This is a genomic window from Candidatus Zixiibacteriota bacterium, assembly GCA_040753495.1.
Taxonomy (GTDB): domain Bacteria; phylum Zixibacteria; class MSB-5A5; order GN15; family PGXB01; genus DYGG01.
This window is the reverse complement of record JBFMEF010000199.1, coordinates 1-42,466: the sequence shown is the minus strand read 5'-3', so window position 1 is coordinate 42,466 and position 42,466 is coordinate 1. Positions and strand designations below refer to the sequence as shown.

General features: G+C 51.5%; 37 protein-coding genes. 6 read left to right on the top strand and 31 right to left on the bottom strand.

Features of this window, described 5'->3' with window-relative positions; all coding sequences use genetic code 11:
* The 4 genes from AB1690_13040 to AB1690_13025 form a co-directional block, all read right to left on the bottom strand.
* Positions 1-938 (bottom strand): ABC transporter ATP-binding protein (locus AB1690_13040; GenBank protein MEW6016230.1); only part of this gene is annotated, 938 nt, incomplete at its 3' end.
* Positions 925-2,355: a radical SAM protein gene (locus AB1690_13035; GenBank protein MEW6016229.1), complete on the bottom strand. Its 1,431-nt coding sequence runs from the start codon at positions 2,353-2,355 to the stop codon at positions 925-927. The genes AB1690_13035 and AB1690_13040, both read right to left, overlap by 14 nt.
* Positions 2,355-3,473 carry a radical SAM protein gene (locus tag AB1690_13030; protein ID MEW6016228.1) on the bottom strand — a complete coding sequence of 373 codons (1,119 nt, stop codon included), beginning with the start codon at positions 3,471-3,473 and terminating at the stop codon, positions 2,355-2,357. The genes AB1690_13035 and AB1690_13030 overlap by 1 nt, the downstream gene beginning before the upstream one ends.
* Before the next feature lie 2 nt (positions 3,474-3,475).
* Positions 3,476-4,873, bottom strand: a complete 1,398-nt coding sequence (locus AB1690_13025) for a radical SAM protein (protein MEW6016227.1) — start codon at positions 4,871-4,873, stop codon at positions 3,476-3,478.
* A 1,155-nt stretch (positions 4,874-6,028) separates the two neighbouring features.
* On the opposite strand from AB1690_13025, the gene AB1690_13020 reads away from it, so the two are divergent.
* Positions 6,029-6,838 carry a ZIP family metal transporter gene (locus tag AB1690_13020; protein ID MEW6016226.1) on the top strand — a complete coding sequence of 270 codons (810 nt, stop codon included), beginning with the start codon at positions 6,029-6,031 and terminating at the stop codon, positions 6,836-6,838.
* Between the two features lie 27 nt (positions 6,839-6,865).
* Complete coding sequence (locus tag AB1690_13015; GenBank protein MEW6016225.1) at positions 6,866-7,540, top strand: DVU0298 family protein; 675 nt, start codon at positions 6,866-6,868, stop codon at positions 7,538-7,540.
* Between the two features lie 36 nt (positions 7,541-7,576).
* Here AB1690_13015 and AB1690_13010 read toward each other — a convergent pair whose 3' ends face one another.
* The 5 genes from AB1690_13010 to sat all read right to left on the bottom strand — a co-directional run bounded on the left by AB1690_13010 (position 7,577) and on the right by sat (position 12,502).
* Entirely contained in the window at positions 7,577-8,374 is a 798-nt protein-coding gene (locus tag AB1690_13010; protein ID MEW6016224.1) for a YkgJ family cysteine cluster protein, read from the bottom strand.
* 12 nt (positions 8,375-8,386) lie between these two features.
* A complete protein-coding gene (locus tag AB1690_13005; protein ID MEW6016223.1) occupies positions 8,387-8,734 on the bottom strand; it encodes an ogr/Delta-like zinc finger family protein in 348 nt (115 codons plus the stop codon).
* 104 nt (positions 8,735-8,838) lie between these two features.
* A complete protein-coding gene (gene aprA / locus AB1690_13000; protein ID MEW6016222.1) occupies positions 8,839-10,764 on the bottom strand; it encodes an adenylyl-sulfate reductase subunit alpha in 1,926 nt (641 codons plus the stop codon).
* Positions 10,765-10,785: 21 nt separating this feature from the next.
* Positions 10,786-11,226, bottom strand: a complete 441-nt coding sequence (gene aprB / locus AB1690_12995; protein MEW6016221.1) for an adenylyl-sulfate reductase subunit beta — start codon at positions 11,224-11,226, stop codon at positions 10,786-10,788.
* A 49-nt stretch (positions 11,227-11,275) separates the two neighbouring features.
* A complete protein-coding gene (sat, locus tag AB1690_12990) occupies positions 11,276-12,502 on the bottom strand; it encodes a sulfate adenylyltransferase (GenBank protein ID MEW6016220.1) in 1,227 nt (408 codons plus the stop codon).
* 641 nt (positions 12,503-13,143) lie between these two features.
* Here sat and qmoC point away from each other — a divergent pair.
* From qmoC to AB1690_12970, 4 genes are all read left to right on the top strand, one after another.
* Complete coding sequence (gene qmoC / locus AB1690_12985; GenBank protein ID MEW6016219.1) at positions 13,144-14,268, top strand: quinone-interacting membrane-bound oxidoreductase complex subunit QmoC; 1,125 nt, start codon at positions 13,144-13,146, stop codon at positions 14,266-14,268.
* Between the two features lie 39 nt (positions 14,269-14,307).
* On the top strand, positions 14,308-14,613 hold the full coding sequence (locus tag AB1690_12980) for a hypothetical protein (GenBank protein ID MEW6016218.1): 306 nt from the start codon (positions 14,308-14,310) through the stop codon (positions 14,611-14,613).
* 15 nt (positions 14,614-14,628) lie between these two features.
* Positions 14,629-15,672 (top strand): sulfite exporter TauE/SafE family protein, encoded by a 1,044-nt coding sequence (locus AB1690_12975; GenBank protein MEW6016217.1) that lies wholly within the window; start codon positions 14,629-14,631, stop codon positions 15,670-15,672.
* Between the two features lie 86 nt (positions 15,673-15,758).
* Positions 15,759-16,571 (top strand): cytidylate kinase family protein, encoded by an 813-nt coding sequence (locus AB1690_12970; GenBank protein ID MEW6016216.1) that lies wholly within the window; start codon positions 15,759-15,761, stop codon positions 16,569-16,571.
* 6 nt (positions 16,572-16,577) lie between these two features.
* Here AB1690_12970 and cobA read toward each other — a convergent pair whose 3' ends face one another.
* The 22 genes from cobA to AB1690_12860 all read right to left on the bottom strand — a co-directional run.
* Complete coding sequence (gene cobA / locus AB1690_12965) at positions 16,578-18,116, bottom strand: uroporphyrinogen-III C-methyltransferase (protein MEW6016215.1); 1,539 nt, start codon at positions 18,114-18,116, stop codon at positions 16,578-16,580.
* 8 nt (positions 18,117-18,124) lie between these two features.
* Positions 18,125-18,763, bottom strand: coding sequence for a bifunctional precorrin-2 dehydrogenase/sirohydrochlorin ferrochelatase (locus tag AB1690_12960; GenBank protein ID MEW6016214.1), 639 nt, complete (start codon positions 18,761-18,763; stop codon positions 18,125-18,127).
* A gap of 5 nt (positions 18,764-18,768) precedes the next feature.
* Positions 18,769-19,983, bottom strand: a complete 1,215-nt coding sequence (gene hemA, locus AB1690_12955) for a glutamyl-tRNA reductase (GenBank protein ID MEW6016213.1) — start codon at positions 19,981-19,983, stop codon at positions 18,769-18,771.
* Positions 19,984-19,988: 5 nt separating this feature from the next.
* On the bottom strand, positions 19,989-21,680 hold the full coding sequence (locus AB1690_12950) for an FAD-dependent oxidoreductase (GenBank protein MEW6016212.1): 1,692 nt from the start codon (positions 21,678-21,680) through the stop codon (positions 19,989-19,991).
* Positions 21,681-21,736: 56 nt separating this feature from the next.
* A complete protein-coding gene (dsrP, locus tag AB1690_12945; protein ID MEW6016211.1) occupies positions 21,737-22,894 on the bottom strand; it encodes a sulfate reduction electron transfer complex DsrMKJOP subunit DsrP in 1,158 nt (385 codons plus the stop codon).
* A gap of 7 nt (positions 22,895-22,901) precedes the next feature.
* The gene (dsrO, locus tag AB1690_12940) at positions 22,902-23,681 is read right to left on the bottom strand and encodes a sulfate reduction electron transfer complex DsrMKJOP subunit DsrO (GenBank protein ID MEW6016210.1); all 780 of its coding nucleotides are present in this window, start codon (positions 23,679-23,681) and stop codon (positions 22,902-22,904) included.
* The gene (dsrJ, locus tag AB1690_12935; GenBank protein ID MEW6016209.1) at positions 23,678-24,061 is read right to left on the bottom strand and encodes a sulfate reduction electron transfer complex DsrMKJOP subunit DsrJ; all 384 of its coding nucleotides are present in this window, start codon (positions 24,059-24,061) and stop codon (positions 23,678-23,680) included. Before dsrJ ends, dsrO begins: the two co-directional genes overlap by 4 nt.
* Positions 24,054-25,673, bottom strand: a complete 1,620-nt coding sequence (dsrK, locus tag AB1690_12930) for a sulfate reduction electron transfer complex DsrMKJOP subunit DsrK (protein ID MEW6016208.1) — start codon at positions 25,671-25,673, stop codon at positions 24,054-24,056. The genes dsrJ and dsrK overlap by 8 nt, the downstream gene beginning before the upstream one ends.
* A 2-nt stretch (positions 25,674-25,675) precedes the next feature.
* Positions 25,676-26,668, bottom strand: a complete 993-nt coding sequence (gene dsrM, locus AB1690_12925) for a sulfate reduction electron transfer complex DsrMKJOP subunit DsrM (protein MEW6016207.1) — start codon at positions 26,666-26,668, stop codon at positions 25,676-25,678.
* 30 nt (positions 26,669-26,698) lie between these two features.
* A complete protein-coding gene (locus AB1690_12920; GenBank protein ID MEW6016206.1) occupies positions 26,699-27,232 on the bottom strand; it encodes an RsbRD N-terminal domain-containing protein in 534 nt (177 codons plus the stop codon).
* A gap of 78 nt (positions 27,233-27,310) precedes the next feature.
* Positions 27,311-27,628 carry a TusE/DsrC/DsvC family sulfur relay protein gene (locus AB1690_12915; protein ID MEW6016205.1) on the bottom strand — a complete coding sequence of 106 codons (318 nt, stop codon included), beginning with the start codon at positions 27,626-27,628 and terminating at the stop codon, positions 27,311-27,313.
* Positions 27,629-27,678: 50 nt separating this feature from the next.
* Entirely contained in the window at positions 27,679-29,361 is a 1,683-nt protein-coding gene (locus AB1690_12910) for an NAD(P)-binding protein (GenBank protein ID MEW6016204.1), read from the bottom strand.
* 20 nt (positions 29,362-29,381) lie between these two features.
* The gene (locus AB1690_12905; protein MEW6016203.1) at positions 29,382-30,839 is read right to left on the bottom strand and encodes a cobyrinate a,c-diamide synthase; all 1,458 of its coding nucleotides are present in this window, start codon (positions 30,837-30,839) and stop codon (positions 29,382-29,384) included.
* Between the two features lie 21 nt (positions 30,840-30,860).
* Positions 30,861-31,106, bottom strand: coding sequence for a hypothetical protein (locus AB1690_12900; GenBank protein ID MEW6016202.1), 246 nt, complete (start codon positions 31,104-31,106; stop codon positions 30,861-30,863).
* Positions 31,107-31,117: 11 nt separating this feature from the next.
* Positions 31,118-32,188 (bottom strand): dissimilatory-type sulfite reductase subunit beta, encoded by a 1,071-nt coding sequence (gene dsrB, locus AB1690_12895; protein ID MEW6016201.1) that lies wholly within the window; start codon positions 32,186-32,188, stop codon positions 31,118-31,120.
* Positions 32,189-32,226: 38 nt separating this feature from the next.
* Positions 32,227-33,432: a dissimilatory-type sulfite reductase subunit alpha gene (gene dsrA / locus AB1690_12890; protein MEW6016200.1), complete on the bottom strand. Its 1,206-nt coding sequence runs from the start codon at positions 33,430-33,432 to the stop codon at positions 32,227-32,229.
* A 420-nt stretch (positions 33,433-33,852) separates the two neighbouring features.
* A complete protein-coding gene (locus tag AB1690_12885; protein ID MEW6016199.1) occupies positions 33,853-36,114 on the bottom strand; it encodes a hydrogenase iron-sulfur subunit in 2,262 nt (753 codons plus the stop codon).
* 2 nt (positions 36,115-36,116) lie between these two features.
* A complete protein-coding gene (locus tag AB1690_12880; protein ID MEW6016198.1) occupies positions 36,117-37,394 on the bottom strand; it encodes a CoB--CoM heterodisulfide reductase iron-sulfur subunit A family protein in 1,278 nt (425 codons plus the stop codon).
* Between the two features lie 182 nt (positions 37,395-37,576).
* Positions 37,577-39,055 (bottom strand): SLC13 family permease, encoded by a 1,479-nt coding sequence (locus AB1690_12875; protein ID MEW6016197.1) that lies wholly within the window; start codon positions 39,053-39,055, stop codon positions 37,577-37,579.
* A gap of 99 nt (positions 39,056-39,154) precedes the next feature.
* Positions 39,155-39,679, bottom strand: a complete 525-nt coding sequence (locus AB1690_12870) for a CBS domain-containing protein (protein MEW6016196.1) — start codon at positions 39,677-39,679, stop codon at positions 39,155-39,157.
* Positions 39,680-39,723: 44 nt separating this feature from the next.
* Positions 39,724-40,278, bottom strand: coding sequence for a response regulator (locus AB1690_12865; GenBank protein MEW6016195.1), 555 nt, complete (start codon positions 40,276-40,278; stop codon positions 39,724-39,726).
* Positions 40,279-40,280: 2 nt separating this feature from the next.
* Positions 40,281-42,466 (bottom strand): ATP-binding protein (locus AB1690_12860; protein ID MEW6016194.1); only part of this gene is annotated, 2,186 nt, incomplete at its 5' end.

Sequence of the window (42,466 nt, the reverse complement as noted above, 5' to 3'; positions counted from 1 at the left end):
GACGCCATCGCCGTTTGCACCTGAATATTGACCGACGCCAAATCCTGGATGGGGGAATAGAAGTAAGTCAAAAGCATGTAGAAAGCCATCAGGGCACCGAGTCTCATGGAGCCGCCGGCAATCAGGTACGTACCCCAGGAGAGGACGACGATCGGACCCAGCATATTGATAAAGTGCACCAGATTAACCGACAGGGAAGATGTGGTGCTGGTTCGGACATACAAGCCGGTCAGTTTCTTCAGGATTGCATCGACTTTCTTTTTTTCTGATTCTTCCTGGCCAAACGCCTTAATTGTCTTTACGGAGAGAAATGATTCCTGCAATCGCGCCGACAGTCGGGCGACCGTCTCCTGAAGAGTTTTAACGATTAAATGCAGCTTCTTGCCAAAAATATGGGAAAAGAGTATGGTCAGAGGAACCGGCACAATGGCGATAAGAGTCAGGAGGGGATTTATGGTAAGCAGATAAATGACAATGGCAACAAGCATCAGGATGTTAGTCAGAAAGACAAGCAGAGTTGAGGTCAATAATCCCTGAATCTGGTTTATATCGGACAGGCAGCGGGACATGATTTCGCCCACCTGGTGGGTCTGGAAGAATCGCAAGGAGAGATTTTCCAGATGGCGAAAGAGCTGGGAGCGCATGTCGGCGATGATATTGGCGCCGATATAGGCGGCGAGATAGTCACGGAGCCAGGAGAACAGGACATTAGCCAGATAGATACCGACCAGAAAGAGGCCGAAGTAGATGACTTTGCGAAAATTGTCGGAGGCATTGGGCTGTTCGGTCAACGAAGGAATGAGGTCATCAATCAAATACTGAACAGAGCCGGGGAGAACCAGAGCCAATCCGGCCAGGAGAGCCATCACCAGAAAGGCGAGCAGCTCCAGATGCCAGTAAGGTTTGAGATATCCCCAAAGCCGGCTAAACTTCTTCATAGCGGGGGTCGACTTTCCAGTCGAGGAAATACTTGTTGGCGGCAAAGCGGAAGGCTCGCGGGGCAAGGGCTGATTTCAGTTTCTCTCTTCTATCCGCCATCATCTTCTCCCAGAGACCGCGATTCTCTTCCCCCAGGTCAGATGAAGGAATAAACTGCATGCTGGCATAGTACTGGTCGTCATTCTCCTTCCACCATTCGGGCCGAAGGAAGCGGCTTCCGAAATTCTTCTCATAATATGCTTTATTGGAATCGAGTTCACAACCGGGAAAATGCATATAGCCGTGGGCGGCCCACATAAGGTAAGAATTCCGATTCTCCAGTTCACGGTCGATGAAACCATAGGTTTCTTCAAGAGTTTTCCGGGTTTCGCCGGGATGATTAAAGATAAGATTTGCCCGGTGGAGAACGCCGCGGGCCGATAACTTATGACTGACTTCGCGGAAACGCTCCAGAAATTTATCGGGCTGTCGGGTCTTTTTCATTAGAAGCAGCATTTCGGGCGAGCAGCTTTCGACGCCGAATTGTATCTCGGTCTTGAACTGCGCGAACAGCTCGATATCTTCGTCATCAATATATTCGGGGCGAGTCTCAATGACAATCCAGGCGCGGGGTTTGGAGTCAGCAAGCAGGCGGAGGAATTCCTTGCGCCAGCCCGGTCTCATCCCGAAGCAGGCATCGGCAAAAGCGACACCGTAGGGCTTGAAGCGAGCGATGGCTGTCTCCAGCTCCTTAAAGGCAGATTCGGGGGTGTAGGCGCGCCATTTCCGGTCTTTGAGCGGCTCCATGCAGAAAGAACAACCGAAAGGGCAGCCGCGGGAAAGATAGAGATAGATATTACCGGGTCCATTGGGAAAGTACTCGCTCATAAAGCGGTCCACAATATCCCAGTTGTAACCGACAAAATTATCCTCACGGACAGAGGGCGCTTTGATAACGGTTGTGGCAGGCGGCCGACCGGCTGCGACAAAGGCGTCGGCGATTTCTTTGAGGGCCAGTTCCCCTTCGCCGCAAATGACATAATCGATGAGATTATTTGCGGTGAGAAATTCGTCAGGGCGGGCAGAGGCGTGGTAGCCGCCAACGATGATTAATCTATCCGGGTACAATTCGCGCCAGATGCGGGAGATAGTCAGGGTAGCCTGGTAGGAGAGGCTGGTCCAGCAGGAAATCGCCAGGATATTGTGACGGCAGTTTTCGAACAGGTCGCGGACTTTCCGTTCGAAGCGTTTAATCTGGACGACGCTATTGGGACGGCCAATGGCATATTCAAAATCGGCGTATTCCACCGGGTAATACCGGGAGAGGAATGAAGCCAGGAGAAGTTGAGATGTTTTCATCTCCACCTTCTCCATCCAGTCCGGATAGTAGAAGCAGGACGGGTAAACGAGATATATAGATGGAGCTTTAGACTCCATTAAGTGGTCTTGCTCTCTGCGCCGGCGTTAATCTGGTCCAACAGATTGGTTATGATTTCATTGTCCTTGCAGACAATCCCCTGTTTTTTCTCGATGCGATACATGCAATAAGGATTGTCGGCGCGCTGCCCGGTTGCGGAAACGGAAGTGGTGGTACATCCTCCCCGACAGAGCGGGAGATAACGGCACTCGCGGCATTCACCGCTGGCGGTCTCCCGGGTAAATTGGCGGTTATAAGCGAAAGCGCCGGGACGATGCCAGAGCTCGGTGAAAGAGGAGTCGCGGATATTCCCTTCAACAAATTCTTCCGGCATGGAAAGGCAGCCTTTAATATTGCCATTGGACTCGATACCGACAACGCGGGTGCCGGCATAGCAGCCGAAATAAGGCATTCCCTGAAGCAGTTCACTTCCTTTGCATCCGAAATAGCCGATATTCTCGCCGACATCAATATTGATATCGCCTTCCTTCTGGAACTCCAGAATCAGGTCGACCATCCTGGGGTAGTTCTCGATGCCGAGAATCAGGTCTTTAAGACTTTTCATTCTTCCGGTGGAGGTGGTCATCTGGATACGCCAGAGCCTGCAGCCGGCATCGACCAGGAGCTGTTTAATCTGACGGAGTTCGCCGAGATTCATGTTGGAGACCTGGGTCACGGCGCAGAACTTGAAAGTTCCCTTCTTTGCCATCATCTGCAGGGCGCCGTAGGCGGTGCTCCAGCTGTCGTCGCGCTGGCGGATGTAATTATGAGTCTTCTCGGTGCCGTCAAAACTGACCCCGATGTCGCCAAAATTGAGGCTTTCGAAGTCGTCAATTATTTGAGGGGTGACGGCCAGGCCGTTGGTGATGAGATATGCCTGAACGCCGTTTTCCTTGATTCGCCTGGCAAGGAGTCGCCAGTCTTCGCGCATGAGCGGTTCACCGCCGGAAAGAGTAATACCTTCGGCGCCATTGGCGGCGAGTTCATCGATCAGTTTCAGCGCTTCATCAGTGGTCAGTTCATCGGGACGTTTCTTCCCCGCCGAGGTGCCGCAGTGGAGGCAGCGCATATTGCAAGCAAAGGTGATTTCCCAGATAACAGACTGGGGAAAAATTTTGAAGCCGTTATATTCGAGCATAGTTACTCCTTTTTGGCGGCAGCGGCCGCTTGTTGCCGTGAAAGGGCGATTATTTCAAGCATCGGCGCCAGATTATGTTTCCAATTGTCGCAGAGCAATTCCCGGGGAATGTCGCGGTCGGCGCGCCGGGAGGGACATCCCCCGACACAAACGGGGAGAAGATTGCATTCCCGACATGCGCCATCAGCATACGGGTCGTAGCGAAAGAGATGCAGAAAGTTCTTATGCTGATAGTTAATTTCGTTGCGGATATTGCCCATCGACATTTTCTTGTCGCCGGCGTAATTGAAGCAGCGGTACAGCTCGCCATCGGGGTCGACAAGAAAGGCGTTAATATTTTGCGCCATGCAGAAAGTAACTGCCGGCGCGGGAAGCTTATCTATTCTAAAGCCGTTCTCCAGAAGAAGGCGGTAATATTCGATTTCAATCTGGGAGAATCCGGCGGTATCATAGCAGCTTTCGGAGATATTGGCGCAGGCGGTGGTCGCCGGCTCCAGTTGTCCGAAATAAACGCCGACCCGTTCACGCAGACCAGCATCAGCGAGCTCTCCCAGAAGCTCCTGAATAGTCTCTTTGGTGAATGACTTGTCGACATTGACCCGGACGCCGATGCCGATTCGGGTTGAAGCATATTTTAGATTTTCGAGGATGGTCTCAAAACTTCCCTTGCCGTTTTTCAAGGGACGTTTCTGGTCATGAAGCCGAGCGGGGCCATCAAGAGTGACCTGAGCGCTCGAAACTTTGAGCTGACTCAGCCGCTCGACATTTTCCCGATGGAGAAGATACCCATTGGTGATTATAGAAGAGCCGCACTCCAGTTTATATTCCGCGGCGAGGTCGTTAACGGAGAGCATGAGGTCTTCGATGACATCCATGGCGAGAAGCGGTTCTCCGCCGTACCAGCCAATTTCAAGTTTCTTGAGCTGGCGCGCCTGTTTTTCGATGAAAGAAATGATGGCTTCAATTACCGCTGAGGACATCTTGCCCTTCTTGTTTTCCTCGAAGCAATAATGGCAAGCCATGTTGCACGCCATCGTGGGGGCAATAGTAAGCCCCAGAGAAGTGGAATCGAAACGACCCAGTTGATGAGTGAATTTGAGAGTTTCGAATTCATCAAAATCGTCATCGACCACAAAGGAGCCATATTTGAGTTGTGTCAAAAGTTTCTGCTCTTCGGTGTCGAAGTTGGCATCGCCGCTCTGGAGTTTGCGGGCGATATCGGTAAAGAGAGAGTAATTGTCAGCGGTCATCAATGCCACGGCGCCGGAACGGGCATTATAGGCTATGTAATAGCCGTCAAACCAGGGCTGAAACTGGTTGTATTGTGACAGTTTGTGCATAATGGTCGGTCTTTTCATTTCTTGATGGAGAGAGTCGCCCCTCTCCATCGATGAAATCATTCAAACTCCGTTTGGCAATAACGCCTTACACATCAATCCGGCGGTAAGCCGTATAACGGTGTGGGCGGTCTGTAAAGTTTGCAGAGAAAAGTGCAAACTGACTTTACCGCCGCATTTGGATCAATGAGATAAACCATTCTCATCTCCTCCGCATTTGAAGTTAGATTTCCTCCGGCGGGACGCCGTAGCACGGCTTAATCCCACAATAGGTACCGCACAGTCTAAGGCAGACGTCCTTTGACGCGGCAGTGGGGTCGATGAGATAAATCATTCCTTCACCTCCTTAAAAACTGAAGTTAGTTATTAATAAACAGGCGGCGCCACATTGGAAAAAGTCAGTTATGACGCCGCCTTACACAAACTCACAACCTTCCACACTAAACTGGTCAAACAAGGATGAATTCAGGTTGACAGAAACTATTACAGTTCAATCGGTCCCGGGGGAACGCCGTAGCAAGGTTTAATGCCGCAGTAAGTCGAGCATTTGAGAGTGCAGGCATCTCTGGATACCGACGGGTCAACAAGATAAATCATTTCTTCTCCTCCTCAGAAAAGGTTGCGAAAAACGAGAGAGTGACGTCAAATGGGAACGCCATAAAGCGGCTTCACTGCGCAGAGAATGCCGCAGAGAGTCGCGCACTTCTTGGGGCACGCCCCTTTGATCGTTTCAGCCGGGTCAATGAGATAAATCATGGGCCAGACCTCCTCATGTCAAAGGTTAGAGGTTAAAGGTTTAGGGTTAGCGGGTGTTGTCATAACGTGATACTGAATCCATATCGCGGCTGCGAATAAAACATCTGTTTAATGAGCCTGACAAATAAACGAAGAGCATGAATTCTGACAAAAGTGCTCTTATTTCACTTTAGATACTGCGAAACTAACCTATAATATTACAGCCGATAGAGTTTGTCAAGAAAAATCGCCGAAATCTGTATCCGCAATACCATAATTATGATGGAGTGCCGGTTTTATCTGTACAAATTTGTCTGCAATTAATGAAGAACTCTGGCAAAAATAAATATACATGATAGTAGATATTTGCGATTTGAACGAGACTATAAGGATAAGCCGTCCAATCAAAAAAGGGTGATAAATTGGTCAAAACTGTTCGTATTGTTATGATTAATCAATATATTGCAGCGATAAAGGAGACTTATGGTTGAATACTTCAAGGAATTGAATCCGATAATGCAGGCGTTTCTCGCTACCTGCTTTACATGGTTAATGACAGCACTGGGGGCATCGGCGGTCTTCTTCGCAAAAGAGTTGAGTCGTCGGGTGCTGGACGGGATGCTTGGATTTGCCGCCGGAGTAATGGTGGCGGCAAGCTACTGGTCATTGCTGGCGCCGGCTATTGAAATGTCGGAGGAGAAAGGGATTCCGGGCTGGCTTCCGGCGGTAGTGGGATTCCTGGCGGGGGGGATATTCTTAAGATTGATAGACCGAACATTGCCGCATCTGCATCTATTTCTGCCGACGGAGGCGGCCGAGGGAATAAAGACTAAATGGCGCCGGACGACACTTCTGGTTCTGGCGATTACGCTGCATAATTTCCCGGAGGGTCTGGCGGTGGGAGTCGCCTTTGGGGCATTGGCGGCCGATTTGCCATCGGCGTCGCTCGCCGGCGCGGTGGCGCTGGCGCTCGGCATCGGGATACAGAATTTTCCGGAAGGAACGGCTGTTTCTATGCCGCTGAGAAGGGAAGGGGTTGGTCGTTTCAAGAGTTTCTGGTATGGGCAGCTTTCGGCGGTAGTGGAGCCGATCGCCGGCGTTTTGGGAGCAGTAGCGGTAATACTGGCCGAGCCGATACTTCCTTACGCCCTGGCGTTTGCCGCGGGAGCCATGATTTTTGTGGTGGTGGAGGAACTGGTTCCTGAATCGCAGCGGGAGCATTCGCACGAAGCAACCGCGGGTGTTATGCTGGGGTTTGCGGTGATGATGGCTTTAGACGTGGCTCTGGGATAGAACAAGTAAGGGGAAGGGAGTAAGGGAGTGACTAAATCAAGCCTGTCGCTGGCATCATCAAGAAATAAGAGAAGGAAGGAAGAGGTTCGGTCGATACTCCAAAGACGCGACTTTGCGGGGCTGGGGGAGTATGCAACGCAGGATAAGAATATTCTCAGGACACTCAGTTCTCTTCTATATGATAGCGACCGGCTGGTGGTCTGGCGGACGATTGAAGGGCTGGGGCGGGTGAGCATGAAGATGGGGGAAAAAGGATTGGAGCCGCTGCGGCGTTTGATTCGGCAGCTTCTCTGGAGCATGAATGATGAATCGGGGAGTATTGGCTGGTATGCGCCGGAAGCGATTGGAGAAATCCTTTATAATCTGCCGTCGCTGCAGGGGGAGTATCTTCCGCTTCTGGTTTCGAATCTCGAAACTGAACCGTTCGGGGGAGGAATCTGCCGGGCGATGGCGCGAATATCGGGACGGTTCCCGGATACTATCAGAAGTTATCGCGGAGAACTGCAGCAATCACTGAAAGCGGCCGACCTGAAAGAGTCAGTCTGGGCGACGGTGGCGATGAAAAGAGCGGGATTGCTTGGCGATTGGAGTGAGGTGCCCCTGAATGTCCGCGAGTGCGAGATAGAATATTATAATTTCGCCACCGGCATCCTGCTGAAAGGAACGCCAGTCAAAATTTCCTCCGCAACGGACGCCAACTGACGCGGGGCTTTGGCCTGCCCAAAAGAAGAGAAATCGCTAAGACTGCGGTTTCATCCGCTCCGGTTTGACTTTAATGGTCCGCTCGCCAAACAGCGCGAAGCGAATCCACCTGGCGCCGAATTTCATCAGTTCAACGTTGTCTTCCTTTATGCGGGCTTTCTCTTCATTGTCAATTTCAAAGCGCTCGAAAAAGGTGCTTTCGAAGAGGAACTTGCGGAAGCGGTCCAGATGATAGCACGCCATGAAGAACATTTCCATCTTCTGCAGGTCGAGGGTGCCGCCTTTGAGGAAAAAGTCATGCAGGGTCAATTCCTTGAAATATTTTCCCATCTCGTTGTATTCGTCAATCCCCTGGTCGGTGACCCATTCCCGGATTGACCAATCCTGCTTTTCTTTATGGCCATGGCAGACATCTTCCCGAAGAATGAAGTAAAAATCCTGGTCGCCGCCCGATTCGCTTTCTTTCGGCGACGCCATGCCGACCGGATACATCCGGCATGCCCAAGGACGGTCGTTATAGACGCCACAGCCGGCGGCGGTAACGAAGGGACAGGCTTTGGAGTCATCTTCATTCATTTTGAGCATGAGGACGGGAAATTTCAGATTTTTATCAAAGGGCGCCAGGGTATAACGGCTCAGGAATTCATCAGAAGAGAGCTTGAGATTTCGGCGCAGACGGATAATGTCGTACGGGGTCAGGAAAATATTGACATCGGCGCAGCAGTGGTTGAAGCAGGGAACGTTTTTGTGACAGCGGAAAGAGAAGCGGTCCTCCAGCGACATCCTGGGATATTCTTTTAATATGGCTTCTTTGAAGCGTTCGATTTCTTGCATAGGAGACGGCCTTTAATCTATGATGCCGGATTTAAGGGCATCGGGTGACCAGACGGGCAATGGACCCGATTCGCCTGTCTGCGGGTTGAAGCGATGACGGTACGAGCAGTTCTGGTTGAATTGAGTGCGCATCCATTCCCAGCCGCGAACATAATAAGGGCATTCGTCATTGAAACAGACCAATTGCGGCTGGGGTCCCCAGGAAGATTCCGGCGGGGGGACCCAAAGGGACATTTTCTTTTCACAGTGAGGGCATGCGATATTGGCATCGGAAGTCATATCATTATTCCTGTCTTTCTCCTTAAGATAAATCATCTTTCCGGCGAGAGCAACGGCAAAAGTCGGCGGCGATTCATCCAAAAAAATAAGTCCCCCAGGCGCCGGTCACGCCCGGAGGACTCGCCATTGAAAATCACGGCATATTCAGGTGAAACAGGGCCGATACCCTGTTTCACATTCAGATATCAGCCACCAAGCAGCTCATGTTCCTGCGCCTTGGGATAGACGTGGAGCATGGGACGCTTGATCATTTCCCATTCATTCTTATCAGGGTTCCAGCGGCAGTTAGCGAAGCAATGCCAGTTCTTTTCATCCATCGTGGGAAAATCGGCGCGGCGATAGTAGCCGGGCCATCTGGTTTCCTGACGGAAGAGAATGGTGCGGGCATGGGCTTCAGCCTGCCAGAGACGCTGGACATTTTCCCAGCAACGCATCAACTCGTGGAGGTCCTTGGCCGCCAGTTTCTCGCTGTCTTCTTTAAGATAGCCGAGAAGTTCCAGAGCGCGGTCGAGGCTCGCTTTGTTGGTGGAGAACTGGGCCGAGACGCCGCCAACATATTCGTCCATGATTTTCTGCAAACGGAACATGAACATCTTGGGACGAATGTAATTGGGGTTGATGTCCGGGTCGGTGGAGGCGTTCTTGAACTGGTCAAAGGTCTCCAGCGGTTTCATTACGCGCTTCTTCAGTTCTTCTACTTTGGCGTTATCGATCTTCGGAAGCGAGTTGTTCTCGACGATGTACTTGACGGCGGCTTTTCCGACAATTCTGCCCTCGGCATGGGAGCCGGAGGAGAATTTGTGGGAAGATGCTCCGGAAGCGTCACCGGCGCAGAACATACCTTTGACAGTCGCCATATGGCTGTAACCCCAGAAGTATTCCTTCTTGGTTTCGGATGTCTGCAGGTCTTCGGGACCGCTGACCCAGGCGCCGGAGGCGCCGGAGTGGGAACCGATGAAGTACGGCTCGGCAGCGGCGATTTCGGAAGATTTCTTCTCCGGCTCCACGTTGGTGGCGGCCCAGAGAATAGCCTGCGAGATAGTCATGTCGAGGAAGTCTTCCCAGGCTTCGGATTCGAGTTCTTTAAGTTTCTTTTTGGCTTCTTTCTCATCACCGGCGGCCGAGGCGATTTTGTTAATCGCTTCTTCGGTGCGCATGTAGATGGGACCTTTGCCTTCCATGATATCCATCATGCCGAGCCAGTTACGGAGGTTAGCCGGAATCGGTTTTACCAATCCGTATGGTTTCCATTTTTCGAGTTCGCTGACGCGCTCGACCATATAGTTTCCGCCCATGGCATTGGTAGCCTGCGATTTGAAGAGCAGGAACCAGGCGCCAACCGGACCGTAGGCATCCTTGAAGCGAACCGGGATGAAGCGGATTTCCTGGCTGGTCATTTCAGCGCCGGCGCGGAGAGTGAAATAGGCGCTGGAGCCGGAGTTCCACGGCGGGTACCAGGCGCGACCGAGACCTTCACCGGTGCTTCTCGGTTTGAAAACGTGAACGGCGCCGCCCATGGCGACGATAGTGGCTTTGGCATTAAAGATATAGAACTTGTTCTCGCGGACACTAAAGCCGATAGCGCCGGCGACACGGTCGCCATCCATTAACGGCTCTGTGATAAAGACGCGCTCGAAATACTCGCCGCCGGCTTCTGTCAGAGCGTTCTTAGCTGCTTCCGCGATGACGACTTTGTACGACTCGCCATTAATCATCAGCTGCCAGCGACCTTCGTGAACATATCCGCCCTTTTCATCTTTCCAAATGGGAAGTCCCCATTTTTCGAAGAGGTGGACAGTGGAGTCTACGTGGCGGGCGATATTGGCGACGAGGTCTTCCCGAATTATGCCCATGAGGTCCATCCGGACATAATCGACATAGTCCTTCACAGTGTTTTTGCCTTCGGTGAGACCGACGTACTGGTTAAGAGCCGAGAGGCCCATTGCCACGGCGCCGGAGCGGTCCATGGCCGCCTTGTCAACCAGAGTGACCTTCAATCCATGTTTCTTTGCCCAGTAAGAGGCTTCAACCGCCGCCCCGCAGGCGGCCATACCTCCACCAAGGATAAGAAGGTCGGTCGTTACATTCACAGTTTCGAAATTCTGTGCCATATTAAATCATCCTTCCTTCTCTTACTTGATGGTATAAACTTCGTTCATTCTCAACGCTTCCGGTTCCTGCGCCAGGGTCTGGCTGTTCAGGTCGTTATGAGCGGTAGCGTATCCGCCATTCGGCTTGGCCTGTCCTTCGGGAGTGGTGCGAATGGGGAATTTGAAGCGTTTCATCATTCCGTTGCGGAACTTGACGGTCCACATAATGGAGTCAGAGCTCCTCATCGGGGTTACATTAGCGCCCATCGGGACAAAATCGGCATAGCCGCGCACTTCCACTGCCTGAACCGGGCAGATTTTTACGCAACTGTAGCACTCCCAGCACATCTCCGGCTCCTGATTGAAGGCTTTCATTTTGCCCTTATCAAGAACCATCAGGTCATTCGGACAGACATACTGGCAAGCGGTTTTGTCCAGCGCTTTGCACCCATCACATTTTTCTGGGTTTACATAGCTTGGCATTTGTTCCTCTTGAGTTGTTTGGTTCGTTACTGTTAACGGTTACTGTTATTTATTTCTTTTTTATCTCAGCGTCGCCGGTAGCATGACCGTGCATTTTGATTTCTACCTTCTCGGTCAGGCTGGCATAGTACTCCCGAAGGATGTCCAGAACTTCCTTGCGACTGAATTCGGCCGGAATATCGCCTCCCTCCGACAGACCTTTGCGCAGAGCCGTGCCGCTGAGGAAGAGACGGTCTTCCTTGCCGTGCGGGCAGGTTTTCATGGAAGCCATACCGCCGCACTTAAAGCACCAGAAGGTCCAGTCGATAGGAAGCATTTTGCATTCCAGAGCGCCATCCCAGAGCTTAAAGAAGATATCCTGGGCGTCGAAGGGACCATAATAATTGCCGACTCCGGCATGGTCGCGACCTATGATCATATGAGTGCAGCCGAAATTCTGACGGAAAACGGCGTGCAGCAGACCTTCGCGGGGACCGGCGTAGCGCATATCGAGAGGATAGCCGCCGCAAACAACGCGGTCCTTAACAAAGTAAAGCTCCACCAGAGTGTCGATGCATTTCACCCGAACATCGGCGGGAATGTCGCCCGGTTTCAGGTTGCCGACCAGCTGATGAATATAGATACCGTCGCTGACCTCAATGGCGATTTTAGCCAGATATTCGTGGGAGCGATGCATCGGATTGCGCAGCTGCAGAGCCGCAATCGTTTTCCAGCCTTTTTCCTCGAATATCTTGCGGCTTTCGGCGGGACGCTGGTAGATGCCTTTGAACTCGGTAGGGAAGTAGCTCTCAGAAAGCACCTTGACGGGACCGGCAAGGTTCCATTCCTTCTGCTCCATTACCATTTTGACTCCCGGATGCTCCGGGTCGTTGGTCATGAAGACATGCTTGCACTCGAATTCCTTGTCGATTTTGTACGACTCAGTGACCTTCATCGTCCCCATGATTTCGTTGGTCTCGCCGGAAACGAGGCAGATTTCGGTTCCGGGATTTATTTTGCTGTCATGAGAGAGGGTGATAGGAATGGGCCAAAAGAGTCCGTTGGACATTTTCATATCCTGGCAGACCCCTTTCCAGTCAGCCTGACCCATAAATCCCTCGAGCGGAGTGAAACCGCCAATGCCGAGCATGATGAGGTCGCCGGTTTCGCGCGAGCTCATAACCACCTTGGGAAGTTTTTCGGCTCTCTTGAGTTCTTCCTCGCGCGCCTTACCTTCGAGAAGAAGAATCTTGAGCGTGTCACTTCCGTGAGGGGAAATCAGTTTTGATTTTGCCATCGTGGATTCCTGCGCTAAAGTTTAGAGACAAAAAGTGATCTATTATTCATTGAGATATTATAAATAGAATGTGATATATTTCACAATCCTTTTCGTAGCTATAGTTTGATTTGGTTATTTTCCCGTCTATCTCGCATGGTGCTAAGAATGTAACTTTTTTCACAAGCCCTGTCAAGAGAAATATTGGGTATAATCGACATAATAGTATAATATCGACAAAAAATATCGTAATTTTACCGGAAGCGGGAATGCGGTGGGGGATGATGTTTTTTTTAAATCGGCGAAAATAAGAGGGAAAATATCCGCTTTGTCATATTTTATATCGGTCTGCGGGCAGTCTGCGTTCAAGACAGGTAAGATGATTGGGAATAATAGATTAGCAAAACGGCCGGATGGGGCACAGAACAAGGCCGCCCAAAGACTACAAAGTTATATGGATTATCAATTCCGTCGATTGTCTTTAGGGGGAAAGCGCCAGATATATTAATGAGTCCGGAATGCCGATAAAATATAATAATCATTGTGAAAAAAGTAACAAAAGTGCTTGACACGATTCAGTCTGAATTCTATTATTCCGGTAAGACAGATTTGACCGCGACATCTTAACCGACGAGAAATGACGTCCTTTTGGGAGAGACTAAATGACTCAGATTCGGTCGGCTGACCCAGATATTAATCTAATCAAAGAAGTAAAGAAAGCCGGGGGCGAGACCCTCAAGAAGTGCTACCAGTGCGCCACCTGCACAGTGGTATGCAAGTTATCCCCGTCGGAAAATCCGTTCCCCCGCAAAGAGATGATTATGGCGCAGTGGGGACAGGTGGAGCGACTTTCGCGCGACCCGGACCTCTGGCTCTGTTATCAGTGCAATGATTGCTCAACTTACTGCCCGCGCGGGGCAAGGCCCGGAGATGTTCTGGCGGCGATTCGGGCATATATCTACAAGTACTATTCCTTTCCTTCCTTTATGGGGAAAGCCCTGGCGAATCCCCGGGCGCTTCCGTTGCTGCTGCTGGTTCCGATGATTGCCATATTTGCCATGATGTACAGTTTCACCGGCGGCAATTTTGCATTCATGGAAACGGAAATTGTCTATTCGAAATTTTTGCCGCACGGCTGGCTTGAGATGATGTTTATCTCCGGCAATATTCTGATTTTCCTTTTTGCCTTTATGGGATTATGGAAATTCTGGAAGGGGATTCAGCCATCCCAGCCGGGAAGTTCCTCAATCGGTTTCATACCGGCGGTGCTAATCACCATTAAAGATATCATTTCACATATGCGCTTCAGCCGGTGCGAGGCAAACAATGCCCGCTTTCTGGCGCATGCTCTGGTTTTCTTTGGATTTATCGGCGCCATGATAACCGCCGGTCTGGCGGTGATGGCGCTGGTTCTGATAGACCTTGACCCGCCGATACCGTTAACGCACCCGATAAAATGGCTGGGGAATATCAGCGGATTTGCCGGTTTTGTGGGGCTGACCATGCTTGTGTTTCGGAGAATAACCGGAAAAGACCAAGTCGGCGCCAACGGTTATCCCGACTGGTTATTCCTGGTGATGCTTTATCTGGTTTTCATTACGGGGCTTCTGACGCAGTTCTTGAGATTGGCAGATACGGCATATATTGCTTATTCCATTTATTATATCCACCTGGTGATAGTATTCTTCCTGCTGTGGTATGCGCCGTATTCGAAATTCGCCCATATGTTTTATCGCTCACTGGCGCTGACGCATGCCCGAATGATAAAACGCGAGCCCCGCAGTTAATCGGAAATTTTTTTACCGGGAGGTTTCTGGGAGATGTCGATGAGAAGCTGGTTTCTTCGGAAGCCGACGGCGCTATTGGCTGTTATTTTAGCATCGATACTGTTCTTCCCTTTGATTCTTTCCGCCGGCGATGACCATGAGGAAGGGGGCGACCTGGAATATGTCGTTCCCACCGACAGTTTAAGCGGCCTGAGCCTTTTTCTGGCGGATTTATATAACGAACACCGGCTGCTCTATGCTTTGATAGTTACTGCCACGATGGCGCTTCTGGGAATACTGGTGGCGCTAATTACCGATTATCTCCTGCGGTTGATCGGATTCCGCAAAGTCAAAAAGAGCCTCTGAGAGTACCGGGACGATATGACCATATTCAACATATACCTGCCGATTGCCGGAATAGAATTTAATATCCTGATTCTTATCGCGATTGGTTTTTGTGTCGGAACATTGGGCGGTTTTTTTGGAGTCGGCGGAGCCTGGATTGTCACTCCGGCCCTGAATATTTTCGGATTCAACATGCCATTTGCCATAGGCACCGACCTGGCGCATATTTTTGGAAAATCGATTATCGCTACAAAAAAGCATAGTCGCCTGGGAAACGTTGACTGGCGCCTCGGTCTCTTCTCCATTATTGGTTCTATTGCCGGCATCGAAGCGGGGAAGAGGTTTGTTCTTATGCTGGAGCGGACCGGCGACGTCGGCACAGTGGTGCGCTGGGTATATATGATTTTTCTTTTTGGTCTTGGCTTCTATATGGTATATGATTACATCAACGCCATGCGAATTCAGAAGAGGCTTGACCGACAGGAAGGGGAAGGGCGTCAGCCGATTGAAGTGACGGCCCCGATGGCGGTTCGCTTAAGACGAATTTCTGTTCCCCCCATGATAGCATTGCCGGCGTCGGGGATTACTCAAATATCGTTCTGGGTAGTTTTTCTTATATTCCTGCTGACCGGTTTTCTTTCCGGATTCATGGGTGTCGGAGGGGGATTTATTCTGCTTCCGGCGTTGATTTATATGGTGGGATGTCCGACGACCGTAGCGGTAGGGACCTCGCTTCTGAGCGTCTGTTTCATGTCGGGGTATGGCTGTTTTACCTATTCTTTGTCGGGCCGAACGGAATTGACCGCGGCCATGCTTATGCTAATTGGAGCCGCGGTTGGGGCGCAGATCGGCGTAATGGCAACCAAATATATCAAAGGATACGGCATCCGGCTGCTATTTGCCGTGATGATAATTTTTGCCGGGATATCGGTTGCTCTTAAACAGGCGCAGGAAGTTCTCGATATTGCCGTTATGAAAACGCTTGCGGCATATTTTGTAATGGGTTCAGCAGGAAGTATGACTATTTTGATTTTTGTCAGACTGCTTTTAGGTCTCAGAAAGGAAAATAACAATCATTGATTATTGAAATTCGGTCTGACATTTATATATTACTCCGAGCCTGAAAATATCTTGTTTTTTGTCAATAAGACTATGGGGAGGCAGGTATGCCGATTATCACTATCACTCGCGGTTCGTTGAGCGCCACTTTTAAGCTTGCCCAAAAGCTGTCGGACACAATCGGGTGCAAGGTGGTTTCGCGGGAAGATGTCCTTAAGTATGCATCCAAATACGGTATCGAAGAAACCGGATTGGGGACGGTCGGAATTATGGAGAAAGAGCCGCCGCATTTCTGGGATCGTCATGCTCCGCAGCGACGTTATTACCTGACCATATTCAAAGCGGCGCTGATGGATAAAATTGTCGAAGGTTGCGCCGTGTATCACGGGCATCTCGGGCAGTTTCTATTGAGTGATGTCCCGAAACTGCTGCGTGTCCGCGCCAATGCCTCGGTGCAGTTCCGCATCAATAATCTGATGAAAGAATCGGGGATGACTGAAGTACAGGCGGAGCAGCATATCAGGGAAATCGACAATAAGAGAGTCAGCTGGGCGAAATTTCTGTACGGCGTAGATTTCAACAGCAATATGAATTTTGACCTGATTCTGAACCTGGACAGAATGAGCATCGATACGATTGCCGGCATAATAGGCTGCGCCACAGAAAGGCCGGAATTCAAACTGGACGAGACATCCTTGAAGCAGATACGCGATGCCCGTCTGCGGGCGGTGATATTTGCCCACCTGGTGCGCTCACCGCGCACACGGGGGATGGATCTCAGGGTAGAGTGCGATTCGGCGACGGGTCTGGTAACGGTGCGGGGAATGGCGCCGGTTTATGGAAGCGAAATCTGGCGCAACGATATCAAAGATGTCGTTTCTAAGGTTGAGGGAGTCACCAAAGTCGATATAAGCGCCTGAGCTCGTCTACCGCTCTGATTTTAGATGACGGGAGAGTTCATCAATCAGGCTCTGAATACTCTGCCCTTTGGGCTCAAGGGCTATCTTAATTCCCATTTGTCGTAACCTGGCGGCGGTCGCCTGCCCCATCGAAACGATTGTCGCCTGCCGGGCCAGTTGAGTGAATTCCTCTGTCGTCAGATTCTTGAGGATGCCATCCACGGTCGTCTCGCTGGTGAATATTATCACCGACGGGGGAAATTCGAACAGTTTGTCCTTGAAATCATCAGGCCATTCGGTGAATAGGGTTCGATAGACAGTCAGGGGGAGCGCCGGTATATTCTTGCCGGTCAAAATCTCTTCAAAGGTTTTATCGGAGAGCTCACCCCGAACCCGTATGACCGTGGTATCGACGTCACCAATGGCGGCACCCAGCTGAGCGGCAAATTCCGATACCACCGAACGGCTGGGAATGAAATCAGGCCGGAGACTGTACCTGCTGAGGACGCGGGCGGTACCTGTACCGAGGGCGGCAATCCGGTATTCGGCGAGACGGCGGATATCGCTGAAGTATTCGGTGAATTGCCCTATGAAATTGCGGACTCCGGAGCTGCTGGTGAATGCCAGCCACTTTGTGGCGGAACGGATTTCGCTAAGAGACTGCCATGCGGCGCGGTCTTGGAAGGGGACAGTGGCTATGGTGGGATAGGTCAGCACTTCAGCGCCTAACCATCGGAAATTGCGATACATTTCCTGCGACTGGTCCGCGGCGCGGGTAATCATCACCCGGAGTCCGAGAAGCGGTTTATGGGAGAGCCATTCCACCACCGGCTGCAATCTGATGGTCTCACCGAATACAAACAGCGCCGGTGGTTTGATTTTGTTTTCAATCACGACGGAAGGGAGTGTTTTCAGAGAAGCGGTGAGGATTCGCTGAGAGGGATAAGTGGCTCTCTCAATTACTGCCGCGGGAGTCTCGGGGTTCATACCCGACTCCAGCAGGGTCGAAACTATCCGGTTGATTTCAGTGACCCCCATATAGACAGCAATGGTTCCTCCTTTTGCCCGGGCGACCCAGTCCCAGGGGACATTGGAAGCCTCTTTTTCACGAGCCTTATGACCGGTCACCAGAAGCACAAAAGAGCTAAGTTCCCGGTCGGTTGGGGGGATACCGGCATATTCTGGACCGGCGATACCGGAAGTCAAGCCGGGGACGATTTCAAACTTGATTCCATTTTTCTTGAGGAATTTGGCTTCTTCGCCGCCGCGGCCAAAGACCAGCGGGTCGCTTCCCTTGAGACGGGCGACATTTTTTCCCTCCAGGGCTAATTTCAGGAGAAGATGATTGATATCCTCCTGGGAATAACAATGTTTGCCGGCGCGTTTGCCGACATAATATTTTTCCCTTCCGTACGGCAGAGAGACAACCAGTTCATCAGGGACAAGATTGTCGTAAACAACCACGTCGCAGGTTTCCAGAAGAAGTTTCCCCTTGACGGTGATAAGGTCGGGGTCACCCGGTCCGGCGCCGATTAAGAAAACGGCGCCAGTCTTGCCGTTATTCATACAAGCGGTCACTCCTCCAGCATTTTTTCAAGGGCGATTTCAATCTGACTGTCATCAAGGTCGTTAGTCATCTGTTTCCAGTCGGCGTCAAGGAACCGCCCGTAGGCTTTCAATTTCATAGTGCGGTTGTCTTTCCAGCGCGAGAAGACCATATTGCGGAACTGCGCGGCATAGTGCGCGATTTTTGCCCAACGCTCCGGGAAGACCGAATCGAGAATCAGCCGCAAATGTCCGGAAAGGAAAGGTGCTTTGCCGTCGGTAGAGACCGCCACGGTAAGGCAGTCGCGCCGCAGAATCGCCGGAAAGATAAAATCGCACAGGTCGGGGTTATCGACGGCATTAATGGGAACATGCGCCTCGCGGCAGTCGCGGGCGACAACCTGATTGGACTCCAACGAATCTGATGCGGCAATAACGATGTCATAGCGCGATGCCTCCGGGGACTGATACTCACGCTTTTCCAGCCTCAACTTCCCCTTTTCAGCGTAGTAGTTAAGTTTTTCCACCGGCTCAATGGCAACGACGGTGAGAGCGGCATTGTATTCCAGAAGAGTCTCTATTTTGCGCAGCGCCACATTGCCGCCCCCGACGACCAGGCAGCGCTTTCCTTCAAGAGAAAGACTGACAGGAAGATATTTGTATGTCATCAGATTCACTCCGTTTTCTGTGATGGTTGTGAGGCGCGAATATGCATCTGCAAAAGGCGCGCGGTAAGACGTCGAAAGGCGGCGTCAAATTCCTCGCGAAGATTATCCGGCAGACGCTCCAGCAGCGACTCTGATTCTTCTCTGCGAATTAATTCAAAGGTATCCTCCAGCCCGTTATATATAGGCTCCTGGCGGATGTGAGTAAACCAGTAAGTAAACTGCTCCAGCTTACGCCCGATAATCTCTTCCGCCTGAGGAATCGCCAACTCCCGTTTGACCTGCTCAGTTTCTACGAAATGTTTGACGGCGTCGAGGTCAAATATTTCAAGACCGGGGAATTTTTCCAGGGTGATGGCAGTGTCGCGCGGGAGAGCGATATCGACGATGGTAAGGCGCGTGGAAGAGATTTTTTCCCGGACCTTGTCCATAACGGCATCAGTCAGGAGCGGCTCAGACGAGGCAGTGCAGGTAAAAACCAGGTCCACCCTGGACAGAGCCTCCGTAAGGGTATCAAGAGAGCAGACCTCGCCGCCGAATCTGGCAGCAAGGAGGGCGGCTTTTCCCGGGGTGCGGTTGGCAAAAACAAAATTGTTGCAACCGGCGGCGCTCAGCCCCTCTGCGGCGAGGGCGATCATCTGATTTACACCAATCATAAGAACTTTAACGCCGTCGAGTTCTCCCAATCTCTCTCTTATCAATTCCACCGCGGCGGAACTGACCGAGCAGGCGCCTTTGCCCATATCGGTATCGGTACGAACCTGTTTACCGGTTCGGAAAGCCTGGTGAAAAAGTCGGTGGATTACCTTGCCGGCGGTCTTGACAGCGCAGGCGGAGCTGTAAGCATCTTTCAGTTGACTGACTATTTGATTCTCGCCGATGACCATCGAATCGAGCCCGGCGGCGACCCGGAAGAGATGGTCTGCGGTATGCTTATCCTTCTTGAGATAAAATTGCGGCAGGACGGAATCGATACCGAGCTGACAAAATGACTCATAGAATTTGGCAACAATGGCAAGGGGGTCATGACGACTTCCGGCGGTGAAATAAAATTCAATCCGATTGCAGGTGGACAGGATAAGCGATTCCCTGACGCCATGAATCTGACTGAAACAAGTATTAGCGCGAGCTAACTGGTCGGGTTGAAACTGCAACGGTTCCCGGAGCGATTGCGATGAATTCTTGTGACTGATGCCGCAGAGATATAGATGCCAGTTATTCATAATTATCAGAGTAATCCCTGCACCCCGCCGCCGAGTATGGCGACGTCTTTGAACCCGGCAGCAGTCAAAATCAGCGCCGCCTGATAAGAGCGGGGACCGCGTTTACAGACAACAATTATTTTTCGGTCGCGCGGCAGTTCATCCAGCCGGGCACGGAGCGACCCCAGCGGAATATTGAGGACTTCGGGTGCCAAATCAACCCCGCGTTCGACATTATCCATCATAAATTCCGATTCTTCGCGGACATCAAGGCAGAGGGGATGGCCGGAATGGCAGTCAGCAGGTTTGAGGACTTTCAATCCGCGTCTTTGCGCCAGCGCCAGAGATGCCAGTTGATGAAGCGGGTCGAGGGCTTCGGCATAGGGAGGGGCATATCCATGTTCGAACGAGAGAAGGTCAGGAAGTCTTGCCTGCCACAAAAGAAAGGAAGAGAAGAGATCGATTCGTCGGCAAATATCCCCGGCTCCAACGACCTGCAATCCAAGCAGCCTGCCGCCAGATTTTTCATAGACCATTTTTGCCGTCAATGACTTGCTTTCCGGATAGTAGTCCGGTTTATCGGCGAAACTTCCCACAACGGAGTCAGCTTCAATCCCGCTTCTGAGCGATGATGATTCCGACAGCCCAACGGCGCCGACATTCAGGTCAAAGACTTTGAGCAGAAAGGCTCCCAGGACACCGTTGAACTCGGTCGGATTTCCGGCGAGGTTTTCCGCAATTACCCAGCCATGCCGATTGGCGAGAGAGCCCATAGGAAGGAAAATCGGCGCGCCGGTGAGCCGATGTGTCGATTCGATACAATCGCCGCCGGCATAAATATCGGGGTCACTGGTTTGAAGGTGGCGGTTGACTTTGATGCCGCCACTGCGGCCTATTTCCAGACCGGCTTCTTTAGCCAGGACGGTTTCCGGCCTTACGCCCAGACAAAGAAAGAGATAGTCGGAAGAGATAATCTCTCCAGTGGAAAGATGCAGCGCGAGCGGGGAATCGGCGCCGACTGTGACTTCTTTAATTTCCGCGGCAGTCTTGACGATAATTCCCTTGCGGGTCAACTCTCTTTCAATAACGGCCGCGATTTCCGGGTCAAAGATATAGGGTAGAAGGTTCTCTTCTTTTTCAATGAGAGTCGTTTCAATGCCCCAGATGCCGCCGGTAGCCTCGGCAACTTCGCATCCGATGAATCCGCCGCCAATAATTGCCGCTTTTCCGATTTTCCCTCTTTCCGCCAGGGAACGGAACTGGAGGGCATCATCAGGTGTGGTAAAATGTCTAATCAGCGGCGAATCGGGGACAGGAAAAGGAAGCGGGTTCGGTCGGGCTCCGGTCGCCAGGATTAATTTGCCGTAGTTATGATTATAAGTTTCACCAGAAGCGGTATCCTTTATCGTTATAGCTTTCTTATTGCGGTCAATCCGAATGATTTCAGCGCCGGTGACAACAGAAAAACTTTTGGTATCGCGAAAAAAAATCCGGTCACGCTGAACGCCGTATGATGTCCGCATCAGAGAATCGATGCTGTCGATATCGCCTGAGGCAAAATAGGGGAGACCACAAGAGGCGTAGGAGAGCCGCTCGCCTTTTTGAAAGAGAGTGATGGAGGCATTCGGCAGACGTCGGGCAAGGACGGCGGCAGTCTTGGGACCGGCGGCGACACCGCCGACAATGACAAAATCAGAAGTGGTTTTTTCAGGTTTCATAAATGATTAGGGGGTTGCCGCAACAACCCCCATCCTGTTTGACGACCGGCTGAGCATCAGGTCGAAATTTCTCCGCGCACCGAGAGGGCGATTTTATAAAAAATTGTAATCATCAAAAATCCGAGAGCATAGACTCCCAGGGTAATCATAGTCTCCGGGAAGGTAGGCCAATATTCGGTGATGGCGCCTAAGGGGGTGGGAACAAAGCCGGCTACCACCATACCTATTCCCTTGTCAATCCAGATAGAAACAAACACCGCGGCGCAGGCGAAGATTAGCCATTTTTCGTTCTGACGTGTTTTGGGGTTAACCAGAAGCACCGCCGCCAGAACTCCGAGCGTAACCGAAGTCCACATCCAGGGGACCAGTTTGCTGTGACCATCGAGACCAGAGAAGAGATACTGGAAACTGGTCATATGGTCGGGAATGCGGCTGTAAAAAGCGGTAAAGACTTCGAGCAGTATGAAAAAGAGATTGAGAAGCATAGCGTAGGTGATAATCTGCGCCAGTTTCTGAATCGGCTCGCGGCCCGGGTCGAACCGGGTGAATTTCCGGACAATGAAGACAACCAGCAAAAGAAACGCCGGACCGGAAGCGAAAGCCGATGCCAGGAAGCGCGGGGTCAAGATTGCGGTGAACCAGAAGGGGCGTCCGCCCAGTCCGCTATATATAAATGCGGTCACGGTATGAATGCTGATTGCCCACGGTATAGAGAGAATTATAATCGGTTTAATCCAGGAGGGGGGCTTTATCCCTTTCCTCTCCGATTCCAGAGTGACCCGGCTGATTATAACGTTGAGCAGCAGGTATCCGCTCAGGACAATGGTATCCCAGAAGAGAACCGAACTGGGCGACGGGTGCAGAATCAGGTTAAATGCTCGCATAGGTTGCCCGAGGTCAACGGTGATGAAGAGTATGCACATGGTAACCGCCGAGATGGCGAGGAATTCTCCGAGGATGGTCATCTTGCCGAACATCTTGTAATTGTGAAGGTAATATGGGAGCACTACCATCACAGCGGAGGCAGCCACGCCAACCAGAAAAGTAAACTGGGCGATGTAAAATCCCCAGGTGACATCGCGGCTCAATCCGGTGATTCCCAGTCCGTACCCGAGTTGCCTGAGATAGAATAGGAAGCCGGTGGCAATGATTGCCATAAGAAAGAGCACCCAGGTCCAGTATTTTTTATCTCCAACTAACGCTTTTTCGAGCATATATACCTCACACTAAGTAGAAGACGACCGGTTGAGTTCCAAGATACGGTTTCCTGCGGATAGCAAAGCGATTTCGCAGCAGCTGACGGACTTCGGATTCAGGGTCTTCGAGGTCCCCAAAAGCCATTGCCTTCTCGGGACAGGCTTCCACGCAAGCCAGCGGCAGTCCTTTAGCCAGTCGCTCGTTGCAGAAGGTGCACTTCTCGACCACGCCGCGGGTGCGGGTAGGGAAGTCCTTGTCGATTTCCTTTATGAAAGGACGCGGGTCGCGCCAGTTAAAACTGCGGGAGCCGTAGGGACATGCCGCCACACAGTAGCGGCAGCCGATACAGCGGTGCCAGTCCATCATAACGATGCCATCCTGGCGCTTCCAGGTAGCCTGAGTCGGGCAGACCCGAACGCAGGGGGGATTATCGCAATGATTGCAGAGCACCAGGACCGGTTTCTCCTTCAGCGAGTCTTCAATGAATTCATTTTCCTGGTCAAGGAAGGCTTTCTCGTATTCTTCTTTCCAGATCCATTTGATTTCATCTTTGCGATTATCAAACTGGGGGACATTGTGAATCCTGTGACAGGCATCGATGCAGGCGCGGCATCCCTCTTTTTCAAGACATTTTTTCGGGTCGATAACCAGCGCCCATCTCTTGCCGACATGACCTTCCTTCTCGGCGGCGGAAGCCTGCGCCGGTTGCGAAGCAAAGGCATCAGCCAACGGTTTGCCGGAAAGGCCGATTATAGTGGTCAGACCGGCAATCTTGATGAAATTTCTTCTATCAATGCCGCTCATATCCCCTCCTTAGGTTCGGTGTGGCAGTCCCAGCAGTAGGGTGAAACAGCGACATAATTATGGCAACGGTCGCAGAATTCCGCCTTGTTGGAATGGCAACCAAGACAGGTTTTGGTCAGGCTCATCTCATATTCTTTGCCGGAGAGGGAGTGATAGGCGCGCAATTCTTCGCGCACTACCTGGTCGCGCCACTCATAGATGAGGTCCATATGAGAGGCTTTCATATATTCGGTGGCGGCCACACATTGCTTTTCATCGACCGGCAGTTTGATGTCAGGTCGTTCCGCGCTGGTCCCGGAGGCGAGATTTACCCAGATGGGAGTCGTGAAGAGCACCAGGAAAAGAATTAATCCGGTGATTATTTTGCCAGCGTCATACATGGACTTTTTCCTCCTTTCCCGGGAGCGGCGCCCCGCGAAAATCAGCCTCCCGCTCCTTTTCCCCTTTCATCATGAGGGCGTTTCCGACCAGCTCGTGAAGTCCCGCCACAGCGACACCCGGCGCCCAGAAATCCATGAGCGGAGGGAGGGTGGCTTTGTCGATGGCGCAGATGCAGACAAGGAGGTTGACACCGTGGTTTTGCTGGACATATTTGACGGCATTGGCGCGGGGGAAGCCGCCGCGGAGGCGCATCTCAAGGTTTTCATCGGTACCGAGTCCCGAGCCGCTTCCACAGCAGAATGTCTGCTCCCGAATGGTGTTCTCCGGCATTTCGTAGAAGTGGTTGCAGACGCTTTTCAGTATGTAACGGGGTTCCTCCAGAAGTCCCATGGCGCGCGCCGGATTACAGGAATCATGGAAGGTGACTTTATAGCTGTCGTTGCGCTCCGGAGCGAGTTTTAGTTTTCGATTTTTAATAAGGTCAGCGGTAAATTCGGCGATATGTACCATTTTGGTGGAGCGGGCGTTCTCAAAGACGGTGCCGGTCACCGGCGATTTTGGCACTTCCAGAAAATCGGCGGGGCCGTTCATGGTATCCATATATTGATGCAGGACACGCCACATATGGCCGCATTCGCCGCCGATAATATATTTCACTCCCAACCGCTTGGCTTCGGCGTAAATCTTGGCGTTAAGCCGTTTCATCATTTCGTGAGAGTGAAAAAGGCCGAAATTGCCGCCTTCGGAAGCGAAGGCGCTAAAGGTGTAATCGAGCCCTATTTCATGAAATAGAGCCAGGTATCCGAGAAAACCGAAATAGTGCGGGTCGCCGAAATAGTCAGCCGATGGCACGACAAAGAGGACCTCGGCCCCTTTTCTATTGACGGAGGGATTTACCTTTATGCCGGTGATATCTTCGAGGTCATCGGCGGCGAAATCGACGCTGTCTTTGAAGCCGTGCGGTTGAATGCCCAGATGGTTTCCGGTACGGAAGCAGTTGGCGGCGGGAGTGGTTATCCAGTCGATTCCGATACCGACCAGATTCAGAAGTTCCCGACCGATAATGGTAATCTCGGCGGTATCGATACCGTAGGGGCAGAAAACCGAGCAGCGGCGGCATTCGGTGCATTGATAAAAGTAGTAGAACCATTCTTTCAAGACCGGCACGGTCAATTCACGTCCGCCGGCCATCTTCCCGAGAATTTTTCCGGCCGTGGTGAAGTCTTTGCGATAAACGGAACGGAGCAATTCGGCGCGGAGGACCGGCATATTTTTGGGGTCGCCGGAGCCGATATAGAAATGACATTTGTCGGCGCAGGCGCCGCACCGGACACAGATATCCATGAAGATCCGCAGCGAGCGGAATTTGTGAATTCGTTCGCGGAGCCCCTCGAGGATGATTTCTTTCCAATTGGACGGCAGTTGCCAATCATCTTCAGTCGGCTGCCACTTGCGCACAAAAGGAAGCCCCAGATACTCCATGCTTTTGGGGTTAGCGCTGTAGTTGAAAGTTCCTCTGCGGAATTCAACATGAGGGTCCATCCAGTCTCGACGACGAGGCTGGTAACCTATTGCGGTCAATTCTTCCGGTTTAAAATGTTTTTCTGACATAGTTATTCTTTCTCCAGCGGAATACCGGCGCCCTTGATAAGTTCGCGGAATTCATCTTCCCATTCCTCGTAGGTGTGAACCTTGACAGGAGGATTCCAGGGATTGATATGCCGTTTCATCCGGCTGTTGTTGGAAAGATTGCGGGTCGGGCTCAGGAAAACCCCCGCCATATGCACCAGTTTGCTTGCCGGGAAGTAAGCCAGAAGGAGACTTACCAGAAAAAGATGTATATAAAAAAGCGAGCTTATGCCTTCGGGTACCAGCGGGCTGAGGCTGAATAAACCGAGCATTAATTGCTTTACCGCAATCAGGTCGGTTTTTATGAAGTAACGCATCAAGACACCGGTAGCGGCGATAGCGATGATTAGAAGCAGCGGGAAATAATCGGAAATGAGTGAGATATACCGTATTTGCGGCGTAACAACGCGGCGGAAGAAGAGAAAACTCAGGGCGCCCAGAATCATGATATCGGTCAGAAAGAGGACCGGAACGCCGACCTGGAAGAAACCATCAAGGTTTTGCAAAAATGTGACAAATGCCGGAGTCGGCTCGAGGAAAAAGCGGAAATGGCGCAGAATTATTATCAGAAACGACCAGTGAAAAACCAGTCCGGCAAGCCAGAGATATTTGGCGGAGCCATAGACCAGTTTGCCGCCGTTTTTGAGCTCCATTTTGGTATTGCGAAATAGAGAGCGAAAAAAGAGAACTTCGAGGGCTATCCGCCCGATAACGCCCAGAGTTGAGGATGGGTTATCGAGGGGGCTGGACTTAATCCAATCGAGCGATTTCTGCTGGCCGCAAGTGGTGGTGATATGAAACGGCACCGGCGAGCGCGCCCATTTAACGACGCGGTAAACGATACCGAACAAGAAAAGGAAGACCGCGGCCGCCGGAAAAATTACACCGAAGAGGTAATACAGACCGCCGGAGGCGGTTCCCACCCAAGCCAGGGTGATTAAAACGGCTACCGCCAGTAAAGAATAGAAAATTTTCATCCGGCATTCCTCCCGAAATAGGAGCAATTATCAGATATTTTCATGGGGTGAGTTTCCTTCCTGTTTGAAGTCCAGGGTGACAAGGTCAGAATCCTTCAATATTCTGAAAGCACGGGCTTTGATTTCTTTGAGGCGCAGGTCGTAAATCTGCTCGCGGCAGCGACTGTATATGTCGAATGCAACCAGCGCCAGGCGGTCAATCCGCTCCTCCAGCGCCGCTATCATCTGGAAGTCATCGGTACTTTCGGCTACCGCTTCCAGTCGAATAATCCGTTTCAATTGGAAAAGAAAGTGAGTCGCCTGTGAAGGGGTGAAATCCTGGACGGAGCGGATACGAATCAAGCGGTCAAGGGAGATTTGGAGGGGTGCGATGTCGCCGTCGTCGAAAAGGGTTTGGATTATTTCAGCCGTTTCTTTCTCGATGGTAAAGCCGACGGGATTGGCGAATTGATTTTTCTGGTTTTTCAGGAAGAGGCCGGAATCGGGGGGGTAGGAGGCGAGTATAGCTTCCCGCCATTTATCGAGGATGATATTTTTTTTCTTCTGTAATAATTCGCCTAACATAGTCGGTTCTGTCCCAGAGTTTCAAAAAAAGGCGGGGTATCTCAAAGTTAATGAGAAATTCCCCGCCCGGAAAATATCTTATACGCAACCGGTCGGTTTCGCCAAGCCGGCGACTTTGCAGGCGCCTTTGGCTGGTCCCGACGGAAACATGTCATAGATCTCTTTGAGCGAGAAGCCGGTTTCCTTGCACAGTTTCCGAATCATCGGAGCAATCCCGTACTTCTGATAGTAATCCCGAAGATAGTTGACCACTTTCCAGTGATTTTCGGTCAGGTTGTCGACACCTTCGGTCGAGGCAAGGGCCAGAGCCACTTTTTCGTTCCACTGCTCGGGCTCTTCCATAAAGCCATCTTCATCGACATTGATCTTGACGTCACCGAGTTCAAATATCGGCATTGTAAGTCCTCCAGATATGATAGATTATATTGTTAAACGCCTTAGTTTCCTCAATGCATTTCGATATACCCGCAGGGGCAGTTCTCCGCACATTTCTTACACCCGTTGCAGAATTCGAGTTTAAATTTATATGCTTGACCTTTGACGACCGGTTTGATTATGGCATTGTCCTGACAGAAACTCCAGCAGGAGCCGCAATCAAAACAGAGACCGCAGCTGAGACATCTTTTGGCTTCGGCGATAGCCTCTTCTTGTGAAAGAGTTCTGACGATTTCGGCATCCATCTTTTTGAAACGCTCCTCGACGGGCAAATGCTGGGATGGATGCGGCTGTCGGGCTTCGTAATAGGACAGTTTCATTTTTTCGTGACGAACAATCTCCTGCTGAGGCAGTTCCGGCACCGGCTCGCCGGTTATCAGTTCATGGATAGCCTCGGCGGCGCGTCGTCCATGGTAAATGGCGGTAACCGCGATTCCCAATTCGATATCATCACCGCCGGCGTAAATATTCTCGGCTTTGGTTTTCATTTTCTGGTCGGTCTTAATCCAGTCCCGTCCTTCTTTGAGAAATTCGGCGCCGCCGAAGTCAGGCTCCTGACTTATTGCGGCAATCAGAGTGGTGAAGGCAAGGTCAAAAGTATTGCCGGGAATCGGGACCGGTTTTCTTCTGCCGGAGGCGTCCGGCTCGCCCAGCTCCATCCGCTGGCATTTCATTCCGACCGCCCTGTCGCCGTTCCTGGTGATTTCCAGAGGGGCCGCCAGGAATTCTATCTGCACACCCTCTTCGATAGCGCCATCAATTTCCTCTTTGATAGCCGGCATTTCATTGCGGGTGCGGCGATAGAGAATGGTTGACTTGGCGCCGAGACGGCGCGCCACCCGGGCGGCATCGATAGCAGTGTCGCCGCCGCCGATAACAACAACATGGTCGCCGACATCAAGCGTTTGACCGGTGTTGATGCGGTGCAGGAATTCGGTGCCGGTGAAGACATTAACGGCGTCATCGCCGCTGATATTCAGTTTTATCCCTTTGTGGGCGCCGATGCCGACAAAAATGGCACGATAGTCTTTTTGCAGCGATTCGTACGGAATATCTTTTCCGACCACCGTGTTGCATTTAAGCTCTACCCCCATGGCGAGGACGCGGTTTATTTCAGCGTCGAGGACATCCTGCGGCAGACGGTAGTCTGGGATTCCATAGCGCAGCATTCCGCCCGGTTTGGGAAAGGCTTCGAAGATAGTTACGCCGTATCCGCGACGGGCTAATTGATAAGCGCACGAAATACCGGCCGGACCAGAGCCGATAACGGCGATTTTCTCGCTCCGCTTTTCTTCGGTCAGTTTGCGCGGCTTAAGATTCTTTGCCAGCCCGTAATCCCCCAGAAATCTTTCGAGGCTGTTTATTTCGACGCCCCCTTCGAGAGCGCTGCGATTGCAATCGGTTTCGCAAGGATGAGGACAGACCCGTCCCATAGTGGCAGGCATGGGGGTAGTCTCCATGAATATCTGCCAGGACTCTTCCAGGGTCTGGTCATAGGTTTTGCCCAGGTCGTCGGTTTTGGCGATAGTCATCAGAACTTTCCGGACCTGATTATGATTGGGGCAGTTGCAGATGCAGGGGGGAGTCTTCTCAACAAAAACCGGGCGCAGGGGAGAAGTTTCAACCGATGAGCCGCCTGCCGAACTGCTGAGACTCCGGAGACCTTTCTTTTCTTTCTTTACTATTTTAGCCATTATGTCGCTCTCTCATTGTATTAATTAAGACAATAATTCTCAAATCTTCGCCGGTTCCCATTGGCAACGATGGAATCCGGAATGCTCATCTCACGCCTGGTCCGGGCAAAGTCAAGCGCTCTGCTGATAAAAGCATTAGCCCAGCCATGATTGCCATCAGCATGAATATGGGTATAGAAGGCAAGAGTCTGGCGGTAAACCAGGCCATCTTTCCTGTTCCCCAATCCTACCCCGGTTTCCATCCGGCAACAGCCGGTGTCAGGCGGCAGAGCGCCTCTGATTCCAGAATAGTGAAATTCGTGCCCATTAATCCTGGCGCCAACCGGGAAAAAAGGATTGCCGGCCGTTACTTCAAGGGTAGTATATCCATGCCCGACCGGTCGCGGATGCATCTCAAGGTCCAAATCATAAACCCCTGCCATTGGAAAGCTGTTTTGATTCCAGTTCAGATTTCGGCAGAGGTAAATCAGTCCACCGCATTCGGCATAAATCGGCATTCCGGAGTCAGCGGCGGTTTTCACCGACTGCATCAGAGTCTGATTGTCACCCAATTTTCCGGCGTGAGTTTCCGGGAAGCCGCCGCCGATATATAAGCCGTCAAGCTCAGGAAGTTTTCGCTCATTTAAAGATGATATTGGCACCAGTTCGGCGCCCAGTTCGGTCAGTCGCTCCAGATTTTCTGGATAGTAGAAGGTGAAGACGGAATCGGAGAAGTAACCAATCTTGACCTGAGTAGAAGATGTCGACTGAACCGGGGACTGAATCATCTCCAGAGGTCTGGCTTTCCGGGCGGCATTATATATCCGCTCCAGGTCAAAATGAGTCTCTGCCAGAAGCGCCAGATTTCTCTCGAATTGAGCGTCCGTGGTAAACTCCGCCGGCGGAATAAGCCCCAGATGCCGTTCCGGTATCGTGACAGACTTATCTCTCAGATTCGGAATCGAGCCAAGAACAGGGATGCCGCAATACTCTTCGATGGCATCGGTGATAATTCGCTTATGCCGTTCCCCCGCCACCCGGTTTAGAATAACTCCGGCGAATCTCAGACTGCGCTCGAATTCCAGGCAGCCTTTCACAATGGCGGCAACGGTGCGGGTTACCTTGGCGCAGTTGATAACCAGCAGAATGGGGGAGCCGGTCATACGGGCGAGTTCGGCGGTGCTCTGCTCTCCCTCGACATTCCTGCCGTCGAACAATCCCCGGTTACCTTCAATGAGGCTGAGGTCGAAACCTTGAGAATATTTCAGGAAAGAGGAACGGACCTCATCGGCCGGGACAAGAAAGGTATCAAGATTTCGGCAGGGGGTAGCGGCGATGGCCGATAACCAGGCCGGGTCGATATAATCAGGCCCTTTCTTAAAGGGCGCAACTGATTTTCCCCCCTTCTTGAATCCAGCTACCAGAGCGAGCGATAGTAATGTCTTGCCGGAATCGCCGGAAATTCCGGCGATTACCAGGCGAGGTAAACTGACCAGCATATTTAGCAGACCGGCGCCGGATTAATCGTTAGCGGCGCCCTCTTTATGCGGAAGTTCAATAAAACTGCCTCCGAAATAGGTGTAAACACATCTTCCGGAGTTGACCAACTGCTTGATGGCGTCTTTACAGATCTGTTTGTCCACCTCATCGCCGAACATCTCGATGATGCCTTTGGTCAGGTCGGTCGCCTTCAGTTTTTTCAAACCGGTGGCGTCCTTAATCATGTTGTACATGGCTTCCGCAACTTCCTCTACAGTTTTTGCCACAATATATCCTTCTAATAATTCAGGTGTGTCGATCTCTTAAAAGTCAGACCGGCGTGCTTAAAGTCGTCAATATGCTCTTTCCGGAATTCGATGCCGGCCATTCTGAAAAATCTGGGCCAGCCGATGCGCTCGATCCACTCACCCATTCTTTCGTATTTGCGGGCGTTCTTTGCCCAGAGCTCCACCAGATTCTTGACCGCTTCCGTAACTTCGGGCCAACGAGGCGGGTTATTGGGCAGGAAGGGAATCGCCAGTTTGGAAAACATTGGTTCGTGCCGGGCATTGGAGACTTTGCCGCCGACCCAGATGGAGACGCCGTCATTGAGCGGGTCATTCAGTTTCATCGACGGGCAGACGGTATAGCAGTTGGCGCAGAACATGCAACGCTCTTCAATGACTTCGACTGATGGTTTGCCGCCAACCGTTGCAGGACGAATCGCTGCGGTCGGACAGGAAGCGCTGACATTGGGGATTTCGCAGGTCTTATGGAGATTATCGTGGTCGATTTTTGGGGGACGACGATGAATTCCCAGAATGGCGATATCGGAGCAATGGACGGCGCCGCACATATTCAGGCAGCAGGCGAGTGCGATACGGAGTTTTCCGGGGAGAACCATTGTTTCAAAGTAATCAGCCAGTTCATCCATGACCGCCTTAACGATGCCGGAGGCGTCGGTCGCCGCCGAATGGCAGTGAATCCAGCCCTGAGTATGAACGATACTGGAGATGGAGTTCTGAATGCCGCCGACGGGATGTCCCAGGGCTTTCAGGTCTTTAATCAGAGGGTCGATGTTTTCCTGTTTGGTTAAGAGAAACTCGACATTATGGCGGCTGGTGAAGCGGAGGAATCCGTCACAATACTTATCCGCCAGTTCGGCGTACTTGCGAATCTTGTCGACACTGACCAGGCGGGGAGAGCCGGCTCTGACCGTGAACAGCCTGGCGCCGTTTTCAGAGACGTGCACCATGACGCCCGGTTTCAGGACTTCGTGGTATTTCCACTTTCCGTAATTCTGTTTAATTACCGGCGGCAGGAATTTTTCATAATGCGGGGGACCGATGTCGGTCAATCTTTCTTGCATTGCTTCTGGCATATCAAACCTCTATGGCAAATTGTTATTTACTTTTTTTCTTCTTCTTCATCTTCGACGAAATATTCTTCATAGAAGACATAAGGATTCTCGCGCGGGTGGGCAACCATCTCCGCCACCGGTTCCAGCTCGACCGCTTCCAGGAAATTTCCCAGACCGACACGCTGAATGAACTCGCCGATACGTTCGCGGTTCTTGCCTTCTTCGCACCAGAGATCCCAGATTCTTTCGATGACGTCTTTTATCTGGCGATAGGGGGCTTCAATCTTGATGAAGGGCATCAAAACGGAAGACAGCAGGGCGCCTTCAATAATCGGGGCTTTGGAGCCGAGGAGAACCACGGCACCGCGGTCTTTGCCGGGGCGAAGCGCCTTGGGCATAATATTAATGCAGTGCATGCAGCGGCGGCAGTAGCTATTGTCGATATGGAGTTCTTTACCATCCCAGTCCATACACTTGGCGGGGCAGTTATCGACCACTTCGGAGCGGATATCCATTCCCCGGTCGGCATACTCGCGAACGGAGTCTTTATCCATCTGGATGCTGTCGCGCCAGGTGCCGATGATGGAGCAGTCGGCGCGGGCGATAGAGGCGACGCAATCATTGGGACAGCCGGACATTTTGAACTTGAACTTATAAGGAAACGCCGGACGATGCAGCTCGTCCTGATAATTCATGGTCAGGTCATAAGATAACGCCAGGGTGTCGTAGCATGCCCATTCGCAGCGAGCCGGACCGACACAGCAAGAAGGTGTGCGGACATCGGAGCCGGAGCCGCCGAGGTCGAAACCAGCCTGGGTCAATTCCGAAAATATCGGCTCCAGATGAGGAGTGCTGGTGCCCAGGAAGATAATATCGCCGGTGGAGCCGTGCATATTAGTCAAACCGGAGCCATGTCTTTCCCAGATGTCACAGAGTTTGCGCAGGGAATCGGAAGTGTAGAACCATCCCGCCGGCTGATTGATACGAATGGTGTGAAAGTGTGAAACGTTGGGGAATTTGTCGGGGACATCGGAGTAACGACCGATGACTCCGCCGCCGTAACCCATTACGCCGACAATGCCGCCATGCTTCCAGTGGCCAATCTTTTCGTTGTACGAGAGTTCCAGCTGCCCTAAGAGGTCAGCCGCCATAGGGCTTTTCTGCGCCGCAGTTTTGATTTCTTTAACAAAACTGGGCCATCGCCCTTTTTCCAACTCATCGAGTTTTGGTGTCTGTGATTTTGTTTCAGCCATTTCTTCTCCTTAAATAATCAGAATACCGAATTTTCAGAATTGATTGCATGTGACTGATAATTCCCCAACAGAGACTGAATTAGACTTTTTTGGCTGGCCTTTATTTGTCCGATACAGATTTGGGTAGAGGAGTCACACATAGTTTTTCCCGTTTCTCAGTACCTATGTTAACAAATTGAAGAAAATGAGTCAAGAAGAATTTGTGAAAAATTTCATTAAGTCTCGCCCTCTAAAAAACTTGAAAATAGCCTGCCCGCTCAATTAATGCGACCGTAATCGTTTATACCACAAGATGTTACTGAAATGCATTGTGCCTGATGAAAGACTTAGCCCTTAATCTGCAGCAAAAACAGTTCTGATATATATAGTCAATCTTGCCCTGCCACCACCGATTTTGGCGGTGGCAGGGCAAGAAAACGGTTACATTCCCTTATAGGGGTTGGGACCTACCCTTTCAATGGTCTCCAGAAATTCATCAAAGATTTTCGGAATTCTGGCATAGTCCGATATGGCTACTTCGTGCAGTTGCACCCGTTCCTCTTCCAGCACCAGCTGTTTCAACTTTTCGCGCACGTTGGACATCCTGGTCGCGGCAAGTTCGGACCCGCGGATAAAATGGCATTGGTAGTCATCCCCTTTCTTGCATCCGATAAGGAGGACGCCGTCAAATCCGCTTGCCAGGGCATCGCCGACCCAGATGGTGTTCATGGAGCCGAGACAACGAAGAGGAATGAGGCGGACCATGGCATTGTACTGCAGTCGTTTCATTCCGGCCATGTCGAGCGACGGGAGGGCGTCATTCTCGCAGATGAAAGCGAGGATGCGCGGCTTTTCTTCGAACTCATCGGGAATATGAATCGCCTTTATCATCTGGGAGATCATATTTACGTTGTAGTTCTTAAAGGAGATAATGCGCTCGGGGCAGGCGCCCATGCAGATGCCGCAGCGGCGGCAGCGAAACGGATTGGGCAGCGGTGTTCCTTTGGCATCTTCATCAAGAGTTCCAAAGGGACATTCTTCAGTACAGCGTTTGCACTGGGTGCATCGTTGCATGAAGAATTCGGGGAAGGAGAGGTCGCCGGCGCGGGGGTGCACGGCGGCGCCACGGGCAATTGATTCAACCGCTTGAATCGCCTTGAGAGCGGCGCCGTAGGCGTCGGATGCGGAAGCGGAAAGGTCCATCGGGGCGCGAACAGTACCAGCCGCATAGATACCGGTTCTTCTGGTTTCGTAAGGAAAACAGATATAATGAGAATCGGGGAAGCCGTACTTGAGAGTGGGCAGGTCGGTTCCCTGCCGGTATGAAAGATTTAAGATTTTTGCTCCTTTTTCCGCTCCGGCCGCTTCTTTTTTGCCGTCGGCCATTAGACCGTCTTGAGGAGCAGCCGCAGTTTCGGCTGACTCAGAGGTCTCCTGCGGCGCAGCCTCCGTTTCAGATTCATCGACTTTCGTTGACGGCACCATGCCGGTCGCCAAAACGACCATATCTGCCGTGATTCGGATATCCTCACCCAGGAGAGTTTCTCTGACATCGATGGCAATTTTGCCGCCGTCAGTTTTATTGACAGCGGCGATTTCACCTTTGGTCAGGAAGATGGCATCATCGTTTTGCACGTGGGCGTAGAATAATTCGTACTGCGCCGTGGCGCGGAGGTCGCGGTAGATTATAAATATCCTGGCATGGGGATATTTCTCTCTGACATAGAGGGCCTGTTTGAGCGAAACCCGGCAACAGACGGCGGAGCAATAGGGGAGATGGTCCGGTTCGCGCGAGCCGGCGCACTGGATAAAAGCGATGCTTTCAATCGCTTTACCGTCGGAGGGTCTCTTAATACCGCCGTTGGAGACCATCGTTTCCAGGTCGATATTAGTTACGACATCGGGCGTTACCCCATATCCCCAGCGGGATAGTTTAGCGGGGTCGTAGGATTTCCAGCCGGTCGCCTGGACAATCGCCCCAACCTGCAGTTCGGTATCGACAGAGCCATCGTTAATGACGACACTAAACTTTCCGGGCTGACCGGAGGTTTTGGAAATCGTCGTGCCCTTCTTTACCGTAATATGAGGATTTGATTCGACTTCTTTAATCAATTCGTCAATGCCGGAATTCTCCGGTAATTGATAGGGAGCCGTTTTGGGGAATACTTTCGAGAATTTGGCCGCCCATCCGCCCAGATGATTTTCTTTTTCAATCAGAATCACTTTGTAACCGGCAGCGGCTGAGGCCTTGGCTGCCGTCAAGCCGGCTTTGCCTCCCCCGACCACCATTATAGTCTTGCTGGTTTCTTCAATGAAGGGTTGAGGCGGCTCACTGTTGCGGACGCGGGCAACTCCCATCCGAATATAATCTTCGGCTATAAGCTGGGTATCATCGTCATTGGGCTTGTGGCACCAGGCGACCTGTTCACGGAGGTTCACCCGGTCGGTGAGGATATCTTTTCCAAAATCGAACAGCTCCGGAAAGGCGCGATTGGAGCAGGCGGCAACCACCACCCGGTTTATCCCTTCTGTGGCGATGTCACTCTTTATCAGTTCCAGACCCGCGAGGGAGCAGAACATATCGTGAGTTTTGCAGAGGTCGGCTTTGCCATCTTTAAGAGCGATGCCGCTTAACTTTTCGATATCGACAGCGCTGCCGATTTCGCACCCCTTGCAGATATAAACGCCAATTTTCGGTTCCATAGTTATTTCCTCCCCGCGGCACAGATTGCCTGCATGGCGGCGCCGGTGGCTTGCTGCACGCTGTTGGCGACATCACATGGCCGCAGCACCGCCCCCGCTCCGACAATCCCACTGCTGCCGTCGGAGACAAGGAACCCGTAGGGGTCCCGCGTTACAGGAATCGATGGCAGGTCATCAGCGGTATTCGGCACCATTCCGATTGCCAGCACCGCCATATCGACTTCCGTCTTTGTGATAACTCCGGTGAGAGTATTCTCCGCTTCCAGGATAATATTTCCAGTGGCGGGATTTTCGGAGACATTGCCAACCTTGCCCCGGTGAAAATGAAATTTCGGGTCCTGTTGGACTTTGACATAGAAATCTTCCATTCTGCCGGGTGAGCGAACATCAATGTAAAACATATGTATATCTGCTTCCGGATACTGGGTATGGACATAAGTTGCCTGCTTCATGGAAGCGAGACAGCAGACGGATGAGCAGTAAGGGAGATGATTTTCATCGCGCGAGCCGGCGCACTGTACAAAACCGATCGATTTGATCTCTTTGCCGTCGGAAGGGCGGACTATTTTTCCTCCGGAAGGACCATTCTCGGAGGCGAGCCGCTCCATGATGACATTGGTCACAACATTCTTATATTTGCCGAATCCGAGGTTATCGATTTTGGTGGCGTCGTACGGTTTCCATCCGGTCGCCCAGACAATGGAGCCAACCTTGAGACTGATATCCTGGGCGGTCATATTGAGGTCGATAGCGCCATAATTGCAGGAATCGACAACCTTTTTCATAGAAGGGTCTTTTATATATTTGGGGTCAATAACATATCGCGCCGGATAAGCCATTAGATGGGGAAGATAAATGGCTTTTGTCCGCGAAAGTCCAAAATTGAAGTCATCATCTCTTTCGACCTCGCAGGCTTTTTCACAGTCGCCACAGGCGGTGCATTTCTCATTGACATATCGGGGGTACAGTTTGACCTGTATATCGTAACTGCCGGCAGCGCCGCTGATTTTTCCGATTTCCGCCAGAGTCAACACTCGTATGCAGGGATTGACTCTGATTCTTCTGAGGTTTATTTCGATGCCACAGGTAGGTGGGCAGAGTTTGGGGAAGTACTGGTTCATGGCGGCGACGCGTCCACCAAGCGAGGCGGTCCGCTCCAGCAGGACCACCGATTTTCCGATTTCTGCCGCCTCAATGGCGGCGGTCATGCCGGCGATACCCCCGCCAACAACCAGTATATCTGCTTTTATCAGGCCGGGAACAGGTTCAATATCTGCCATAGTCTCCTCCAGATGATATATCTAAGCCATTATTTTGTATTGTCTTACATAATTAGCGCAAATTTAACTTTGTGAACATATTAACAAACTCAATTCATATATAAACGCCGTTTCCGGTTTTGTCAAGTGGTAACTGGATAAATCTATCCCTTTTGAAATATAGGAATGACTTGCGGCATAATCTATTTTGCCAGCACCGGCATACCCATCATGGGCCAGATAAGCCAGACAAACAGACCCAGAATAATCATCAGTATCAAACTGGCAGGAATGCCGGCGCGGAAGAATTCGCCGGAGGAGAACTGACGGCTTTCATAGGCAATGGCATTGGGAGCGGCTCCAATCAGGAGGAGAAACGGCATTCCGGCGGTTGCCAGTGAGGCAAACAGGATGACTTCCGGCGCTACCCCCAGGTAGGGGGCGATGACCAGCGCCACCGGAAGGGAAATGGCGATGGCGGCGACATTCATAATGAAGTTGGTCATTATCAGGACAAAGAAGGCGACACCCATGACGAAAACAAACCAGGTGGCGTTCTGAAACAGGAGGAGCCAGTTGACCGCCAGCCAGTTGGCCGCCCCGGTTTGCCAGAGGCAGAAACCGATACTCATGGCGCCGCCGAACAGGAGGACGATATTCCAGGGGATTTCCTCGAGGTCTTTTATAGTTAGGATATTGGAGGCGAAGAATATCAAGGTTGCCAGAAGTATCAGGGCGCTCTTCTCCAGCGGTTTCAGAAAGGGAATGAAGGAGCGCAGTCCAAGGGCGGCGATGACCAGCCCTACGACGAGTATGGCGATAATCTCTTTGCGGGTAATAGGGCCCAGTTTGGCGTAAAGGGACGAGGCTCGCTCCCGCAATCCCGGGATGGTGCTTCGTTCCGGCTTGAAGGCAATCAGAAAGAAGAGCCAGATTAAGAACACCATCAGCCAGCCAAGGGGCAGCATATAATATGAGAATTCAAAAAAAGATATTTCCCTTCCCGTCATATCCTTGAAGAAACCGATGGCGACGGCGCCGCGGGCGGCGCCCAGCAGAGTGACGACGCTTCCGGCTCCGGCGGTAAAAGCCATACCGATGAAGAGGCCCTTGCCGAAACGGCTCGGTCTTTGCTCGTCATCGTACAATCCATAGATAGCCATCAACAGCGGGAAGACCGCCGCCGCCACCGCGGTATGCGCCATGATCAAGGTGAGAAACGCCGTCATGGCGAAACAGCCGAGATAAATCATGCTGGTCCGCTCGCCAACAAGAACGAGCATCTTGTACGCCATTCTTTGCGTCAGGCCGGTCTTGGTAAAAACCATACCAATGACCAGAGAGCCGAAGATAAACCAGACGGACGGGTCCATAAAATCGGTGAAGGCGATTCGGGCGTCACGAATGAGGAAGAGAGCCTGAAGGATTCCGATGGCGATACTGGTAATTCCAATTGGGACGACTTCGAAGACCCACCAGGTGGCGGCAAAGAGGAAGAGCGCGACAGCCGCTTTTCCTTCGCGAGAAAGCTCAAAATGCTTGCCCAGGGGGTCAACGGCATCAGGCCAGGGGGGAGAAAAATAGACGGCGGCGAAGAGCGCCAGTCCCAGGGTCAAAAAGAAAATCCGTTTCCAGTCGATTTTTTTGCCGGGAACACCCGCCAGAAAGACATCGGCCGGCATCGGCGGCAGCCCGCCCCTTTGAGTTGATTTATTTTTGGCGCCTCTATTTTTCCAGAACATAGTCACTCCAGATTGATTGTCCGATTGCTGAGATTCCTGTTAAAGTATCAGAGTTGCAATTTCGTGGAAAACATCGACCGACCGGATTACACCGATTACCCGTCCCTCCCGGGTAACCGGAATCAGGCTCAAGTCGTTGCTGACCATTTCGTAAATCACTTTCATCAGGTGGTCGCCGGCATCAATGGTGCGCGCGATAGGCAGCATCACTTCGCTCACCGGGCGCTCCGCCCGTTCGCGAATCCCATTGACCACTTTATCGAAGGATAGCTCCATCAGGTTGGGGTCAACCTGGATGTTAAACCATTTGCTCTGCTGTTTTGACGGTGAACTTAGAAACTCCGGTTCGAGCCCTCGCATAATATCGCGTCGGCGCACAGTCCCCATGAGACGGTATTTTTCGTCAAATACCAGCACCACGCGGGGAAGCGATTTGCGTCCGTTAATATCAAGTTCCGACTTTTCCATTTCGGCAATAGCCTGGCGCAAGGTGAACCAGTATGGGATATGGGGATACTTATTGAGCGGTATCATTATTTCTTCGATTCGTTTTATTTCCGGCATATATCTCCCTTCAAATTTTTATTGTCATCTATAGATAATAAGCATCATGCATTCTTCAAAAAAGCGGCGATTTCATCCGGGCTGAGACCGGAGCGGGAGGCCAACTCCGGCGACTGCTCGCCGCAGCGCTCTTTCAACCGGCTTAAGTATTCCCGCTTAAACCTTGCCGCGGCCTGGGCGAACGGCTCCAGGTTGAGCATATCCGTGAAGCGTTTGTTTTCTCTTTTCAACTGCTGGAATTTCATGGCGCGGTCAACGGTGAATATAATCTGCTCTTTCTTGAACGGTTTGGTGATATAATCAAAGGCTCCCCGGGCAAGCGCCTCAATAGCGCTCTCCATGGAACCGAAAGCGGTAATGATGATTACTTCCGAGTCTATATTTTTCTCTTTAATATGTTTGAGAAGGTCAATGCCGTCCATCCCCGGCATCTTGAGGTCGGTAATAATGATGTCGAAGCTCTCTCTGGTCAGAAGCGGGGGAACTTCCAGCGCATTATTGGTGGTCTGAATCTGATAGGCGGTTTTTTCGCCGATAATTCTTTCCAGCAATTTCAACATATGCAGTTCATCATCAACCGCAAGTATTCTCTGCTTCATAATTATGACTCCTCTAAAGATTCGCCGGTATCATGAACCGGAAGCGAGATGACAAATTTGGTGCCGCTGGGCCGTTGGGGGTTATCCTCGCGGCAGGTCGAAGAGAATTCGATTTTCCCTCCATATTTCTTGATAATTCCATAGCATAAAGAAAGCCCCAGACCGGTTCCTTCTCCGACCTTCTTGGTTGTAAAGAAAGGGTCAAAGATGCGCGGTTTTATTTTGTCGGGAATCCCTTTGCCGGTGTCTTCCACCGCAATCTGGACGGAATCCTCCTGCCTGCGCACCGAGATGGTCAATTTGCCGCCACCCGGTTCCATAGCGGCAAAAGAATTATTTATGAGATTGAAAATGACCTGCTGAAATTCTCGCGAGTCGCACCTGACTTTGGGTAGACTGACCGGAATATGCAGCGCGACCTCCACTTTCTTAGTCATAAGGGTGTTGCGCACAATCTTGATGACCGTATTCAGGGCCTGGTCGACGTCGACGAACTCTTCCAGCCCTTCCGTTATGCGGGCAAAACCGAGCATATTTTCCACCGTCTTTTTTGCCTGATTGGCATTGGCTTCAATCATTTTAAGGTCTTCATATTCCTGAGTCCCGGGCTGAAATCTTTCCAGGAGGAGGTCGGTGAATCCAAGAATCACGGCAAGGGGATTGTTGATTTCGTGCGCCACGCCGGCCGCAAGAATTCCAATCGAGGCCAGTTTCTCGGTGTTGTAAATACGCTGCTCCAATTCCATTTTTTCGGTGACATCTTTTATGATAGCGGTGCTTCCCAAGATTTCGCCGTGCGGGGAACGGATTATGGTGCGGGAGAGGTCGATAGTGATTCTCTTGCCGTCTTTGGTCATTCGCTGCGCCCGATAATTGCGGATATAACCCTGCCGGGTGACTTCTTCCTGGATGCTGAGAAGTTCTTCATCGGCATCAATATCGGGCGGCACGAGACGATGGAAGGTCTGACCAATCATCTCTTTGGCGGTATATCCGAAAATGATTTCGGCGCCGCGGTTCCAGACTTTGACGCGATTGTCATTGTCGATGAAGATGATGGCGTCAACGGAGTTCTGCAGGATGCTGGAGATAAATTCTTCCTGCTGGCTGACCCGTTCCTTAAGCGCATGAGAGATTCTTTGTTGATAAATCACGACCACCACGCCGAAAAGAAGCATGGCCGCAATGATGGCGGCTTCGGCGGCAAAATGGCGGATATAGACTCCCCGGACAGCGCCGGCGATTTCCGATGTAGGCGCGGCCACCGCGACCGACCAGACCTGGCTCTTGCTTAGAATTCCGCTCTTGATTGGTGTAAAAGCGATAAGTTTGGTTATCTGCCCTTCGATTCCCCGATGCCAGCCGCTTTCATAGATGCCGGTGCCTTCCTCACCCTTCAGCATCTGGTTGCGCATGATATCATTTATTTGCGTAAAGCTGACATATGGTTTGCGCTGGTAGCGGGCGGTGAAAGCGTTCTTGCCGATAAACTCCCGCTCTGGATGATAGATGAACATGCCGGTTTCATCAATTACCCAGGCATAGCCGGTTTTCCCGGAACGGATTTCCTGAGTCACACCGGTGACCAGCCGGGACACATCAATTTGGGCATATAGAAATTGTCTGCCGGCAAGGGTGACAATCATCTTGCAGATCACGCCGGTTATAAGGGAGTAATTTTCCGACAGCGTTTCGACATACAATTGCCCCAGTGAAGTTTTCTCTGTCCCCATATCGACACAGTCGCGAAACAATCGGGTTTCTTCAAGTTGAGCGGCGGTATCGGTAGAGGTCACCTGTATCAGTTTACGGGTGCTGTCCGCCAGACCCAGCTCAAGCAGTCCCTTATTGCGCATACGGCTGGCCGCTTCATTGAAGACAGTCTGGATATCACCCGGGTCGGGAAAGCGGGCGATTTTCCGCGCCAGACCGTCGATTTCCAGCTCAATATCATGAAGAATGACGCTGACCTGTCCGCTTGCCTGGCGCGCCAATATTAATTGCTGTTGATTGAAATCCTCATTGATGCGGTCGCGCATGATGCCGGCATTCTGATAGATTATATAGATTGTCCCGCAGAGGATAAGAATGAACAGAATGGAACTGAGCAGCGGCAGGCTGCGGTAATTGAGAAGGGCATCGGCGGCAGTGCGGAATTTCTGGGTCAGACGGCTCATCATTGCCCATC

What these genes read in the sequence shown, in the direction of transcription:
- AB1690_12870 (MEW6016196.1), bottom strand. Translation starts at nt 39,679, where the DNA reads ATGCCGGAAATAAAACGAATCGAAGAAATAATGATACCGCTCAATAAG.
- AB1690_12960 (MEW6016214.1), bottom strand. Translation starts at nt 18,763, where the DNA reads ATGACATACAAATATCTTCCTGTCAGTCTTTCTCTTGAAGGAAAGCGC.
- AB1690_12875 (MEW6016197.1), bottom strand. Translation starts at nt 39,055, where the DNA reads ATGCCGGCCGATGTCTTTCTGGCGGGTGTTCCCGGCAAAAAAATCGAC.
- cobA (MEW6016215.1), bottom strand. Translation starts at nt 18,116, where the DNA reads ATGAATAACGGCAAGACTGGCGCCGTTTTCTTAATCGGCGCCGGACCG.
- dsrM (MEW6016207.1), bottom strand. Translation starts at nt 26,668, where the DNA reads ATGAAAATTTTCTATTCTTTACTGGCGGTAGCCGTTTTAATCACCCTG.
- AB1690_12920 (MEW6016206.1), bottom strand. Translation starts at nt 27,232, where the DNA reads ATGTTAGGCGAATTATTACAGAAGAAAAAAAATATCATCCTCGATAAA.
- dsrB (MEW6016201.1), bottom strand. Translation starts at nt 32,188, where the DNA reads ATGCAAGAAAGATTGACCGACATCGGTCCCCCGCATTATGAAAAATTC.
- dsrP (MEW6016211.1), bottom strand. Translation starts at nt 22,894, where the DNA reads ATGCTCGAAAAAGCGTTAGTTGGAGATAAAAAATACTGGACCTGGGTG.
- AB1690_13010 (MEW6016224.1), bottom strand. Translation starts at nt 8,374, where the DNA reads ATGCAAGAAATCGAACGCTTCAAAGAAGCCATATTAAAAGAATATCCC.
- AB1690_12885 (MEW6016199.1), bottom strand. Translation starts at nt 36,114, where the DNA reads ATGGAACCGAAAATTGGCGTTTATATCTGCAAGGGGTGCGAAATCGGC.
- dsrK (MEW6016208.1), bottom strand. Translation starts at nt 25,673, where the DNA reads ATGTCAGAAAAACATTTTAAACCGGAAGAATTGACCGCAATAGGTTAC.
- sat (MEW6016220.1), bottom strand. Translation starts at nt 12,502, where the DNA reads ATGGCAAAATCAAAACTGATTTCCCCTCACGGAAGTGACACGCTCAAG.
- dsrO (MEW6016210.1), bottom strand. Translation starts at nt 23,681, where the DNA reads ATGAGCGGCATTGATAGAAGAAATTTCATCAAGATTGCCGGTCTGACC.
- dsrA (MEW6016200.1), bottom strand. Translation starts at nt 33,432, where the DNA reads ATGGCTGAAACAAAATCACAGACACCAAAACTCGATGAGTTGGAAAAA.
- aprB (MEW6016221.1), bottom strand. Translation starts at nt 11,226, where the DNA reads ATGCCAAGCTATGTAAACCCAGAAAAATGTGATGGGTGCAAAGCGCTG.
- AB1690_12880 (MEW6016198.1), bottom strand. Translation starts at nt 37,394, where the DNA reads ATGGCAGATATTGAACCTGTTCCCGGCCTGATAAAAGCAGATATACTG.
- AB1690_12910 (MEW6016204.1), bottom strand. Translation starts at nt 29,361, where the DNA reads ATGGCTAAAATAGTAAAGAAAGAAAAGAAAGGTCTCCGGAGTCTCAGC.
- AB1690_12980 (MEW6016218.1), top strand. Translation starts at nt 14,308, where the DNA reads ATGAGAAGCTGGTTTCTTCGGAAGCCGACGGCGCTATTGGCTGTTATT.
- qmoC (MEW6016219.1), top strand. Translation starts at nt 13,144, where the DNA reads ATGACTCAGATTCGGTCGGCTGACCCAGATATTAATCTAATCAAAGAA.
- AB1690_12950 (MEW6016212.1), bottom strand. Translation starts at nt 21,680, where the DNA reads ATGAAACCTGAAAAAACCACTTCTGATTTTGTCATTGTCGGCGGTGTC.
- dsrJ (MEW6016209.1), bottom strand. Translation starts at nt 24,061, where the DNA reads ATGTATGACGCTGGCAAAATAATCACCGGATTAATTCTTTTCCTGGTG.
- AB1690_12915 (MEW6016205.1), bottom strand. Translation starts at nt 27,628, where the DNA reads ATGCCGATATTTGAACTCGGTGACGTCAAGATCAATGTCGATGAAGAT.
- hemA (MEW6016213.1), bottom strand. Translation starts at nt 19,983, where the DNA reads ATGAATAACTGGCATCTATATCTCTGCGGCATCAGTCACAAGAATTCA.
- AB1690_12975 (MEW6016217.1), top strand. Translation starts at nt 14,629, where the DNA reads ATGACCATATTCAACATATACCTGCCGATTGCCGGAATAGAATTTAAT.
- AB1690_12970 (MEW6016216.1), top strand. Translation starts at nt 15,759, where the DNA reads ATGCCGATTATCACTATCACTCGCGGTTCGTTGAGCGCCACTTTTAAG.
- AB1690_13030 (MEW6016228.1), bottom strand. Translation starts at nt 3,473, where the DNA reads ATGCTCGAATATAACGGCTTCAAAATTTTTCCCCAGTCTGTTATCTGG.
- aprA (MEW6016222.1), bottom strand. Translation starts at nt 10,764, where the DNA reads ATGGCACAGAATTTCGAAACTGTGAATGTAACGACCGACCTTCTTATC.
- AB1690_12905 (MEW6016203.1), bottom strand. Translation starts at nt 30,839, where the DNA reads ATGCTGGTCAGTTTACCTCGCCTGGTAATCGCCGGAATTTCCGGCGAT.
- AB1690_13020 (MEW6016226.1), top strand. Translation starts at nt 6,029, where the DNA reads ATGGTTGAATACTTCAAGGAATTGAATCCGATAATGCAGGCGTTTCTC.
- AB1690_13035 (MEW6016229.1), bottom strand. Translation starts at nt 2,355, where the DNA reads ATGGAGTCTAAAGCTCCATCTATATATCTCGTTTACCCGTCCTGCTTC.
- AB1690_12865 (MEW6016195.1), bottom strand. Translation starts at nt 40,278, where the DNA reads ATGAAGCAGAGAATACTTGCGGTTGATGATGAACTGCATATGTTGAAA.
- AB1690_13025 (MEW6016227.1), bottom strand. Translation starts at nt 4,873, where the DNA reads ATGATTTCATCGATGGAGAGGGGCGACTCTCTCCATCAAGAAATGAAA.